We start from the raw sequence: 55886 nt of genomic DNA on the forward strand, positions 1-55886 counted from the left end.
CGCCCGGTCCCATTCCGAACCCGGAAGCTAAGCTTTCCAGCGCCGATGGTACTGCACTCGGTAGGGTGTGGGAGAGTAGGACACCGCCGTAGCTTCTTTCTGGGGCCCCTTTGGTTTGCTGTAGTAGCGCAAGCCAAAGGGGCTTCAGCACGTTCCGGAGTGCCTTGCCGAAATCGCGGCAGGGTATTCCCGGAATGCTTTTCCGCTGTCTTCTCATGCCGTCGGTGCACGCCCGGGCGGGTAGGTGCAACCAGGTTGTTACCATGGTCGACGGCTTACTTTGCTAATGCTTGGCTCCGCACGCGGGGCCTGGAGGTCGAGGTCTAGGTGTCAGAGTACGAACGGCCCGAGGCCGACGGCGACCAGCCGCGCGGCCGCGGCGCCGGCGGCGATCGGCGCGACGATCGTCGTAAGGACGACCGGAAGCCCCGCACGGGCGGCCGGGAGAGCAACCCACGGTCCCGCGACAACCAGGGCAAGCACACCAACCGCGACACCTGGCGCCCCGCCCCCCGCACCAAGCAGCAGCGCGGTCCCCGCGACGGCCAAGAGCGTGACCGTCGCGACGGCCCCCGCAAACCCTTCAGCCGCGACAACGCCGATCGCAAGCCTTACGGCCGCGACCGCGACACCCCCCGCCGCTCCCCCAGCGACGACCGTCGCCCCTACGACCGAAACGCCAGCGGCGGCGACCGCAAGCCCTACACCCGCGACGGCGGTCGCCGAGACTACGGCGGCGACCGCCGCCCCTCGGGCAGCGACCGCAAGCCGTTCAACAGGGACGGTGGCCGCCGAGACTTCGGCGATGATCGTCGTTCGTTCGGCAATGACCGCAAGCCCTTCACTCGCGAGGGTGGCCGTCGCGATTCCGGTGACGATCGTCGTTCCTTCGGTGGCGATCGTAAGCCGTACACCCGTGAGGGTGGCCGTCGCGATTCCGGTGACGACCGCCGCTCGTTCGGTGGCGATCGCAAGCCGTTCGCCCGCGACGGAGGCCGCCGTGACTCCGGTGACGATCGTCGTTCCTTCGGTGGCGACCGTAAGCCGTACACCCGTGAGGGTGGCCGCCGTGACTTCGGCGATGACCGCCGCTCGTTCGGTGGCGATCGTAAGCCGTTCGCCCGTGAGGGTGGCCGTCGCGATTCCGGTGATGACCGTCGTTCCTTCAGCGGTGATCGCAAGCCGTACACCCGCGAGGGTGGCCGTCGTGACTATGGCGATGATCGTCGTTCCTTCGGTGGCGACCGTAAGCCGTTCGCTCGTGAGGGTGGCCGTCGCGACTCCGGCGATGACCGCCGTTCCTTCGGTGGCGATCGCAAGCCGTTCGCCCGCGAGGGTGGCCGTCGTGACTATGGCGATGACCGCCGCTCGTCCGGCGATCGCAAGCCGTTCGCGCGCGATGGTGGGCGTCGCGATTCCGGTGATGACCGTCGTTCCTTCAGCGGTGATCGCAAGCCGTTTGCCCGTGAGGGTGGGCGTCGTGACTTCAACGACGACCGTCGGTCGTCCAGTGGCGACCGCAAGCCCTACAACCGCGACGGTGGGCGTCGTGAGTCCGGTGACGATCGTCGTTCCTTCAGCGGTGACCGCAAGCCGTACACCCGCGAGGGTGGCCGTCGTGACTTCGGCGATGACCGCCGCTCGTCCGGCGACCGTAAGCCCTATTCGCGTGAGGGTGGCCGTCGCGACTCGGGTGATGACCGTCGTTCCTTCAGCGGCGACCGTAAGCCCTACAACCGCGACGGTGCGCGTCGTGAGTCCGGCGATCGCAAGCCCTACGGCCGTGAGCGGGAGGGGTTTGATCGGGATCGGCCTCGCCGGGACTTCCAGGACGATGTGGTTGCCGAGGACCAGCGGCTCGACGCCGAGCCGTCGCCCGCTGAGGGCCAGGAGCTTGAGCCGCAGGCCGCTGCCGTCGACGCCCCCGCGCAGGACGACGCTCCCGAGGCCGAGAAGCCGGTCGACCGGATGGCGCTTCCTGAGGGCGCTGAGTTGTCCGCTCTCGACCCGGAGGCCCGGCAGGAGCTGAAGAGCCTGCCCAAGGCGCAGGCCGAGGATGTCGGCAAGCACCTGGCCGCCGCGGGGATGCTCATCGACGAGGATCCCGAGCTGGCTCTTGAGCATGCGCGGATCGCTCGGGGCAAGGCTTCCCGCGTCGCTGTCGTTCGGGAGGCCGCTGGGCTCGCCGCTTACCACGCCGGTGAGTGGGCCGAGGCACTTTCCGACCTGCGGGCCGTCCGCCGGATGACCGGGTCGAACGCGCACATCGCCGTGATGGCCGACTGTGAGCGGGCGTTGGGCCGCCCCGAGCGGGCCCTGGAGCTCGCCAAGGAGGCCAGGGAGCTGAGCCCCTCCACCGCCGTCGAGCTTCGCATCGTGGCCGCCGGGGCCCGGCGGGACATGGGGCAGGTCGACGCCGCTGTCGTCGCGTTGCAGGGGCCGGATCTGGACCCCAAGCGCAAGGACCCGTGGAGCGCCCGGCTCTTCTACGCCTACGCCGACAACCTCGAGGCCGCCGGCCGCAAGGACGAGGCCATCCGCTGGTTCCTCAACGCGGCCCAGGCCGACGACGAGGAGGAGACCGACGCGGCCGAGCGGGCCGTGGAACTCGGAGCCGCGCTGCAGTGAAACGCCGCCTGCTCGACCTCTACGACGCCCTGCTGATCGACCTGGACGGAACCGTCTACCGCGGCGGCGAACCCGTCCAGGGCGCGCCCGAGGCCGTGAAAGCGGCCAGGGAGAACGGCACCGCGGTCCGGTTCGTCACCAACAACGCCTCACGCAGCTCCGAGGACGTCGCAGAGCACCTGACCGACCTGGGCATCCCGGCCAAACCCGTCGAGGTCAGCACCAGCGCGCAGGCGGCCGGCACCGTCCTGGCCGAACGCCTCAAGCCCGGCGCCGAAGTCCTTGTGGTGGGCACGAAAGCGCTCGCAGACGTGGTCAGAGGCGTTGGGCTGAAGCCGGTCGACGAGTACGGCGACTCGGTTTCCGCTGTGGTGCAGGGTTTATCGCGGGAGACCAACTGGCGTGACCTGGCCGAGGCCACGCTGGCCATCCGGTCCGGCGCGCTGTGGGTCGCCTGCAACATCGACCCGACGCTGCCCACCGAACGCGGTGAGCTGCCCGGCAACGGCGCCATGGTCGGCGCGCTGCGGATCGCCACCGGCCAGGAACCGGTCGTGGCCGGCAAACCCGCGCGGCCGTTGATGGACGAGGCGATCACCTCCGCCGACGCGGAACGCCCGCTCGTGGTCGGCGACCGGCTCGACACCGACATCGCGGGCGCCGTCACCGCCGAGGTGGACGCCCTGCTGGTGCTTTCGGGTGTCACCGAACCGGCTGATCTTCTGGCCGCGCCCGCCTGGTTGCGGCCCCGCTATGTGGCCCCGGACATCAGTTCGGTGCGGGTACCGGCGGCCGACCTGGAGATCGGCCCGCAGCGTGGCTGGGAGGTCGAGCGCAGCGGCGAGCTGGCGTTGTCCGTGCGGGCCGCCGGAAGCGGTTCCAGGGGCGATGAACTGGCGTTGCTGCGTGCGTTGTGCGCCGTGCACCGGCCGATCGACGGCGGCGACGTGGTCGTGCGCCCTGAGGACGACACGACACGGGATGCCCTACGCGCGCTCGGTATCGGCAAAATAACGGTACCGTGATGTACGTGCAGCCAGAACACGAAGACAGCTGGATGACGCGGGAGATCGACGCCGCGCTGGCCGGACTCGACGGCCTGGACCAGCTGGAACCCGCCGAACACGTCGGCCGGTTCGACGCGGTGCACTCGGCCCTGACCGAGGCGCTGTCCGGCATCGACAAGGTCTGAGCCATGCCCCGCAGGTCCCGGCTCGACGCCGAGCTGGTGCGGCGCGGCATGGCCCGGTCGCGGGAGCACGCCTCCCAGCTGATCGCGGACGGCCACGTCACCATCAGGGGCGTCGTAGCCCAGAAACCCGCCACCGCAGTGGAAATCGACGCGCCGCTGGTCGTCAGGCAAGACCCGGACGACGAGGGCTGGGCGTCCCGCGGTGCGCACAAGCTGCTGGGCGCGCTCGCCGCGTTCGAGCCCGCTGGGTTGGCAGTCAAGGGAAAGCGCTGCCTCGACGCGGGCGCGTCCACCGGCGGCTTCACCGACGTGTTGTTGCGCAACGGCGCCGAACAGGTCGTCGCCGCCGATGTTGGACGCGGTTTGCTCGTCTGGCGGTTGATGACCGACCCTCGTGTGGTCGTGCTCGACAAGACCAACGTCCGCTCCCTCACCCCGGAGGCGGCCGGCGGACCGGTCGACCTCGTGGTCGCCGACCTGTCGTTCATCTCGTTGCGTCTGGTCCTGCCCGCGCTGCTGGCCTGCACCCACCCGGACGGTGACCTCGTGCCCATGATCAAGCCGCAGTTCGAGGTCGGCAAACAACGGCTGGGCTCCGGCGGCGTCGTGCGGGATCCTGGACTTCGCGCCGAAGCCGTCATCGAGGTGCTGACCGCCGCCGCCGAGCTCGGGCTGCGCCCCCACGGCGTGGTCGCCAGCCCCCTGCCAGGCCCGTCCGGGAACGTCGAGTACTTCGCGTGGCTGCGCCGGGGCGAGCCGCTCACGCCCGAGCTCCTCACGGAGATGGTTCAGACCGCTGTAGCGAAAGGACCACATTGACGTGCTCCCTGGCAGCACAGCCGGGGAGTCCTCGGGCTCACGCCCGAGGGTTGCCGTTTCCGCTCCGGAGAGGAGGTTGCGCCAGATGCGTTCCCAGCTAGCGCCGGGTCGTTCTCACTCCGGCTCCACAGCTGTCGACGACAGATTCGCTCAGTGTGGAGACGAACCAGCGACCTGCCGGGTCTCTCGACACGGTGACCGTGGACGGCTCCGCTCCGTCTGGCAGCGGCTCCGCGGACTGCCTCCCTCGCTTGCGTGTCTTGAAACGTGGACGGTTCGCGCGTGTCTCCTCGGTGCGGAACGCCAGGTTGTGGACGAGACGGACACAACCGAACGTGCGGAGCAGTTCGCTCTGCAGCGCTCCGGTGGGGTAGAAGCGATACTTGAATGCTCGCTTCACTTAGGCGCTCGACATCTTGGAAACGCTAGCGGGTCCCTTTGTGAGGACCTCGAGGGGACCGATCCCGGCAGGGATCGGCTTGTCCCCGGCCTGATGCCGGGGTGTCCGCCGATGGGAGCTTGAAGATGACCGAGTCTTCGTCCGGGATCCGGGAGATCCTGATGGTGGTGCACACCGGCAGGCACGCCAACCGGCGCACCGCCGAGATCGTGGCCGAGCAGTTCGCCCGCGCGGGGGTGCACATCCGGGCGCTGGACGTGGAGGCCGACGACTTCAGCAAGGGCCTGTCGATCGTCTCCGCGGACGACAACGCGGCCAAGGGCGTGGACCTGGTGTTCGTGCTCGGTGGCGACGGAACGTTGCTGCGGGCCGCTGAGCTGGCGCGTCCGGCGGGGGTGCCGGTGCTGGGGGTGAACCTGGGGCGGGTCGGGTTCCTCGCCGAGGCCGACTCGGACGACCTGGACGTCGCGGTCCGGCGGGTGCTGGACGGCAAGTTCCACGTCGACGAGCGGATGACGCTCGAGGTCGTGGCGACCCACGACGGCGAGGAGATCGCGCGCACGTGGGCGTTGAACGAGGCCAGCGTGGAGAAGAGCAGCCGGGAACGGATCCTGGACGTGCTGATCGAGGTCGACGGACGGCCGGTGTCGGCGTTCGGCTGCGACGGCGTGCTGTGCGCGACGCCCACCGGGTCGACGGCGTACGCGTTCTCCGCCGGTGGACCGGTGATCTGGCCGGACCTGCAGGCCATGCTGGTGGTGCCGAGCAACGCGCACGCGATGTTCGCGCGGCCGCTCGTGGTGTCGCCGTCGTCCAGCGTCGCGCTGGAGGTGGACCCCGGCGGGCACCCCGCCGTGCTGTCCTGTGACGGGCAACGCACCTTCGACCTGCCCGCCGGGTCCCGGGTGGCCGTGTCCGCCGGATCCGAGCCGGTCAGGCTGGTCCGGTTGTGGGACGGGCCGTTCACCGACCGGCTTGTCAAGAAGTTCGGGTTGCCCGTTCAGGGGTGGCGATCTCGATGACCGAAGACCTGCTCGCAGGGTCGAGCATTGGTACTGTCGGTGGGTGTAGGTAGGGTTCGCACTGTGCTGGCCGAGATGCGCATCCAGGGCCTCGGCGTCATCGACGAGGCGACCCTGCACCTGCACCCCGGATTCACCGTTGTCACAGGTGAGACGGGGGCGGGCAAGACCATGGTCGTCACCGGGCTGCATTTGCTGTCCGGTGGCCGCGCCGAGGCGTCCCGAGTCCGCAACGGCGCGAGCCGTGCTGTCGTGGAGGGCCGGTTCAACGTGCCGCCCGACTCACCGGCGGCCAAGGTCGCCGTGGAGGCGGCCGCCGAGCCGGACGAGGACGGCAGCCTGATCGCCTTGCGCACGGTGGGGGCCGATGGGCGCTCCAGAGCGCACCTGGGCGGCCGTTCGGTGCCTGTGGGCGTGCTGTCCGAGCTCGCCGAGGAACTGATCGCGGTGCACGGCCAGAACGACCAGCTGCGCCTGCTGCACCCCGCCGAGCAGCGGGCCGTGCTGGACACGTTTGCCGGTGACGCGGTGGCCAAGGCGCTGGCCGACTACCGGTCGACCCGCGCGGAGTGGATCGAGGTCGCCGAGGAGCTGCGCTCCCGCACCGAGCGCGCCCGCGAACTGGCTACCCAGGCCGAGATGCTCAAGATGGGCCTGCAGGAGATCGAGGCCGTCGACCCCAAACCGGGCGAGGACACCGACCTGATCGACGAGGCGCGTCGGCTGGCCGATGTGGACCAGCTGCGCGAGGCCGCTTCCGGCGCGCACTACGCGTTGAGCGGGAACCCGGACGATCCTTCGGACGGGTCGGGTGCGCTGGGGCTGGTGGACGAGGCGCGTCGCCGGCTGGGGACCTCGGAGGATCCCCGGTTGCGTGACCTGGAGCCTCGGCTGACCGAGGCGTCGGTGTTGCTGAGTGATGTGGCCAACGAGCTGAGCTCGTACCTGGAGGCCTTGGAGGCTGATCCGGGGCGGCTGGAGCAGGTGCTGGCGCGTCAGGCCGAGCTGAAGACGCTGACCCGGAAGTACGCCGCGGACATCGCTGGGGTGTTGACGTGGGCTGAGGAGGCTGCCGGACGGCTTGCCGGGCTGGACACCTCTGAGGAGGCTCTGGCGGCTTTGGCGCAGCGGCGGGATGCGCTCGCGGTCGAGTTGGCCAAGCACGCTGCGGTGGTGACTGAGGAGCGGGAGCGGGCAGCTGCTGAACTGTCGCAGGAGGTCACCGCTGAGCTGGCTGGGCTCGCCATGGGGCAGGCGGGGATCGACGTTGTTGTGCGGCCTCGGCTTGCCGGTGGCGATGATTCCCATGCGTTGCAGGTCGGGCCGGCTTTGTTGAGTGCCGGGCCTGATGGTGTTGATGAGGTTGAGCTGCGGTTGCGGGCGCATGACGGGGCGCAGCCGCTTCCGGTGCACAAGGCGGCTTCCGGTGGGGAGCTGTCTCGGGTGATGCTCGCGATTGAGGTCGTGCTGGCGCATGCGGATCCGGTGCCGACCATGGTTTTCGATGAGGTCGACGCCGGGGTGGGTGGGCGGGCCGCGGTGGAGATCGGGCGGCGGCTTGCCCGGCTGGCGCGGACCCATCAGGTCATCGTTGTGACTCACCTTCCGCAGGTCGCTGCTTTTGCGGATCGGCACGTGGTTGTGGACAAGAGCGTGTCTGGTGGGTTGACGAAGAGTGGGTTGAAGGTTCTGGAGGAGAAGGACCGCGTGGTCGAGTTGGCTCGCATGCTCGCCGGTATGGAGTCGACCGAGACTGGGCGGGCTCACGCCGAAGAACTCCTCGCCGTGGCTGAGGCCGCGAAGAAGGAAGCGATCAACGGGAAGAAGTCTCGGCGTAAGCGCTGACTCGGCTGGGTGAAAGAAGCGCTCGCCGCTGGGCAGGCCACCAAGAGGGGCAAGGGATCAGGATCCTCCGGATCCTTGTGGGTTGGGTTGGGGCGCGTCCTCTCCCTCCCGTATGGCCTGCCCAAGGGGACCACATCAGTCAAGTGGGGGCCGCCGTTGGCTTCCAGCGGGGTGCCGGTCCGTATGGCTTCCAGCGTTGTTGCTTTGGGTTGGCGGACCGGCTTTTTGGGTTGGCGGCCCCCACTTGACAGATGTGGTCGGCTTCGCCCAGGCCATACGGGAGGGAGAGAACGCGAGGCCGGGGTGTGGGGCGCGGTAGGCGCAAAAGCAACGACCTCGGCCGGTCCCGGGGTTTCTGAAGGGTTTTCTTGTTTTGGCTTTTGTGGCTCTTGTGTGGGTGGGGTCGCTCGGGTGGGTGAATGGTTGGGTGTGTCGGGGACATTGTGGACTGTCCTTTTGTCACTATCGGGGGTATGAAGCTTCCGGGTGTGCTCAGTCGTGGCAGTCAGGGCCTTCCTGGGGTGGTGGGGGTCGCGCGGGTCGATCGGCGGACGGGGGATCTGCTGCGCAGGATCGGGCCGGGGGACATCGTGGTGCTGGACCAGCTCGACCTTGATCGTGCGACGGCCGCCGCGTTGGTCAGTGCGGGGGTTGCGGGGGTGGTCAATGCTTCTCCTTCGATCTCAGGGCGGTTTCCGAACCTGGGGCCGGAACTGCTGGTGGACGCCGGAATTCCGCTTATCGACGGGGTGGGTGTCCATGCTTTGCGGGAGATCCGGGAGGGTTCGCGGCTGAGGTTGCACGCCGGGACTGTCTACAATGGAGAGACCGAGGTTGCTCGGGGTACCCAGCAGTCGGCGGAGACCATCGCGGACCAGATGATCGAGGCCAAGGCCGGGATGTCCGCCCAGCTGGAAGCGTTTTCCGCCAACACGATCGAGTTCCTTCGCCGGGAGCGCACGCTGATCCTGGATGGGATCGGTGTGCCGGATCTCAAGGTCCAGCTGCGCAACCGGCAGGTCGTTGTGGTGGCGCCGGGGACCGACCATGTCGAGGACCTCAAGCAGCTCAAGCGGTACATCTCCGAACACCGGCCCGTCCTTGTCGGTGTGGATGGTGGTGCTGAGGCGCTTCGTGAGGCTGGGTACAAAGTGGACATCATCGTGGGGGACCCGGATCGGATCAGCACCGACACGCTCACCCGTGGGTCTGAGGTGGTCATTCCGGCTCATCCGGATGGGCATGCTCCCGGCCTGGAACGGATTCAGGACCTGGGGATCGGGGCGGTGACGTTCCCGGCTTCTGGGAATGCCGAGGATCTCGCTCTGCTGCTCGCGGATGTGCATGGCGCATGCCTTGTCGTCACTGTGGGTTTCCAGGCGACTTTGCGGGAGTTCCTCGACAGTGGGCGGTCCGGTTCGAACCCGTCCACGTTCCTCACCCGGTTGAAGCTCGGCAGCAAACTCATCGACGGGAAGGCCGCGGCGCGCCTGCACCGCAGCCGGGTGTCGGTCACGGCGGTCGTGCTGCTGGTGATCGCGGCGCTGGTCGCGGTCGCCGCCGGCCTGGCTGTGTCCGGGGTTGGGCAGACGTACTTCGACTGGGCGGTCAGTACCGGGGCCGACTTCGCTGCCTGGATCAAGGGGCTGTTCTCGTGATCTCGCTGCGCTACCACATCATCTCGATCGCGGCGGTCTTCCTGGCGCTGGCGGTCGGCGTCGTGCTCGGGTCCAGCACGCTGAGCCGCACGGTTCTGTCCGGTTTGTCCGACGAACGCGGGGATCTCGCCAAGCAGGTGTCCGACCTGCAGGCCGAGCGCAACTCCCTGAACGCCCGCCTGGCCAGTGAGGACGGGTTCGCGGGCGCGATCGGCCCGATGGCGCTGCGCGGCGAGCTCGACCAGCGCACGGTCGTCCTGGTCACCACGCCGGACGCCAAACCCGCCGACCGCGACGCCGTGAGGGCCCTGATCGGCACCGCGGGCGGCAGCGTGACCGGCGAACTCCAGCTCACCGACGCCTTCGCCGACCCGCAGAAGTCCGACCAGCTCCGCGACGTGGTCACCCGGCTGCTCCCAGCCGGTGTCCAGCTGCCGACGGCATCGGACCCGGGCACGCTGGCCGGGGGTCTGATCGGCTCGCTGATCCTGATCAACAAGGACACCAACCAGCCGCAGGCCAAGCCGAACGAGGCCACAGCGGCCTTCACCGGGCTGTCGGACGGCGGCTTCGTGCGGATGCCGGACAAGCTCGCCCCCGCCCAGCTGGCCATTGTGCTCACCGGCGCGGCCCAGTCCGGCAACGGCGCGGGTGACCGCGCGGCCACGATCGCCCGGTTCGCCACCCAGATCGACCGCTCCGGGGCCGGCGCGGTACTCGCCGGGGACACCGGCTCGGCGGACGGGTTCGGGCCGCTGGGCGTCGTGCGCGCGGACACCGCGGCCACCTCCATTCTGTCCACTGTGGACAACGTGCAGACCAACGCCGGGCGGGTGGTCACCATCCTGGCCCTGCGCGACCAGCTGGAGGGCAAGTCCGGGCAGTACGGCAACGCCGGCAACGCCCAGTCGGTCGTACCCTGACCGACACGAACGCCTCCCCGGAACCGACACGCCCATACCTCGTTGTGCACCGCCGGGCAAGAAGGTGTTACCGTGAAACCCCGTGGAAAACAGTAGGCGGCTGCCTCAAGCACGGACGACAAAGCACGTTTTCGTGACGGGAGGCGTCGCCTCCTCCCTGGGGAAGGGTCTCACCGCTTCCAGCCTGGGTCAGTTGCTCACCTCGCGTGGCCTTCGGGTGACCATGCAGAAGCTCGACCCGTACCTGAACGTCGACCCGGGCACGATGAACCCGTTCCAGCACGGTGAGGTGTTCGTCACCGAGGACGGCGCCGAGACCGACCTGGACATCGGCCACTACGAGCGCTTCCTGGACCGGGACCTGTCCGGCAGCGCGAACGTGACCACCGGCCAGGTGTACTCGACGGTGATCGCCAAGGAGCGCCGCGGCGAGTACCTGGGCGACACCGTGCAGGTCATCCCGCACATCACCGACGAGATCAAGTCCCGCATCCAGGCCATGGCCCTGCCGGACGCCACCGGCCGCGTGCCGGACGTGGTGATCACCGAAGTGGGTGGCACGGTCGGTGACATCGAGTCACTGCCGTTCCTGGAGGCCTGCCGCCAGGTGCGCCACGACGTCGGCCGGGACAACTGCTTCTTCCTGCACGTCTCGCTGGTGCCCTACCTGGCGCCGTCGGGCGAGCTGAAGACCAAGCCCACCCAGCACTCGGTGGCCGCGCTGCGCAACATCGGTATCCAGCCGGACGCCATCGTCTGCCGCGCCGACCGGGAGATCCCGGACAGCCTCAAGCGCAAGATCGCGCTGATGTGCGATGTGGACACCGAGGCGGTCGTCGCCGCGCCGGACGCGCCGTCCATCTACGACATCCCGCGCGTGCTGCACGGTGAGGGCCTGGACGCGTATGTGGTGCGGCGCCTGGACTTGCCGTTCCGCGACGTCGACTGGGCGGTCTGGGGCGACCTGCTCGGCCGCGTGCACAACCCCAAGGAGACCGTGCGGATCGCGGTCGTGGGCAAGTACGTCGACCTGCCGGACGCGTACCTGTCGGTCACCGAGGCGCTGCGGGCGGGCGGGTTCGCCAACCGCGCCAAGGTCGAGATCGTCTGGGTCGCCTCGGACTCGTGCGAGACCCCGTCTGGTGCGGCGCACGCGCTGTCCGGTGTGGACGGTGTGCTGATCCCCGGTGGGTTCGGTGTGCGGGGCATCGAGGGCAAGATCGGCGCCATCACCTTCGCGCGGGAACGCAAGATCCCGGTCCTGGGGCTGTGCCTGGGCCTGCAGTGCATGGTGATCGAGGTGGCCCGCAACCTGGCCGGGCTGAAGGGCGCCAACTCCGCGGAGTTCGAGGAGCACACCGACTACCCGGTGATCAGCACCATGGCCGACCAGGAGGACGTGGTCGCCGGTGAGCGCGACATGGGCGGCACGATGCGCCTGGGCGCCTACCCGGCCGCGCTGGCCGTCGGCTCGATCGTGGCCGCTTCCTACGGCGAGGCAAACGTTTCCGAGCGGCACCGGCACCGCTACGAGGTGAACAACGCCTACCGCAAGCAGCTGGCCAAGTCGGGCCTGGTGTTCTCCGGGACCTCGCCGGACGGGCACCTGGTCGAGTTCGTCGAGCTGCCCGCGGACAAGCACCCGTTCTTCGTCGGCACGCAGGCGCACCCGGAGCTGAAGAGCCGCCCGACCCGCCCGCACCCGCTGTTCTCGGGGTTCGTGAAGGCCGCGCTGGCCTACCGGACCGCGGACCGGCTGCCCGTGGAGATGCCGGAGTCCAACCACGTGGCGGTCAAGGCATGACCGGGCGGCACGACTTCCAGGTGGTGTCCACGAAGGACATCCATGTCGGACGGGTGGTCGGGTTGAGGCTCGACGAGGTGTCCATGCCCGGCGGCGGCACGGCCATGCGTGAGGTGGTCGAACACCTCGGCGCGGTCGCGGTGGTGGCGCTGGACGAGGAGGGCCGGGTCGTGCTGATCCACCAGTACCGGCACCCGCTCGGCCACCGGCTCTGGGAGCTGCCGGCCGGCCTGCTGGACGTCGACGGCGAGGCCCCGGTCGCCTCGGCCGCGCGCGAGCTGGCCGAGGAGGTGGACCTGAAGGCCGAGGAGTGGGCCACCCTGGTGGACATCGCCGCCTCGCCCGGGTTCACCGACGAGGTCGTCCGCGTGTTCCTGGCCCGCGGCCTGTCCCCGGCCGGGCGCGAGGAACCCGAGGGCGACGAGGAGGCCGACATCGTGGTGCAGCGGTTCCCGCTGGCCGAGGCGGTGGCCATGGTGTTGCGCGGCGAGATCGTCAACGGCTCCACCTCGGCCGGGATCCTGGCGGCGCAGCTCGTGCAGACCGGCGCGGCCACGCCGAGGCCCACCGACGCGCCGTGGCCGGACCAGCCGAAGTCGTTCGCGAAGCGGATCAAGGACCGGTCATGATCCACAACGAGGCCCTGCTCCGGCACTTCGCGGACCTGCGCGACGGCGATCACCACGGCGCGCGCACCCGCGCGGAGAAGGAACAGGTCTTCGAGCACACGGTGACGCTGCTGGACCCGGTCGCCCGCCGGGTTCTGCGGGAGCTCAACGAGGACCTGCTGCTGGGCACCGGTGAGATCGCCGCGACCGGGTTCACCCGCGGCCCGGACGGTGTGGCCGCGGTGTGGACGCTCACCTGGCCGGAGCAGGTCGAGGCCGGCGTCGGCCCGGTGACCATCCGCGCGCACTACGGCAGCGCGTTCCACCACCCGCACATGTCCGGGGCGACCGTCGGCGAGTGGCCGTTGAACGTGTTCACCGCTGAGCAGGCCGAGGCCGAGGTGCCGACGATGCGCGCCATCGCCGCATCCGACCTGCACAACCTGGTGTTCCAGGCGGACTACCGGATCGTCCCGGCGACGACCAGGGGGTAGAATGGAGGGCACCTCCAGATTAACGGAGGCTATCCTCCGGTTAACAGGGTGAGGTGACCGACATGGCCGTGACGGAACTGCTGGCGCAGCGGCGGCCGCACCGGGCGGACGCGGCGCGCAACTTCGACGCCATCCTGGCGGCCGCCCGCGGCGCGTTCACCGAGCTGGGCACGGACGCCTCGCTGGAGGAGGTGGCCCGCCGCGCCGGGGTGGGCATCGCCACGCTCTACCGGAACTTCCCGACCCGCGAAGAGCTCATCGAGATGGTCTACGTGTCCGAAGTGGACGCTCTGGTCCGGTACGCGGAGGAGCTGAAGGACACGCCGCCGTGGGACGCGCTGGTGGCGTGGCTGCGGCGGTTCATCGAGTACGGCAAGACCAAGCGGGCCCTGATCGACGCGCTCAACCGCACCTCGGCGGCCTTCAAGGCCTGCCGCGAGGACATGTTCGGCGCGGGCGTGCCGCTGCTCGAACGCGCCCAGCAGTCCGGCGACGCCCGCAAGGACGCCGACTTCGACGACGTGCTGCGCCTGGTGATCGGCCTGTCGGCAGCCACTTTCGCCGACGACGGCCAGCGGGAACGGGTGTTCCAGCTGGCCATCGACGGGATCAGGGAGCGCTAGACCGAGTCGAGGTCGCGTTCGATCTCGGCCAGTTCCTCGGGTGTGCCCTGGACCTTGGGGCCGGTGAACCAGCGGCGGGCCGAGACCAGCCACCAGATCCCGGCGAAGCCCAGCACGACGAGCACGGCGACCGGGGTGTAGTTGAACGTCTCCGAGGTGACCGGGGACTTGGTCGGCAGCATGAACAGCACCGAGATGAACAGCACCCAGATCACCGCGACGATGCCGACGGGCCTGCTCCACTTACCCAGGTGCCACGGGCCGCGTTGGAAGTTCTCGCCCTGGAGCAACCGCAGGAACGTCGGCAGGACGTACGCGATGTACAGGCCGATGACGGCGATCGACGTGACAGCGCCATATGCGGTGGTGTTCCACAGCGATGGCAGGCCGAGGATGAACGCGCCGCCCGCGGCGAGCCAGATGGCGTTCGTCGGCGTCCGGGTGCGTTTGTTGATCTTGTGCCAGAACGCCGAACCCGGCAGCGCGCCGTCCCGGGAGAAGGCGTAGATCATCCGCGAGTTCGCGGTCACCGAGGACATGCCGCAGAACAGTTGCGCGCCAATGGCGACGAGCAGCAGCAGCTTGCCGCCGGTGTTGCCGAGCGCGTCGATGAAGATCTGCGCCGGCGGCACGGCCGCGCCCGCTTCCGCGGCGTAGTCCTGGATCGCGAACGTGATGCCGATCAGCAGCACCCAGCCGGCGATCAGCGACACGACGATGGACATCACGATCCCGCGCGGGCCGCTGCGGGCCGCGTCGTGCGTCTCCTCGGTCATGTGCGCGGAGGCGTCGTAGCCGGTGAACGTGTACTGCGCCAGCAGCAGGCCGAGCATGCCGACGTAGAACCCGGACGTCCAGCCGGTGTTGTTGACGAACTCGCCGAACACGTAGCCCGCGGACTGGTGCTGGCCCGGGAAGATCGCCAGCGCGCCGACGATCACGACCACACCGACGATGTGCCACCAGACGCTGATGTCGTTGAGCAGAGCCACAAGCTTGACGCCGAACGTGTTCAGCAGGCCGTGGATGACCAGCACGATGCCGAACAGCAGGAACGTGTTGCCCGGCGTCACCGAGAAGCCGAACTGCAGGTCCAGCAGGGCGTTGATGAACGAGGCCGCGCCGAAGTCGATGCCCGCGGTCACCGCCACCTGGCCGAGGAAGTTGAACCAGCCGGTGAACCAGGACCACGCCGCGCCGTTGCGGGGTGCGAGTTTGGCGGCCCAGTAGTACAGCCCGCCCGCGGTCGGGTAGCTGGAGCACACCTCGGCCATGGCCAGGCCGACCAGCAGGGTCATCAGGCCGACGGCCGGCCACCCCCAGGTGATCAGCGCGGGGCCGCCGGTGTTCATGCCGAACCCGTACAGGGTCAGGCAGCCCGACAGCACGGAGATGATCGTGAACGACACGGCGAAGTTCGAGAAGCCGGACATGGTCCGGGACAGCTCCTGGGCGTAGCCCAGCTCGTGCAGGCGTTTCTCGTCGTCGGACCGGATGGGGGTGGCTTCCTCAGCGCTCACCGGGGCCTCCTCGGCGCGTCCCTATGGGCCAAGACCGGCCCATTGGGCGTTTATTGACCCTCGCTGGCGGCCTCATGTCAAGGCTCCGTTAAAGATGGAGTTGACGGGTACGTTGTCGCTCAGGTAGCAATGACCATCAATGGATCGGATTCGATCCTTTGGATTGGGGTGCCGATGCGACACACCGACGGCATGCTGAGCGTCGAGCAGCTGCGCGAACTGGTCGAGACCGGGCGGATCGACACCGTGCTCGTGGCCATGACCGACATGCAGGGCCGGCTGCAGGGCAAACGGTGCTCGGCGGAGTACTTCGTCAACGAGGTGCTCGCGCACGCCACCGAGGCGTGCAACTACCTGCTCGCGGTGGATGTCGACATGAACACGGTCGGCGGCTACGAGATGTCCTCGTGGGACCGCGGCTATGGCGACTTCGTGCTGCGCCCCGATCTGACCACGCTGCGCCACCTGCCCTGGTACGAGGGCACCGCGCTGGTGCTCGCGGACATCGAGTGGGTGCAGGGCGGACCGGTGGGCCCGTCGCCGCGCCAGGTGCTGCGCCGTCAGCTGGACCGGCTGGCCGGACACGACCTGGAAGCGTTCGTCGGCACCGAGCTGGAGTTCATCGTCTTCGACGACACGTACGAACAGGCTTGGCAGAACGGTTACCGCGAGCTGACACCGTCCAATTTGTACAACGTGGACTACTCGTTGATGGGCACCGGCCGGCTGGAGCCGCTGCTGCGCGACATCCGCAACAACATGACCGGCGCCGGGCTCTACGTCGAGTCGGCCAAGGGCGAGTGCAACCCCGGTCAGCACGAGATCGCGTTCCGCTACGACAGCGCGCTGAAGACGTGCGACAACCACAGCATCTACAAGACGGGTGCCAAGGAGATCGCGGCCAAGCACGGCAAGTCGTTGACGTTCATGGCCAAGTACAACGAGCGTGAGGGCAACTCCTGCCACATCCACATCTCCGTGCGGGACACCGCCGGGAAGGCCGTGATGGCGGGCGACGGCGAGCACGGGTTCTCGCCGCTGATGGAGCACTTCCTCGCCGGGCAGCTGGCCTGCCTGCGCGAGTTCACCTACTTCTTCGCGCCGAACATCAACTCCTACAAGCGGTTCGTGCCCGGCAGCTTCGCGCCGACCGCGGTGGCGTGGGGCGAGGACAACCGGACCTGCGCGCTGCGGGTCGTCGGGCACGGCGAGTCGCTGCGGATGGAGAACCGGGTGCCGGGCGGGGACGTCAACCCGTACCTGGCGGTCGCGGCCCTGGTCGCGGCCGGGCTGCACGGCATCGAGAACAAGCTGCCGCTGGAGCCCGCGTTCACCGGCAACGCCTACAGCTCGGAGAAACCCGTTGTGCCGCATACATTGCGGGACGCGGCCGCGTTGCTGAGCGAAAGCAAGCTGGCCCGCGAGGCGTTCGGCGACGAAGTGGTCGACCACTACCTCAATGCGGCCACTGTGGAGCTGACGGCCTACGAGGCCGCTGTGACCGACTGGGAGAAGTTCCGTGGCTTCGAACGGTTGTGACGTGCCGCTGATCGGCGTCACGAGTTACCTGGAGCAGACCAGGTTCGGGCTCTGGGACGTGCCTGCAGCCGTCCTCGCCCGGACCTATGTGGACGCTGTGGTCGCGGCCGGTGGCATGCCCGTGCTGCTGCCGCCGGCAGGCCGCTGGCTGCCCGAGCATCTGTCGCGTTTGGACGGACTGGTGCTGGCCGGTGGCGCGGACATCGACCCGAGCCGCTACGGCCAGGCCCCGCACGCCAGGACCGGGACGCTGAAGCTGGAACGGGACACCTCCGAGTTCGGCCTGTTCCACCTCGCCCTGGAGGCCGACCTGCCGGTGCTCGCGGTGTGCCGGGGGCTGCAGCTGGTCAACGTGGCCCTGGGCGGGACGCTGCACCAGCACCTGCCGGACGCGGTGGGCTCGGACTCGCACAACCCGACGCCGGGCGTGTTCAGCAGCAACGAGGTGAAGCTGGCGCCCGGAAGTGCGGTGGCCGGGCTGATCGGTGACCATGTCACTGTGCGCTGCCACCACCACCAGGCGATCGATCAACTCGCGACCGGGCTGGTGGCCACCGGCTGGGCGCAGGACGGCGTGATCGAGGCCGCCGAGCTGCCCGAGGCGGGTTTCGTCATCGGGGTGCAGTGGCATCCGGAAGAGGACTCGGCCGATGTCCGCCTGTTCGAAGGACTCGTGCAGGCCGCTCATAGAAAGAACCGCTCGTGACCACGTCGTTCGACGTCATCAACCCGGCCACCGAAGAGGTCGTCCGGACCGTCCCGCTGACGTCCACAGAGGACACCGACGCGGCGATCGCGCGAGCGCACGCGGCCTGGCCGCAGTGGCGTGCGGTGGCGCCCGCCGACCGGGCCCGGCTGCTGCGGCGGTTCGCCGCCGCGGTCGACGCCGACCTGGAGAACCTGGCCCAGCTGGAGGTCACCAACTCGGGGCACACCATCGGCAACGCGCGCTGGGAGGCGGGCAACGTCCGGGACGTGCTGGAGTACTACTCGGCCGCGCCGGAGCGCTTGTTCGGCCGCCAGATCCCGGTTCCCGGCGGGGTTTCGGTGACGTTCGCCGAACCGCTGGGCGTGGTCGGCGTGATCGTGCCGTGGAACTTCCCGATGCCCATCGCGGGCTGGGGTTTCGCGCCCGCATTGGCCGCTGGCAACACGGTTGTCATGAAGCCGGCGGAGCTGACACCGTTGACGGCGATCCGCCTCGGCGAACTCGCGCGGGAGGCGGGCATCCCGGCGGACGTGTTCCAGGTCCTGCCGGGCAAGGGATCGGTTGTCGGGCAACGGTTCGTGGACCACCCGTTGGTGCGCAAGGTGGTCTTCACCGGGTCCACCCCGGTCGGCAAGCAGATCATGGCCGGGTGCGCCCAGCAGGTGAAGCGGCTGACCCTGGAGCTGGGCGGGAAGAACGCCAACATCGTGTTCGCGGACGCGGATCTGGAGAAAGCCGCGGCGACCGCGCCTTACGGTGTGTTCGACAACGCCGGGCAGGACTGCTGCGCGCGGTCGCGGATCCTGGTGGAGCGCAAGGCTTTCGACCGGTTCATGGAGCTGCTGGAGCCCGCGGTCAAGGGGGTCGTCGTCGGCGACCCGGGGCTTGAGGCGACCGAGATGGGGCCGCTGATCTCGGCCGCCCATCGGTCCACTGTGTCCTCTTACGTCCCGTCGGACGCCCCCGTGGCGTTCCGCGGCAACGCGCCGGACGGACCAGGGTTCTGGTTCCCGCCGACGGTTCTCGCGCCGGTCTCGGTCACCGACCCCGCGGTGACCGAGGAGGTGTTCGGGCCGGTGGTCGCCGTGCTGCCGTTCGACGACGAGGCGGATGCGTTGCGGCTGGCCAACGACACCGAGTACGGGCTGTCCGGGTCGATCTGGACCCGCGATGTGGGCCGGGCCCTGCGGGTCTCGCGTGGCGTCGAGGCCGGCAACCTGTCGGTCAACTCGCATTCCTCCGTGCGGTACTGGACCCCGTTCGGCGGGTTCAAGCAGTCCGGGCTGGGCCGCGAGCTGGGGCCGGACGCCGTGGCCGCGTTCACCGAGACCAAGACCGTCTTTTTCGCCAACGACTGAGGAGCTTCAATGCGGTTGCAGGGCAGGGTGGCGGTCGTCACCGGAGGGGGTAGCGGGATCGGGCTGGCGTCCGTCCGCCGGCTCGCAAGTGAGGGCGCGAAGGTCGTCGTGGCGGACATCGACCCGGACACCGGCAAAACGGCCGCCGACGAGGTCGACGGTCTGTTCGTGCGCACCGACGTGACGGACGCCGATCAGGTCAACGCGCTGTTCCAGTCCGCAGTGGACACATACGGTTCGCTGGACATCGCCTTCAACAACGCGGGCATCTCGCCGCCGGACGACGACTCCATCCTGGAGACCGGAATCGACGCCTGGCAGAAGGTGCAGACGGTCAACCTCACCTCGGTCTACCTGTGCTGCAAGGCGGCCATCCCGCACATGCTCGCCGGCGGCCGCGGCTCGATCATCAACACGGCGTCCTTTGTGGCCGTGATGGGCGCGGCGACCTCACAGATCTCCTACACCGCCTCGAAGGGCGGCGTGCTCGCGATGAGCCGCGAGCTGGGCGTGCAGTTCGCCCGGCAGGGCGTCCGGGTGAACGCGCTCTGTCCCGGACCGGTCAACACCCCGTTGCTGCGGGAGCTGTTCGCGAAGGATCCCGAGCGCGCGCAGCGCCGTTTGGTCCACGTGCCGATGGGCCGTTTCGCCGAACCGGACGAGATCGCCGCCGCGGTGGCATTCCTGGCCAGCGATGACTCCTCTTTCATGACAGCGTCGCAGTTCCTGGTCGACGGAGGCATCTCCGGCGCATATGTGACGCCCCTGTAGCGCCTTTGGTGCTAGCCTGCCGCTGGCAGGCCGGTTAGCGCAGTGGTCGACGCACCACAACCGCATTGTGGGGGACGCCGGTTCGAATCCGGCACCGGCTTGCCGCTGGGGCTGTAGCGCAGTGGTCGTCGCGCCTCCTTGCCAGGGAGTGAGGACGCTGGTTCGAATCCAGCCGGCCCCGCGTGATCGACGACGCGGATCTGCGGACGTGCCTGGGCGTGCTGGCCCAGGCACGCCAGTTGCCGACGGATGACCCCGTCCGGCAACGACTTCTGCGCGCGGTCGACGGCTTGGTCAAGGACCACAAGAAACAACGTTCGCGCGAACGTCACCGCGAGACCCAGGCCGCGGACCGGGCGTTGCTCGCCGCGACCAGCCTCGGCGCCACGGACCGCACCGAGGACGTCACTGTCGAGGCCGAGGGCAGCGCGGGAACGCTCAAGCGGCAAAAGCATTGCTACATCTGCAAGCAGCCTTACGTTGAGCTGGACGCGTTCTACCAGTGGCTGTGCCCGGAGTGCGCGCGGGACAACCGGGCTCGGCGGGATGCTCGCGCGGACTTGCCGGGGCGGCGGGCGCTGATCACCGGCGGACGGGTCAAGATCGGCTTCCAGGTCGCCAGGATGCTGCTCCGCGACGGCGCCGAGGTCATTGTCACGACCCGGTTCCCGGTGGACGCGGCCCGGCGGTTCGCGGCGGAGCCGGATGTGCCGCTGGACCGGCTGCGGATCGTGGGCGTGGACCTCCGGGATCCGCGGCAGGTCCTGGGGTTGGCGGAGAAGCTCCAAGGGCCCCTCGACATCCTGATCAACAACGCGGCCCAGACCGTGAAGCGGCCGTCGTGGTCCTACCGGCAGCTGCTCGCGGCCGAGTCGGAGCCGCTGCGCGTGCCGGTGGCAATTGATGCCGCTCCCGGCTTCATTCCGGCTTTGCCCGAGCCGGACTGGACTCGCGCTTTGACTACGGCCACTGAAATGGCTGAGGTGCTGGCGCCGGTCGATGCGAGTGGGTTGGTGCCGGATCCGTCGGCGGTGAACTCGTGGACGGCACGGGTCGGTTCGGTGGACGCGGCCGAGATGCTCGAGGTGCAGCTGATCAACGCGGTGGCGCCGTTCCTGTTGGTCGATGGGCTGTTGCCGAGGCTGCGGCTGTCTTCGTTCCCGCGGCGGTACATCGTGAACGTGTCCGCTGTGGAGGGCTGGTTCACCGCGCGGTTCAAGTCCGGCGGGCACCCGCACACCAACATGGCCAAGGCGGCGCTGAACATGCTCACCCGCACCAGCGCGACCGAGCTCGCCGCCGAAGGGATCTACCTGACCAGTGTGGACACCGGCTGGATCACCGACGAGAACCCGGCGCCCGCCAAGGCCACGATCGCGGACACCGGCTGGCGCCCGCCGCTGGACGTCCGCGACGGCGCGGCCCGGATCTACGACCCGATCGTCCGGGGCGAGGCCGGCGACCCGCCGTCCGGGGTGTTCCTGAAGGACTATCGCGAGGTGCCGTGGTGAGCCTGGAACCGTTGCTGGCCTGGTTGCGCACCGGCCGGCAAGCCCCGTTGCGCCTCGATTTCCCTGTCGGCACAGCGCTTCCCGACGGCCGGCTGGATCTGTGCAAGTCCGATCTCGGGCCACTGGGCGCCAAAGCGGTCGTTGAGGCGTTGCCGCACGGCGGTCCCGTCCGGCATCTGTTGCTGGGGACGGACCAGCTCGGCGACGAGGGCGCGGCGAAGGCCACCGAGGGCGCGATCGAGGCCGGAGCGTCCACGATCTACTTGGGCTGCAACGGGATCGGTGAAGGTGGCGCGTGCACGATCGCGACCCGGATCGCCGCGTCCCCTGGAGTGGTCCACGGCCTGTGGCTCAAGCGCAACCCGTTGGGGCCGAGCGGACTGCAGGCCATCGCGGATCTCGTGGCCACCGGCAACGCCCCGGCCACCATCGATCTCGTGCAGACCGGTGTCACCGCGCCGATCCTCGATGACCTCGTGGAGGCGCTCGCGGCAACGCGGGTCGTGCGGCGGTTGTTCTTGTCCGGCAACCCGTTGGGCGGTGCCGAGGCGCTGACGAAGCTCGTCCGCGACTGCGGCCTCGAAGAGCTGTACCTGTCGGCCTGTCAGCTGGGTGATCGCGGCGCCGCATACGTCCGGGCCGGGCTGAACGAGGGGCTGAAGCGGCTTTCGGTGGCCAGCAACGGGATCAGCGCTCATGCGATGACCGGGTTGTTCGACGCCGCCGTGCTCGCCGGAGTCGAGGTCCTGGACCTGGGCCGGGTCCGAGCGGCCGGAGTTCTGGACGCCCGAGACAACCGCGTCGACGCGGCCGCGCTGGCGGAGACGCTGTCCGCGGGCCCGCATCAGTTGCGGCACTTGGATCTCCGCAGCACTGGCCTGGACGGTCGCGGTTCGGTGAAGCTGCTGGCCGGAGCCGAACGAGCCGTCACGGCAACCCGTTACATCCTCGGCGGCGGCCTGCCGAAACGCATCAAAGGCAAGCTCGGGCACCTCGCCGCGGACGTGCCCGCGTTGGCTCCGCACCCGGATGTCGCCGCGATCAAGAGCGTCCACCGCTGATATTTGACCGATCGTTCTGATATCGTCGGTTCATGTCCTTCGCCGGCAAGGTTGTGCTGATCACTGGTGGCAGCGGCGCGCTCGGCGCTCACATGGCCTCGACGTTCGAGGCTCGCGGGGCGACGGTCGTGCGCGCCGGGAGCAGCATGGCCGATGTGACCAAGCCCGCCGAGGTCGAGGCCCTCATCGACACGGTGGTCCGTGAGCACGGCGGCCTGCACGTCGCCGTGAACGCCGCTGGGATCCTGGGCAAGAACGCCCCCGTCGCCGACCTCGACCCGGACACCTGGGCGAACGTCATCGACGTCAACCTGACCGGCGTGTTCCTGTGCATGAAGTACGAGATCGCGCACATGCGTCAGCACGGCGGCGGGACGATCATCAACATCGCCTCCAACATCGGCACGCACGTCCGCCGTCCCGGCATGAGTGCCTACGCCGCCTCGAAAGCCGGGCTCACCGCCCTCACCCAGACCGCGGCCCGCGAGTACATCGCCGACGGCATCCGCATCGCCGGCGTGAGCCCCGGCGCCAGCGACACCCCGATGTCCTACCGGCCCGGCGAGTCCACTGAGGACCGCGACGCTCGCATCCGGACGGTGACCCCCGCGGGCCGGGTGGCCGACCCGCGGGAAGTCGCCGACGCCGTGGCCTGGCTCGCCTCGGCCGAGGCCAGTTTCGTTGTGGGCCACGACCTTGTGGTGGACGGCGGCACGACCGCCTAGTGTCCCGCGGCGCGGGATACTAGGAGAGCAACATCTTCGCGGCCACCGCGGCTCCATCCGTGCGGATCATGCGAGCCACCTCGGCGGCCCGGGTCTGCTGTGTCAGCGCCGTTTCGAGCGCTGCCTCCAGTGATGAAGTGGCGTCGACGGCCACGCCGATGCCCAGGGCGGCGACCCGCCCGGCCCAGTACGGCTGATCGGCCAGCTGCGGGACGACGACCTGAGGCGCGCCCGCGAACGTCGCTGTGGTCGTGGTTCCCTGGCCGCCGTGGTGGATCACGGCGGCCACCCGGCGGAACAGGGCCTGGTGGTTGACTTCGCCGACGAGGAAACAGTCGTCGAGCTCCAGATCGGCCCAGCCGCGCGAGACGATGGCGCGACGGCCCTGCGCCCGGATCGCGTCGATGGCCGCCGCGGCCAGATCCGGCGCGGCGTGCAGGGGCATGCTGCCGAACCCCGCGTACACCGGCGGTTCGCCCGCGTCGAGGAACGCCCGCAAGTCGTCGGGGAGTGGACGTTCGTCGGGCAGCAGCCACGAGCCGGTCTGGACCACATCGAGGTCCGTCGGGTCCAGGACCGGGTCTGTCGCCAGCCACGGCCGCTCGCCAATGACATAGGAGCGGACATCCGCCACCGGTGGCAGGCCGTGCGCCTCTCGGCCGGTGTTCAGCCCTGGCCCGAACAACTCGGTGATGACCTGGGCATCCAGGTCCCACAGCGCCTGGTTGCCGGCGATCTCCGGTGGGTGCGGCCGTCCCGCGTACTCGAGCGGCCCGCGGTGTGGCGATGGCAGGGTGAGCTGCTGGAACGTCACCGAAACCGAGGGAATGCCCAGTTTCTCGGCCACCGACAGCCCCGCGGCCGCGGCGGGAACCATCCCGGTCGCCACCAGCACATCGCAGCCCTCGGCCGCGGGAAGGACCGTGTCGAAGATGTTCGCGATGATCGCGGCGGCGCGCTCGGGCATGGCGGACGGCGGCGGCGCGGCCTTCGTCAACGCCCGCGCCGACGGGCCGACCCCGACCAGCGGCACGCCCACACCGGCCAGCCGCGCGACGAAGTCGTCGTCGGGCGGCGCACAGACCGTCACCTCCGCGCCGGACTCCCGCAGCCGCACCGCGAGTGCCACCAGCGGCTCGACATCCCCGCGCGACCCGAACGTCGACAACACCACGCGCATTGCGCAATCCCCAACTTCCCAAGTGGACGCTACGACTTCGCGATCCCGTGCCGGAAAGCGTAGGTCACCGCCTGAGCCCGATCCCGCAGACCCGCCTTCGCGAACACCTTGTTGACGTGGGTCTTCACCGTGCCCTCGGTGATGTAGAGCTGCTGGGCGATCTCCGCGTTGGACTTGCCTTCCGCGATCAGGCGCAACACGTCCAGCTCACGCGGAGTCAGCCCGTCCGGCAGACCGGCGGGCCGTTCGCGGGTCGCGAGGGCTACGAGGCGGCGTTGCACGACCGGGTCGAAATGCGTTTCCCCGCGGTGAACCGTGGCCAGTGCGTGCGCGATGTCGTTGGCGCGCGCGTCTTTGGTGAGGTAGCCGCGGGCGCCTGCCTTGAGCGCGGCCAGGATCGACTCGTCGTCAGAGTAGGTCGTGAGCACGACGACGTGCACCTCTGGGAACGCGGCTTGGACTCGGCGGGTGGCCTCGACGCCGTCCATCCGGGGCATCCGCAGGTCCATCAACACGATGTCGGGACTTTCAGCGGCGATGAGCGAGAGTGCGTCCTCGCCGTTCCCCGCGGATCCGACGACCTCGACCTCCGGCAGCAGCCCCAGGATCAGCACCAGGCCTTCGCGTACAACGGTTTGGTCGTCCACGACGATGACCTTCACGCCGGGACCCGCAATCGCACCCGGAACCCGTGCTCGACCGGTCCGGCGTCCAGCTCGCCACCGATCAGCTCGGCCCGTTCCCGCATCCCGACCAGCCCATAGCCAGTGCCGACGACACCGGCCGAGTCCCCGCCGGTGTCAACGACTTCCAGCGAACACCAGCCGTCCTCCCGGTGCAGCGCCATGCGTACCGACGCGCCCGGAGAGTGCTTTCGCACGTTGGTCAACGCTTCCTGAGCCGTGCGCAGAACAGTCAGCCGGGTCTCCGCGATGAGCGCGTCCGGGTCGCCGGATACCTCGATCTCACAGGCGTTTCCGGTGAGCGTGTGGAACTCGGTGGCCAATGAGGACAGCTGGTCGGCCAGCGGGGGCTCGTCGCCGCGCAGGGCCGCGACCGCCCGCTTGGTCTCCTCCAGCCCGGCCCGGGCCATGTCCCCGGCCTTGACCACTCGTTCCAGAATCGCCGCCGGGTCGGCCCCGTTCTCCAGCAGCATCCGCGTCCCCTCCAGGTGCACCACCTGAGCGGACAGCGAATGCGCGAGCACATCGTGGATCTCCCGGGCCAGCCGTTGCCGTTCGGCGAGCACCCTGGCCTCGGCGAGGGTGGCGGCCTGGCGGCGGGACAGCATCAGCTGGCTCCAGATCGCGGCGAGGAAAGCCGCCCAGCCCAAGCCGGCCGCGATCCCGATGTCCGCCCCCGACGGCACCGGCGTGACCACCGTCGCCAGCCAGAACCCGGCGATCGCCCACACGACCAGCAGAACCGTGTGCAGCAGCCGGGTCTTGAACGGCGCCAGCCACACCGCGAGGAACAGGATCCCGGTCCCGGCGAACGGCGCGAGCATCTCGTCGGCCACCCCGGCGAGGATCACGATCGCCATCAGCAGCGGCGAATCCCGCTCACGCCGCACCACGATCACGCACAGGGCCAACGCGAAGACATACAGCGCCAACGAACCAGCCAGCCCGAGCCAGCCATGCTGTTGCGTGGCCACGACAGCCGAGGCGACCAACCCGTAGAGGGCGTACACGCCTGCGATGCCGCCGACCAGGTAGTGCCATCTGGGCCTCACGAGCCCAAGGTAGTCCGCCCGGCTGCGGACCACCTCTAACCACGGTTGTGGATTTCCTCCACCCAAGGGCAGTCGTTCCCGGCGGCGATGTGGAACCCGCGCCTGACAACCAGGCTGAGCGACATGATTTCCGTTGACCACCTGAGCAAGTCGTTCGGCCGGGTGAAAGCCGTCGACGACCTGTCGTTCACCGTCCGGCCGGGCAGCGTCACCGGCTTCCTCGGGCCCAACGGCGCCGGCAAGACCACGACCCTGCGGATGCTGCTCGGCCTGGTGACGCCCGGCTCCGGCACGGCCACCATCGGTGGCACCGCCTATGTGGACCTGCCGTCGCCGATCACCACGGTCGGGGCCGTGCTGGAGGCGACCTCGTTCCATCCCGGCCGGACCGCCCGCGTTCACCTGGAGGCGATGTGCCTGGCTGCCGGCCTGTCGATGGACCGGGTGAACCCCGTGCTCGCCGAGGTCGGCCTGACCGAGGCGGCGGATCGCCGGGTGGGCGGGTTCTCCCTCGGGATGCGCCAACGGCTCGCGCTCGCCTCGGCGTTGCTTGGCGACCCGGCAGTGCTGATCCTCGACGAACCGGCCAACGGCCTCGACCCGCAGGCAATCCATTGGCTGCGCGGGTTTCTGCGGGCGCTGGCGGCGGGTGGCTGCACGGTCCTGGTGTCGAGTCACGTGCTGACCGAGATGGCCGTGACCGCCGAGCGCGTGCTGATCGTCAACCACGGCCGGTTGATCGCCGACCGCGAGGTGGACGCGAACCTCGAAGAGACCTACCTGGAGCTGGTGAGATGATCAGGGCGGAGTTGTTCAAGGCGCGGCACACCAGGTCGGTGTGGGGCCTCACGGCGATCGCCGCCGCGTTCTGCGTGGGCTGGGCGGCGCTGGAAGTCTTCGTGTTCCACCAGATCGACGACGCCTACGCGATGGCCCAGCAGGGCTACATCTTCGCTCTGCTGGTGGGAATCCAGCTCACCGCGGGCGAGTACCGGCACCAGACCATCACCTGGACCTTGCTGGTCCAGCCGAACCGCGGGCGCGTGATCACCACGAAGCTGGTGGCCTGCGGGGTGATCGGCGCCGCGATGGGGGTCGCGGCGGCGGTCGTCACCGCGCCGGCCACCGCCCTGATGCTGGCCGTGTCCGGGAATCCCGTTGTCACGCCCGGGGTTCCGGCGGCACTGCTGGGCTCGGTGCTCAGCACGGCGTTGTGGGCGGTGTTCGGCGCGGCCATCGGTCTGTTGGTGCGCAACCAGGTCGCCGCGACCATCGCGGCCTTCGTCTGGTTCTTCTACGCGGAATGGTTTCTGGTGGCCATGGTTCCGGCGGTCGGGCGCTGGACCCCAACGGGCGTCTCGAAGTCCATAGTGGGCTGGAGCCGCGACGGCCTGCCCGTCGCGGGAGATCTTCTCCCACTCTGGGCAGGCACGGCTGTGTTCCTGGGCTATGCGGTTGTCGCGGCCGTCGTGGCGCGGTTGGTCAGCGTCCGGCGGGAGGTCACCTAGCGGCGATGCTCAGCTCGACCGGCGTGCCCGGCTCGACACTCCGGCTCACGGTGCAGGTGCGCTCGACGGCCCGGTTGACCAGTTTGACCAGCGTCTCCTGGTCGGCCGGGCTGAGCGTGCCCAGGTCCAGCTCGAACCTGGTCCGCACGGCGGTCACCCGGTCGGCGTCGAGGTCCTTGTCCGCCTCCACGACCACGTCGATCGGGGCGTCCTCGCCGATCCGGCGGGAGATCACGTGGTCGGCCGACAGGCCCGCACAGGCGCCCAGGGCCGCCATTAGCAGCTCGACCGGGGAGAAGTCGGCACCGTCCTGGGAGCGGCCGATCCTGATCTCGGCGCCACGGCCGTTGATGGCCGTGAACCTGGCCGGGGCGTCCCGGCGGATCCGGACGGGCGCGGGATTCGTAGTCACAGCAGCATTAACGCACGGATCTCGCCGGAAATGCCCGAAGGTGAGGGAGATCGCGGGTCAGTCCCGTGGCCGCACAACGGCCGTCTCGTAGGCGACGATCACCAGCTGGGCGCGGTCCCGGGCCTGCAGTTTCGCCAGCAAACGACTCACGTGCGTCTTCACCGTCGCCAGGCCGACGTGCAGGTGCTCGGCGATCTCGGCGTTCGACAGGCCGCGGGCGACCAGGGCGAGGACCTCGCGTTCGCGTTCGGTCACCCCGGCCAGCTCGCGGGCCATCGGCGCGGACGGTTCCGGCCGGCTGGTGAACTCGGCGATCAGCCGCCGGGTCACGCTCGGCGCCAGCAGGCTCTCCCCGGCGGCCACCACCCGGATCGCGGCCAGCAGGTCCGCGGGCGGGGTGTCCTTGAGCAGGAACCCGCTCGCACCCGCCCGCAGCGCCGAGTACACGTACTGGTCAAGGTCGAACGTGGTCAGCATGAGCACGCGCGTCTCCGGGATCTCCGCGCAGATCCGCCGGGTGGCCTCGATCCCGTCCATCTCCGGCATCCGGACGTCCATCAGCACCAGGTCCGGTCGTTCGGCCAGGGCGACGGCGATCGCCTCGATCCCGTTGCCCGCCTCACCGACCGTGGCCAGCCCGGGCGCGGTGTCGACCAACACCCGGAAACTGCCCCGCACCAGCGCCTGATCATCGGCGACGACCACCCGGATGGTCATGACACGGGCATCCGGGCCGACACGGCGAACCCGCCCTCGGGCCGCGGCCCGGCCGCGAAACTGCCCCCGTACATCGTCACGCGCTCCCTCATCCCCACCAGGCCATGCCCGGTCCCCGGCGTCCCACCCGGTCCGGTGTCGGTCACGTCCACCCGGACCTCGCCATCCTCGACCACGACCCGGACCGTGCAGGTCACCGGGCCCGCGTGCTTGACCACGTTGGTCAGCGCCTCCTGGACGATCCGGTAGACCGACAGTCCCAAAGCCTCGGGGATCTCCGCCGCGGTGACGTCCAAGGTCACGTCCACGCCCGCCGCCTGGGCGCGTTCGACCAGCTCAGGGAGGTTCCTGAGGCTCGGCGCCGGAGCCAGGTCGGCGGTCTCGGATCGCAGCACGCCGAGCATCCGCCGCATGTCGTTGAGGGTGGCCCGGCTGGTCGCCTCGATGATCCGCAGCGCGTCACGGGCCTCTTCGGGGCGCTGGTCGGCGACGTGGTTGGCGATGCCCGCCTTCACCGCGATCAGGCTCATGCTGTGCGCCATGATGTCGTGCAGTTCGCGGGCGATCCGCAGGCGTTCGTCGTTGACCAGGCGGGACGCGTAGTCGCGACGGGCCTGCACGGCCCGGCCCATGGTCCACCCGGCGAGCATGATCGCGGCCACGAACAGGAAGTACCCGACCGGATCGCGCCACGACTGCGTACTCAGCCCGTTGATCAGGCTCGCCGCTGCTGACGCGGCCAGACCGGCGGCGAGCGCGGGCACCGGGCGGCGGTTCAGCACACACAGCGTATACAAGATGCATACAGCCGGTATCCATGGTTCACGCAGGGCGTTCACGACGTTCGCGGCGAACGAGAAGGTGAGCACCACGACGTAACTCGGCACCGGCCAGAGCCGCCGCACGGCCAGCGGCGCCGCGGACAGGATCGCGACGACCCAGCCGAACCAGAGCGGGCCGCTGTAGGACGGCTGGGCGTCGACGATGTCCAGGAAAGTCAGGTGCGCGACGGTCATCGCGGCCGCGACGGCCGAGTCGAACGCGACCAGCTCCCACAGCTGCGGCCGGCGGGCGAGGAACGGACGGTCACCAGGCACGGCCCGACGGTATCGAAGGTGTTCCGCATGGCGCGTCCAGCTGTGGAACGTCATCCCCGAGGTGGACTCCCGCCTGGTCGGCAGCGTAGTTTGACGGCAACTGAATATGGCGCCGTCACGAGCCGAGGCGGGAGAGTCTCCGCAAGGAGCACCGAAGGAGCAAACCTCCCCGCAATCTCTCAGGTCCAGCTACCGCCCCGGCCAGGCCACTCTGGAAAGCAGGTCCGTCCGGGACCTCACCAACGGTGCAAGCCGCGTCCGCGGCGAAGCTCTCAGGTACCACGACAGAGGGGGAGTTCCGTACCCGAACTGGAGGAGCTCCCATATGTTCGATCAATCTTTGTCCACAGTGGACCCCGAGGTGGCCAAGGCCGTCGCCGCCGAGCTGGACCGCCAGCGCGGCACGCTGGAGATGATCGCCTCGGAGAACTTCGCGCCGGTGTCGGTGATCGAGGCGCAGGGATCGGTGCTCACCAACAAGTACGCCGAGGGCTATCCCGGCCGCCGCTACTACGGCGGCTGTGAGCACGTCGACGTGGTCGAGCAGCTGGCGATCGACCGGGTCAAGGAGCTGTTCGGCGCCGAGCACGCGAACGTCCAGCCGCACTCCGGCGCCCAGGCCAACGCGGCCGCGATGCTCGCCCTGCTCAACCCCGGCGACACCATCCTCGGCCTCGACCTCGCGCACGGCGGGCACCTCACGCACGGCATGCGGATCAACTTCTCCGGCCGGCTGTTCAACGTCGTCGCCTACCACGTGTCGGCCGAGACCGGCCTGGTCGACATGGCCGAGGTGGAGCGGCTGGCGGTCGAGCACAAGCCCCGGTTGATCATCGCGGGCTGGTCGGCGTATCCGCGGCAGCTCGACTTCGCCGAGTTCCGCCGGATCGCGTCCGCGGTCGACGCGTACCTGATGGTCGACATGGCGCACTTCGCCGGCCTGGTGGCGGCCGGGCTGCACCCGAACCCGGTGCCGTTCGCCGACATCGTCACCACGACCACGCACAAGACCCTCGGCGGCCCGCGCGGCGGGGTGATCCTGTCCCGCCAGGAGCTGGCCAAGAAGATCAACTCGTCGGTGTTCCCCGGTCAGCAGGGCGGCCCGCTGGAGCACGTGATCGCGGCCAAGGCGGTGGCGTTCAGGATCGCCGCGAGCCCGGAGTTCGCCGACCGGCAGCGCCGGACGCTGGAAGGCGCGCAGATCCTCGCGGCCCGGCTCAACGGCCTGCCGGGCATCAAGGTGCTCACCGGCGGCACCGATGTCCACCTCGTGCTCGTCGACCTTCGAGAGTCCACACTGGACGGACAGCAGGCCGAGGACCTGCTGCACAGCGTCGGCATCACGGTCAACCGCAACGCCGTGCCGTTCGACCCGCGGCCGCCGATGGTCACCTCGGGCCTGCGGATCGGCACCGCCGCGCTGGCCACGCGCGGCTTCGGCGCGCAGGAGTTCACGGAGGTTTCGGACGTGATCGCCGAGGTACTCACCGGTCAGGACATCGAACCGGCCCGTGCCCGCGTGCAGGCGCTGGCCGGCAAATTCCCGCTCTACCCGGGGCTGTCATGACCATCAGTGTGTTCGACCTGTTTAGCGTGGGGATCGGGCCGTCGAGCTCGCACACCGTCGGCCCGATGCGGGCCGCGCGCACCTTCGCTTCGGGGCTCGCGGCCTCCGGAGTTGTTTCGGAGACCGCTTCGGTGAAGGCCGAGTTGTTCGGTTCGCTGGGCGCCACCGGGTACGGGCACGGCAGCCCGGCGGCGGTCATCCTCGGGCTGGAGGGTGAACGGCCGGAGGACATCGACACCGACACGGTCGCGCCTCGCGTGGCCGCGATCCGGGCCTCCCGGCGGCTCCGGCTGATGGGGGAGCACGAGATCACCTTCGTCGAGGACGACGACCTGGTGATGCACCGGCGGAAGTCGTTGCCCGCGCACCCCAACGGCATGCGGTTCGCGGCTTTGGACGCCTCCGGGGCCGAGCTGGCCTCGCACATGTACTACTCGGTCGGCGGCGGGTTCGTCGTCGACGCCGAGGCCACCGGTGAACTCCGGATCGTGCCGGACACGACGGTCGTGACCTACCCGTTCCGCACCGGCGCCGAGCTGCTGGACCACTGCTTGCTCAACGGCCTGTCGGTCGCGGATGTCATGCTGGCCAACGAGTTGGCGTGGCGTTCGGAGGACGAGGTGCGGTCCGGGCTGCTGCACATCTGGGACGTGATGCAGGAGTGCGTCGCCAAGGGGTGCACCCGCGAAGGCGCCCTGCCCGGCGGCCTGCGGGTGCCCCGGCGGGCGAAGTCGTTGTACGACAAGCTGATGACCGAGGACCCGGCGTCCGACCCGTTGTACATCATGGACTGGATCAGCCTGTACGCGTTGGCCGTCAACGAGGAGAACGCCTCCGGTGGGCGGGTCGTCACCGCGCCGACCAACGGTGCGGCGGGGATCATTCCCGCTGTGCTGCACTACTACCGGCGGTTCGTCCCGGACGCCACCGATGACGGCGTGGTGGAGTTCCTGCTGACCGCGGGCGCGATCGGCGTGATCCTCAAGGAGACCGGGTCGATCTCCGGCGCCGAGGTCGGCTGCCAGGGCGAGGTCGGGTCGGCGTGTGCGATGGCGGCGGCCGCTTTGGCTGCTGTGCTTGGTGGAACACCGTTGCAGGTGGAGAACGCGGCCGAGATCGGCCTGGAGCACCACCTTGGGCTGACGTGTGATCCGGTCGGCGGTCTGGTGCAGATCCCTTGTATCGAACGCAATGCCGTGGGGTCGACGAAGGCCGTGCACGCGGCCCGGATCGCCTTGCGGGGCGATGGGACGCACGTCGTGCCGTTGGACAAGGCGATCAAGACCATGCGCGAGACCGGCGCGGACATGAGCACCAAGTACAAGGAGACCGCGCGCGGCGGGCTGGCGTTGAACGTCATCGAGTGCTGATTGGCCGGAAATTGGCGCCCTTCTGGGTCGGGGCGCCAGGTTGCGGATGTGCCGGTGTCAGACTCGGGGCATGGTCGCAGCGGGAATTGGCACAGTCGGATTCGTTGGGGTAGGCGTCATGGGCGAACCCATGGCGCTCAACCTGCTCAAAGCCGGAACACCGCTGCTGGTGTGGAACCGTTCTGCCTCACCGCGGGTGGACACCCTGACGGCCGCCGGTGCCGTCGTCGCGCCCGATGCAGACACCGTGTTCGCGCAGTGCGACGTCGTGATCCTCATGCTGGCCAACAAGGACGCGATCGACGCGACTCTGGGCCGGGGCACTCCCGCCTTTGCCGCGCGGGTGTCCGGCCGCACGGTCGTCCACATGGGAACGACCGCCCCCGGCTTCTCCGCGGGGCTCGCCGCGGACATCCTGGCGGCCGGTGGGGCCTACGTCGAGGCACCCGTTTCCGGCTCGCGTGTCCCCGCCGAGGCCGGTGAGCTGGTCGCGATGCTGGCCGGCGAGCCCACCTCGGTCGCCCTGGTCCGCCCGGTCGTCGAGCCGATGTGCCGCGAACTGGTCGACTGCGGCCCGGTCCCCAACGCCCTGCTGACGAAGATCGCGGTGAACATCTGCCTGATCACCACCATCACGGGCCTGGCCGAGACCATGCACTTCGCCGCCCAGCACGGCCTCGACCTGGACAAAGTCACGCACGTGCTGGCCACCGGCCAGATGTCCAGCCCGATCATGCGCGTGAAACTCCCCAAGTGGCTGGCCTCGGACTTCACCGCCCAGGCCGCCATCGGGGACGTGTGGATGAACACCCGCCTGATCACCGGCGCCGCCAGGGAGGCGTCGGTGGCCGTGCCGCTTCTCGATGTGTGCGAGGCCCTTTTCGCGGAGACCGACGCCCTCGGCCACACGGGCCTGGACATGGCCGCGGTTATCAAGTCCATCGAAGCCCGCACAGCCACCCTCCAGAGCTGAGCTCACCTGGCGAGGGATATCCAGGTCACGACCAGCACCTCGGTCTGGGCAGGCGCGCCGGATCCTGCTCGGTCAGCAGGGCGACCCGCCGCCACACCGTGACATTGTGCGGTGGCGCTTAGACTCAGGCTTGTGACCGAGGACGGACCGACAACGACGCTGGCCAGTGCGGGTGCGGCGGTGTTCCGGCCGGTGCGGACCGGGAACGCGTTCGAGGAGACGGTGGAGCGGCTGCTGCAGGCCATCCGGCTGGGTGTGGCGGGGCCGGGGGAACGGCTGCCCGCCGAACGCGAGCTGGCGACCAGGCTGAACATCAGCCGGGTGACGCTGCGCGAGGCGATCCGGGCGCTGCAGGAGGCGGGGTACGTCGAGTCGCGACGCGGCCGGTACGGCGGGACGTTCGTGAACGAGACCCTGCCGACCGCGCGCACGACCCGCAAGACCACGCCGGACGAGCTCGAGGACGTGCTGACCATGCGGCGGGTCCTGGAGGTCGGGGCGGCGGAGGCCGCGGCGGCGCGGACGTTGTCGCCGGAGGAACGCCAGTACCTGCGCGCCCGGCTGGCCGAGACCGAGGCCGACGACCTGTCCGAGTATCGCCGCAAGGACTCCCGGCTGCACCTGGCCATCGCGGAGGTGGCCGCCTCACCGACGCTCACCTCCGCGGTCGCCGACATCCGGGTCCGGATCAACGAGCTGCTGGACGCGATCCCGGTGCTGCACAACAACATCGAGCACTCCAACGCGCAGCACGAGCTGGTCGTCCAGCGGATCCTGGACGGCGACCCGGCCAAGGCCCGGGACGCCATGGCCGAGCACCTAGAGGGAACGGCATCGCTGCTGCGTGGGTTCCTGGCGTGACCGGCTGAGGTTCCAGTTGCGCCAGTCCCGGTCCCGCCCGGCCGCGGTGACACACGGACGCATCGAGGGATCCAGCGTGGCCAGCTCGGGCCACGCGTCATAGGACAGCGTCGACAGGTACTCCACGTCGATCTTGCCGGTCTGGCGGTAGCGCTCGACGTTGTGACCAGCGATGATCCGCTCCGGGTCGAGCCAGGCGAACACCAGCAGGCCGGCCAGCCCGGACCCGACCACAGCCCGCGGCAGCCATCCCGCCCCCAGCCGCACCCCGGCGGCGATGATCAGCAGGTACACCAGTCCCAGCCAGAGTTCACAGGCCTCCACGACCACCCGCTCAACGGTGAACCCGTAGGCCTTCTGGTACGCCCACATCCGGGTCAGCGCGGACGCCACCACGACCAGCATCAACGCGCACAACGCCCCGAGCAGGGCCCTGAGCCACACGCGATCCGCCCGCGTCTCCCGCCGGGCCCAGCGAGCCGCGGCCGTCACGACCCCCAGTGTCAACAGCGTGACGGCCAGCAGCTGCCAGAACCCGCTGCGGGCATAGGTGGCGTACGACAGGTTCGCGGTCCGCTGGACGTACTCGGCGCCGCCGAACAAAGCCGCGAACTGCACCAGCGCGAATCCGGTGAACAGCAACGCGAGGATGCCCACCGGCATCGCCCATTCCACGCGGGACAGTTGTTTTCGCTTACGGGTGAACGCATCCACCTCCGGCGGTGAAGCGGCAACCAGACCCGCCGCGGCCGCGCCGAACCCCACGAGCACGAACAACCCGATCCACCGCACCACGCTCCCGGGATCCACCTGGGGGGTCAGTCCACTGAGGATCTCGGCGAACGCGGCATCCGCCCCGGCCAGCAGCGGCACGAAAACCAGCAGCAGTAGCACACTCAGCGCGAGCGCGAGGAGGATCCGCGCGGCCCTGCGGTTCGCCGACTGCCGTCGCAGCGCCGCCAGACCGCGGGTCACCCACGGCAGTGAAAGCACGAACCCGATCGGCACAGCCAAAGCGCCGATCGCCAGACCGGCGACCGACCGGCCGCCGGCCACCGCGATCGACGCCGCCCCGCACGCGCCGACCAGGCAAAGCGTTGCCAGCCAGCTGGAATCGCGGAACGCGGTCACACTGACCAACGCGAGCGCGAGCACCGCCCACAACGCGGACTCCAGCTTGATCCGGCGCATCATCCACCACGTGCTGCCCGCGCACGCCACCGCGACGATGACATAGCCGATACCGGAAGCGTTGGTGGGTAAGGCGATCGCGCCCACCACCCCGGCGACGGCGATGGCGCTGAGATGTCGGGGTGTCGCGGGTTCCTTGGGAACGTCCCAAGTGATCGGCACGCGGGTGGGCACGACTATTACTGAAGGCTCGTTCATTAATTACTCCATGGTGAGAAAACTGTGGGGGGTAAGGCTTTTACTGCGGCAGGGTGACGCGGATGGTGGCCGGTTCGACCACCCGGATGTCGCCGCCGTGCAGGTCGACGACCCAGCGCGCGATGGCCAGGCCGAGCCCGGTCCCGCCGCCGGCCCGCTCGCCGCGCACGAACCGCTGGAACACGCGTTCCCGGTCGGCGGGCGCGATGCCCGGGCCTTCGTCGCGCACGTCGATCACGAGCGCGTCGGCCGAGATCCGGGCGCTGACAAAGACTTCGCCGCCCTGGGGACCGTGCCGGACCGCGTTGTCCAGCAGGTTCCAGACGACCTGGTGCAGGCGTTGCCGGTCGGCGTAGACCTTCCCGGGCGTGACGTCCACGGTGAACCGTGCGCCTCGGCCGGAGACCTCAGCCTCCGCGACGACTTCGGTCAGCATCGACTCGATGTCGAAGTACTCGCGGTCCAGCGGCGTGACCCCCGCGTCCACTCTGGACAGGTCGAGCAGCTCGGTCACCAGGCGCCCCAGGCGTTCCGTCTGCGCGAGGGCGGTCTTGAGCGTGGCCGGGTCGGGTTCGGCCACCCCGTCGACGACGTTCTCCAGCACTGCTTGGAGCGCGGAGATGGGTGTGCGCAGCTCGTGGGAGACGTTCGCGATCAGCTCACGGCGTTGCTGGTCGGCCGCGGCCAGGTCGGCGGCCATCTTGTTGAACGCACGGGCCAGTTCGCCGACCTCGTCGCGGGAAGTCGCCCGCACTTCACGGGTGTAGTCGCCGCGGGCCATTGCGCGAGCCGCCGCGGTCATCTGGCGCAACGGTTTGGTCATGCCGTGCGCGAGCAGCTGGGAGGTGACCAGGCCGAGGCCGATGGCGATCATCGAGGTGTACGTCGGCAGCCAGCCCATCCGCAGCCAGAAGTAGCCCAGCGCGGTGGCCCCGGCGCCGGCCACCAGCAGGCCGATCTTGAGCTTGATCGACCGGATCGGGTCCAGCGGCCGCGGCAGGCTCTTCATCGGGGCACCTCCAGGGCGTAGCCGACGCCGTGCACGGTCCGGATCAGGTCGGCGCCGAGCTTGCGTCGCAACGCCTTGATGTGGCTGTCCACGGTCCGCGTGCTCGCCGACTCGTTCCAGCCCCACACCTCGGTGAGCAGCCGGTCGCGGGGAACGACCGCGCGCGGCCGGCCGGCGAGGTGCACCAGCAGCTCGAACTCGGTCGGCGTGAGGTGGGCGGGTTCGCCGGCCCGGTGCACCCGCCGTTCCACCGGGTCGATCTCCAGGTCGCCGAGGACGATCTTCGCCGCGGCCTGCTGGGTGTTGCGGTCGACCCGGCGCAGCAACGCGTGCACGCGAGCGGCCAGCTCGCGGATGGAGAACGGCTTGGTGATGTAGTCGTCCGCGCCGACCGCCAGGCCGACCAGCAGGTCCGTCTCGTCGTCCCGGGCGGTCAGCATCAGCACTGGTACCGGCCGGTGCGCCTGCACGCGGCGGCACACCTCCAGGCCGTCGAAGCCGGGCAGCATCAGGTCCAGCACGATCAGGTCCGGCGCGGTCTCGACGGCCTGCCGGACCGCCGACGGCCCGTCGGCCGCGATGTCCACCTCGTAACCCTCCGCGCGCAGCCGCGCGGCCACGGACTCGGCGATCGCCGGCTCGTCCTCGACCACCAGGATCCGTCTGTGCCCCTCAGCCATGCCGCCGAGGGTAGGCGTGATCTATGGAGAGGCGACGGGCGAGATGTGAATGTCTTGTGCAGCCTGTCGGTTTCCTGTCGATCCTCTCCGGGTGCGCAGGGGGTGCGAAAGACTGCGGTCAGTGAAGCGGACAAAACGATTGGAGTGAGCATGTCCCGAAGATTCAGTGTGCTGGTCGCGGCCGCGCTCGGGGTGAGCCTCCTCGGCGCCGGCCAGGCGGCCGCCACGGAGTCCGGCCGCGCGTTCCCCACCGAGTTCGCTCTGCCCAACGGGTTCATGCCGGAGGGGATCGCCATCGGCGACGGCCCGACGGCCTACTTCGGCTCGCGCGCGGACGGGTCGCTGTTCCGCGTGAACCTGCGCACCGGCAAGGGAGAGGTGTTCAGCAAGGGCCCGGGCACCCCGTCGACCGGCCTCAAGGTCGACTCGCGGCACCGGCTGTTCGTGTCGGGCGCGTCCGGCGGTGACGCCCGCGTGGTCGACGCCCGGTCGGGAAAGGTGTTGGCCAGCTACAAGTTCGCGGCCACCGACACGTTCGTCAACGACGTGATCGTGACCGACCAGGCGGCCTGGTTCACCGACTCGCGCAAACCGTTGCTGTACAAGGTGGCGCTGGGCCGGCACGGCTCGCTGCCGTCGACGTTCGAGACCCTGACGCTGACCGGTGACATGGTGTTCACGCCAGGTGTCACCAACGCCAACGGGATCGCGACCACCCCCGACGGCCGCGCGCTGCTGATCGTGCAGTCGAACACCGGCAAGCTGTTCAGGGTCGACCCGCGTACCGGCGTCACCAAGGAGGTGAACCTCGGCGGCGAGGTGCTCACCGCGGGCGACGGGCTGCTGCGCGAGGGCAATTCGCTGTTCGTCGTGCAGAACCGGCTGAACACGGTCGCGAAGTTCCGGCTCGACCGCACGGCCACCACCGGGACCCTGGTCGCCAAGGCCACGGATCCGCGCTTCGACGTGCCGACCACGGTGGCGTCCTTCGGCCATCGCCTGTATCTGCCGAATGCGCGGTTCAGCACACCGCCGACCCCGGACACGCCGTACAACGTGATCGCCATACCGCGGCCCTGATCGACAATTCACACGTGAGTGGTCGTACCGTTCTTGACCGGTGCGGCCACTCACTACTTTGTTCGGGGGTGGAAGTACTCAGGTGTCTTGACCGGCATGGTTTCCCGGTTCACCCTGCAGAACAAGTTCGCACTGGGCGGAGTGTGAAAAGCAGCGGAAAAGAAGGACCACGCCATGGACAAAGCCACCGCCCACAAATCCCTCACCGACATCCTGCCCGACCTTGACTCGCGCCTCGTCAGCCACCTGCGCCGAATCAGTCTTCCCCTGCTGCGCGGTGCCATCGGCATTGTGTTCGTCTGGTTCGGCGCCCTCAAAATCGCCAACAACTCCCCGGTCGCCGATTTCGTCGCCAACACCCTGCCCTGGCTCGACCGCGCCTGGCTCGTTCCCGCTTTAGGCATCCTCGAAATGGCCCTCGGCGTCGCCATCATGACCGGGCGCTTCACCACAATCGTCTGCGCCGCCCTCATCGCTCATCTCACCGGCACGTTCCTCGCCCTGATAACCCAGCCCACAACCACCTTCCAGCACGGCAACATCTTCCTGCTGACCACCGAGGGCGAGTTCGTCGTCAAGAATCTCGTCTTCATCGCCGCCGCCCTTGTTCTCGCGGCCCGCTTCCACAAAGCGAGATAACGAGGTTTCCCTTCTTTGGCGCGTGGGGCGGGTCGATTGTGACATCGACCCGCTGCCCATTTGACTCAGGAACAGATGGCGCCCTGGGCGGCCGAGCCGACCAGGCGGGCGTACTTGGCGAGGACGCCGGTGCGCCGCTGGGGTTCGGGTGCGGACCAGGATTGGCGGCGCCGGGTGAGTTCGGCGTCCTCGACGTTGAGAGTCAGGGTGCGGGTCTGCATGTTGAGGGTGATGGGGTCGCCGTCCTGGACGAGGGCGATGGGGCCGCCGTGGGCCGCTTCGGGGGCGACGTGGCCGATGCAAAGGCCGGTGGTGCCGCCGGAGAACCGGCCGTCGGTGACCAGGAGGACGTCCTTGCCCAGGCCCGCGCCTTTGATGGCGCCGGTGACCGCCAGCATTTCGCGCATGCCAGGGCCACCGCGGGGGCCTTCGTAGCGGATCACCACGACGTCACCGGCCTTGAGGGTTGGCAGGGCGTCCATCGCGGCTTGCTCGCCGTCGAAAACCCTTGCGGTGCCGTTGAATTCCGTGGAGTCGAAGCCCGCGCTCTTGACCACCGCGCCGTCCGGGGCGAGGGAGCCGCGCAGGATGGTCAGGCCGCCGGTGGGGTGGATCGGGTTGCTCAGCTTGCGCAACACCTCGCCGTCCAGGGCGGGTGGGTCGAGCTCGGCGAGGTTCTCCGCCAGGGTCCTACCGGTCACGGTCAGGCACGAACCGTTCAGCAAACCGGCGTCCAGCAAGGCTTTCATCACCACGGGCACACCACCGACGCGGTCGACGGCGGTCATCACGTGCCGGCCGAACGGCTTCACGTCCGCCAGGTGTGGCACGCGGTCGCCGATCCGGGTGAAATCGTCCAGGGACAACGGGACCTCGGCCTCGTGCGCGATCGCCAGCAGGTGCAGCACCGCGTTCGTCGACCCGCCCAGCGCCATCACCACCGCGATCGCGTTCTCGAACGCCTCCCGGGTCATCACCTGTCGCGCGGTGATGCCCTTGGCCAGCATGCCGACCACCGCTTCGCCGCTCGACCGGGCGAACCTGTCGCGGCGGCGATCCACCGATGGGGGACTCGCCGACCCGGGCAGTGACATGCCCAGCGCCTCGGCCGCGCACGCCATGGTGTTCGCCGTGTACATCCCGCCGCACGCGCCCTCACCAGGGCAGATCGCGCGCTCGATCTTGTCGACCTCCTCGCGTGAGATCAGCCCCCGCGCGCACGCGCCCACCGCCTCGAACGCGTCGATGATGGTGACCTCGCGCCCGTCGACCGTGCCCGGCAGGATCGACCCCGCGTAGAGGAACACCGCGGCCACATCGAGCCGCGCGGCCGCCATCAGCATCCCCGGCAGGCTCTTGTCGCACCCGGCCAGCAGGATCGCGCCGTCCAGCCGCTCGGCCTGCATCACCGTCTCCACCGAGTCGGCGATCACCTCCCGCGACACCAGCGAGAAGTGCATGCCCTCGTGGCCCATGGAGATCCCGTCGGACACCGAGATCGTGCCGAACTCCATCGGGAACCCGCCGGCCGCGTGCACGCCCTGCTTACCCGCCTGGGCGAGCCGCTGCAGCGAGAGGTTGCAGGGAGTGATCTCGTTCCAGGACGAGGCGACCCCGATCTGGGGCTTGCCGAAGTCCTCGTCACCCATCCCGACCGCACGCAGCATTCCCCGCGCTGCGGCCCGCTCCAGGCCATCCGTGACATCCCGGCTCCGCGGCTTCATGTCCATCCCGCAGACCCTAGTGCGGGGTCTGCGTAACCGCACGAACATCTCCCGCCGGGACGGGTCCACCGCCGATCCCGGTGGTGCGTCCACTTTGGCCGGTGGGGGGTCAGCCGCGCAGCCTGCGCCCGTCGCCGTCGGTGCCACCGGTGACGAGCAGGATGATCGCGTCGATCCAGCACCACAGGACGCCGACGCCGAAGAACGCGGTGATCAGCTGCGCCACCCCGGTCGCCGTGTCGCCCATGTAGAACCGGCCGATCCCGAACGGCAGGAACAGTTGCAGCACGCCCGCGGGGACCTTGTGCCGGCTGGACAACTGCTGGTCGTACGGCACCGGCGGCGGCAGGTTGTACGGCACCGGCGAAGGCGTGCCGTAAGGGATTGGGGGCGGCGGTGCCAGGAAGGACGGGTGGGGCTGGGGCAGGTCCTCGAACAGCGGCTCGACGTCGGCCCTGGTCTCGGCCTGGACGGCCTTGGCCACGCGCTGGTCGTACTCGTCGACCGGCAGCCGCCCGGCGGCGAAGTGCTCACCGAGGGCCTGCAGGGCGTCTTCGCGTTCCTGCGTGCCGATGCGCAGCCGGGAGGGGTCCGTCACACCCGCAACATTACTGCGCGCGGAACTGGCTGGGAGTGCGTCCGGTCGTCTGCTTCACCAGCCGGTACAGCGAAGCGGCATCCGCCAGGCCGACCGAGTGCGCGATGTGCAGGGCCGGCTCCCGAGAGGTGCGAAGCTTCTCCAGCGCCACCTGCAACCGGATGTGCTGGACGAGCTGCATTGGCGACCTCCCGGTGACCGCGGTCGTCCGGCGGCTCAGCGTCCGCGCGCTCACCCCCGCCTCGGATGCAAGGTCCGCCAACGTGATCGGCTCGGTCAGGTTGGCCAGGACGTACGACTCGATGGCCGCGATCTCCGGCGAGGCGGCGTACCCCGACGCGGTCACGAAGTCCGCCTGGGACAGCCGGCGTTCGAAGGCCAGCCGGTTGGCGACCGCACGGGCGAGCGTGCCGTGGTGGTGTTCCACAATGGCCAGCGCCAGGTCGATCTGGGAGAACGAGGCGCCGCCGGTCCAGGTGCGGCCGTCCTGGACCACCATCCGGTCGGCGTCCACGCGGGCCAACGGAAACAGTGTGCCGAGCAGCCCGGCGAGCCACCAAGTCGTTGTGCAGGAACGGTTGTCCAGCGCCCCGGCCCGGCCGAGCACGAACGTCGCCGTGCACGCGCCCACCAAAGTGCTGTGCCTGGCGCCTTTCAACCAGTCCGCGACCACTTCGATGTCCGGCTCGGCGAGGCGCTCGGTCATCAGCTCGGGGGTCGTCGCGCCGATGCCGGGCACGACCACCCACGGCGCCGGTGCCGCTTCGCTGAGGTCCTCCACGGCCAGGCGCAGGCCGCCGCGGAGCCGGATCGGTTCGCCGTCCACGCCGAGGCAGCGGATCTCGAACGCAGTGTCGCCAAAGAGTTTGTTGGCCGCGTCGAAAACGTCGAACACCGCGCCCACCCCGCTCGGCGACCCGTTCGCCATCGCCACGACATCCACCTTCATGCTGGCCATATTCGCACGAATATTGTCTATCTCGCCATCGGTGGCGAACCGCTGCGGCTTCTAGCGTTGACGCATGCCATTGATCACCATCCGCGCCACACCCGGCGCATTCACCGCTGAGAGCAAGGCCCGCCTGGTCGAGGCCATCACCAACGCGGCCTGCGAGGCCGAGTCGCTGCCCGCCGCCAACCGCGTTCGCACCATCGTCATCTGGGAGGACCTCACGGACGTCTACCTCGGCGCCCAGCCCGCGCAGGAGCTGGCCCGGTTGCTGTTGCTGGACTTCGTGGCCAGTGACGGTGTGCTCGACCCGGTCCGCCGCGAGGCGTTCGCGCACGACGTGCACTGGGCCGCGCTGGGCGAACCCGCGGACGACCGTCCGGTGAAGACGTCCGTGCTGTTCCACGACGTTCCCGAGGGCCGGTGGGGCCGGGACGGAACGATCATGCGGCTGCCCGCGATGGCCGCCGCTGCCGGATTCGAACACCTGAAGGGTCTTGCGTAGGCTCGCGAAATGTCCGTCGAGGCCGTCATCGCGGGTTATCTGGACCACCTCGCCGTGGAACGGGGCACCGCGCGCAACACCCTCGACAGCTACGCCCGTGACCTCCGCCGTTATGCGGAACACTTGGGCGACACCAGGTTCGACGCGGTCACCGAGGCGAACGTCGCCGAGTTCCTTGCCGTGCTGCGGGAAGGCGACCCGGACCACCCGCCGCTGGCCGCGTCCTCCGCCGCCCGCGCGTTGATCGCGGTGCGCGGCTTGCACAAGTTCGCCATGCGCGAGGGCATCACCGAGCACGACCCGGCCCGCGAGGTCAAACCGCCGCAGACGCCACGAAGGCTGCCGAAGGCGTTGCCCGTGGACGATGTGCTGCGGCTGCTGGACTCGCCGAGCGGCCTGCGCGACCGGGCGTTGCTGGAGTTGCTGTACTCCACCGGCGCCCGGATCTCCGAGGCGGTGGGCCTGGACATCGACGACGTCGACGTCGAGCAGCGGACGGTTCTGCTGGACGGCAAGGGCGGCAAGCAACGGCTGGTCCCGGTGGGACGGCCCGCGCTCGCCGCCCTTGACGCGTACCTCGTGCGCGAACGCCCGGCGCTGGCCACGCGCGGCCGTGGCACGCCGGCGATCTTCCTCAACCACCGCGGTGGCAGGCTGTCACGCCAAAGCGCGTGGCAGGTGCTGAAGGATTCCGCCGAACGGGCAGACATTCACTCGTCCGTGTCGCCGCACACCTTGCGTCACTCTTTTGCCACACATCTCCTGGAGGGTGGCGCCGACGTTCGGGTGGTTCAGGAACTTCTCGGTCACGCCTCCGTAACCACAACGCAGATCTACACGCTAGTAACGGTGAACACCCTGCGCGAGGTGTACGCGACCGCACATCCTCGTGCCAACGGTTGAAACCGCCTAACCTGTGACAAAACGGAAGGTGTGATGTGGGGTGGAGGATCAGACTGGCAGTCAGCTGGAGCTGACCGCTGTGTTGCACGCCCTCAGCGACCCGACCCGGCTGGCGGTCGTCGCCCAGCTCGAACGCGTCGGCGAGATGTCGTGTGGCTGCCTCGCCGTCACCGTCGCCAAGTCCACCCTGTCGCAACACCTTCGCGTGCTCAGAGAAGCGGGCGTGACGCACACCCGCCCGGACGGCAACCAGCGCTGGCTGTCGGTCCGCCGCGAAGCGCTGGACAGCCAGTTCCCCAACCTGCTCGACGCCGTTCTCGGCGCCTACTCGGGCTCGGTCGCCGTCCCGGCCTGATAAACCAGAAATAAGGGTCCCCTCGGCGAGGCGCGTTGCTGCTGAGGATGGGCCGCCTTAGGCTGCCGCCAGACCGGACGACAAGGAGCTAGGTCGGCATGTCGACATTCGAGTCAGCGGCGCAGCCTTACGGCGTGCCGGGGCACGCCTCGGCATCGCCTGCTCAAAATCCGGCATATCCGACGGCCTCGGCGCCGCAGCCACAGTACGAGCAACCTCAGTACCAGCAACCGGCGCAGCCGCCTTACCGCCCGGTCGAGCAATCTCAGCCGCAGTACGAGCCGCCTCCGGCGCCGGGTCACCAGCAACCAGCGCAGCGGCCGGAGTACGAGCAGCCCGCGCCGCAGTACCAACAGCCGCAGTACCAACCTGCGCCGCAGCCTCCCGAGCGCGAGCAGCAGTACCAGCAATCCGCGCAGCCGTACCGGCCGGTCGAGCAATCCCAGCCGCAGTACCAGCCGCCGCCCGGCTACCAGCAACCCGCGCCGCAGCCCGAGTACCAGCCGCAGCAGCGGCCTGAGTACCAGTCTGACCAGCAGGCGCCCCAGTACCAGCCGCAACCACAGCCGCGGCAACCCCAGTACCAGCAGCCGCCTGACCAACAGGCGCAGCCCGAGTACCAGCAACAGCCGGAATCCCAGGCGGGATACCTGCAGCCTGCGCCGCAGCCCGGGTATCAGAGCCCCCCGGCTGATCCTGTTCCACCGCCGCAACCGCGGGTCACCACTTCGGCCCCGCCCCGACCCAGCGAGGACGAGCTGAGCATCCCGGCCAAGGCCGCACCGGACACCGACGAGGACGACCCGTCGACCGGTCCCGAGGGCGCGATCGGTCCCACCGGTCGCCCCAAGCGGCATGTGCCCGAGCCGGGTGTCCTGCAGCGGCACGGGCCGGCCAAGGTGCTCGCGATCTGCAACCAGAAGGGCGGCGTCGGCAAGACCACGTCGACCATCAACCTCGGCGCGGCGCTGACCGAGTTCGGCCGCAAGGTGCTGCTGGTCGACTTCGACCCGCAGGGCGCGTTGTCGGTCGGCCTGGGCATCCCGGCGCACTCGCTCGAGCAGACCATCTACAACGTGATCATCGAGCGGTCGGTGAGCATCGACGAGGTGGTCATCAACACCACCGTCGAGGACATGGACCTGCTGCCGAGCAACATCGACCTGTCCGCCGCGGAGGTCCAGCTCGTCGCCGAGGTCGGCCGCGAGCACACGCTGCTGCGGACGCTGCGGCCGGTGCTGGACAAGTACGACTACATCCTGGTCGACTGCCAGCCGTCGCTGGGGTTGCTCACAGTGAACGCCCTGGCCGCCGCCGACGGGGTTCTCATCCCCCTGGAGTGTGAGTTCTTCAGCCTGCGTGGTGCCGCGCTGTTGATCGACACCATCCAGAAGGTACGCGAACGGCTGAACCCGAAGCTGGAGATCACGGGCATTCTCGCGACCATGTTCGACCCGCGTACTCTTCACTCCCGCGAGGTAATGGCCCGCGTTGTGGAGGCGTTCGGGGATATCGTGTTCGACACCGTGATCAACAGAACCGTCCGCTTTCCGGAGACCACGGTCGCCGGTGAGCCGATCACCCGCTGGGCGCCGAGGTCGGCCGGAGCGAAGGCCTACCGCGCGCTCGCCCGAGAGGTGATCGCCAGGTGACCCGTCGCGCCCCGTTGCCGGGCGCGGCCGAGCTGTTCCGCCAGACCACACCACCGGTGGTCCCGGACACCCGTCCCAAGGTGTCCCGAGGCGGCTCGCCGCGCCAGAAACACGACACGAAGATCACCGTTTACGTGTCCGACGAGGAGCTGCTCGCGCTGGAGCACGCCCGGTTGTCGCTGCGGGCCAAACACGGCCTGGGCGTGGACCGCGGCCGCGTTGTGCGCGAAGCTATCGCGGTGCTGCTGGCTGACCTGGAGGAGTACGGCGAGGACTCGATGCTGGTTCGCCGGCTTCGCCAGGAATCCGGGCAGTGACCCCGCCGCTGGTCGAGGAAGGCAACGGCAGCCCGAAGTTCACCGTCCGGCTGTCGAACTTCGAGGGCCCCTTCGACCTGCTGCTGCAGCTGATCTCGCAGCACGAGATGGACGTCACCGAGGTCGCCCTGCACCGGGTGACCGACGACTTCATCGCGCACATCCGGTCGATGGGCAGCGACTTCGACCTCGACGAGACCACCGAGTTCCTCGTGGTCGCGGCGACCCTGCTGGACCTCAAGGCGGCCCGGCTGCTGCCCGCGGGCGACGTCGAGGACGAGGAGGACCTGGCGCTGCTGGAGGCCAGGGACCTGCTGTTCGCGCGGTTGCTGCAGTACCGGGCGTACAAGCAGGTCGCGGCCCTGTTCGCCGAGCTCGAGGCGGGTGCGCTGCGGCGCTACCCCCGCTCGGTCGCGCTGGAGGAACGGTTCACCGCCCTGCTGCCCGAGGTGATGATCGGCGTCTCCCCGGAGAAGTTCGCCGAGATCGCCGCCGCCGTGTTCCGCCCCAAACCCCCACCTATCGTGTCGCTGTCGCACGTCCACATGCGGCGCGTGTCGATCCGCGAGACCGCCGCCATCCTCAGGGTGCGCCTGGCCGCCCTCGGCGTGGCCACCTTCGCGGACCTCGTGGCGGACGCGGAGGACGTCACCGAGAAGGTCGCGAGGTTCCTGGGTCTGCTCGAGCTCTACCGTGAGCAGGCCGTGCTGTTCGAACAGGACGAACCACTCGGCCCCATGCGGATCACCTGGACCGGCGGCACCCTCGAGGAAGCCAAGGCCCACCTCGAAGCATTCCGCGCCACCACCGACACCGAGGAAGAGGAGTACGGGTGACCACCCCCGAGGAACAAAAAGCCAGACTGGGGTCACCCGAGGATGCCGAGCTCCATCAGGCCGACACAGCACCCATTGAGGACGCTCCGCAGGCTGACACCGAGCCCGGCATGGAGACCCACGACAGCGCGGCGCCGACCGCCGCTGCGGACCTGGGATCCGTTGTCGACGGCGAGCCTGAGGTGGTGGCCGGGGGTCTGGAGGGCGCAGCTCCGGGTGAGCCCGCCGATGCCGACAGCGCCGAACTGCCGGTCGACGCCGGGACTGAGGGGCCTGCGGCGTCCGCCGATGAGACCGAGGGCGAGCTGGAGCCCGGTGCCGAGACTTCGGCTACCGATGATCCCCAGGTAGCCGGGACCGCGCTTGAGGATGAACTCGCGGAGGCCGGTCGTGGCTCGGAGAGTGCCGCCGAGTCGCTGGACGGCACTCCGGAAGCCGCAGCCGCGGAGCCGGGTGACGGTATGTCGAGTGATCCCTGGGAAGCCGCAGCTGTCGCGCCCGAGCGTGCCGCCGAGGCTGAGCTGGGCGTTGATGATCGGCAGGTAGGCGAGGCTGGTCCCGGGCTCGGGGATGAGCCTGCGGAGGCCGTTGGCGACTCGGAGAGTGCCGCAGAGGCCGAGCTGGGTGATCATGATCGGCGAGTAGGCGAGGCCGGTCCCGGGCTCGGGGATGAGCCTGCGGAGGCCGTTGGCGACTCGGAGAGTGCCGCAGAGGCTGGCGCCGAGTCGCTGGGCGGCGCTCAGGAAGCTGCCACCGAGCCCGGGCATGTCGCCGATGCCGAGTCCGGCGCTGACTTGGCGGGCGCCCGGGAGGCTGCCGCCGACGAGCCCGAGCCAGTCGCCGCAGCCGAGCTGGAGCCTGGTGGTGAGTCTTCGGCTCCTGAAGCCGCTGTGCTGGGCGGTGATGCCGAGTCGGCGCCCGACGAAGGCGGCCACGAAGCTGTGGCCGTCGAGTCCGACCAGGTCGCTGCGGCGGCGCTGGAAGGCGAGCCCGGCGGCGACGATGAGGGGATTACTACCTCTGACCTGCCGGATCTGACCGAGGACTCGGCTCTCACGGCGGCTCTGGAGGCGCTTCTGCTCGTGGTCGACAGTCCCGCCGAGGACGAGACCCTGGCCGATGCGCTCGACCAGCCGGTCCAGCGTGTCCGCGAGGCGCTCGTCGCGCTCTCCGCGCACTACCACGAGAACGACCGCGGTATTGATCTCCGCAATGTGGGTGGGGGGTGGCGGTTTCATACGCGGGACACGTTCGCGCCGTTCGTCGAGAAGATGCTGCTGGGTGGGCAGCGGGCGAAGCTGACGCGGGCGGCGTTGGAGTCGTTGGCGGTCATCGCGTACCGGCAGCCGGTGACCCGGGCGCGGGTGGCGGCGGTTCGTGGGGTTAACGTTGATGGCGTGATCCGGACCCTGGTCACCCGGGGGTTGATCGAGGAGAGCGGCACCGACCGGGAGACCGGTGGCATCCTCTACCGGACGACCGAGTTGTTCCTGGAGCGGTTGGGGCTGTCCTCGCTGGAGGACCTGCCACCGATCGCGCCCCTGTTGCCGGAAGTGGATGCGATCGACGATGTCTGAGAGCCCGGAGGGTGTCCGGCTGCAGAAGGTGCTGTCCAAGGCGGGGGTGGCCAGCCGGCGGGCGGCGGAGGACCTGATCGCGGAGGGCCGCGTCAGTGTGGACGGCGAGGTCGTGCGCGAGTTCGGCCGCCGCGTGGACCCGAGCAACGCGGTGATCCACGTCGACGGCGTGCGGGTGGTGCTCAACGAGGACCTGGTCTACCTGGCGTTCAACAAGCCGCTGGGTGTGCACAGCACGATGACCGACGACCGCGGGCGCCCGTGTGTCGGCGACTACGTGCACAAGTACGAGCGCAACGCCAACGCGGGCATCTTCCACGTCGGGCGCCTGGACGCGGAGACCGAGGGCCTGCTGCTGCTCACCAACGACGGCGACCTCGGCCACCGGCTGATGCACCCCTCCTACGAGGTGCCCAAGACCTACCTCGCCGAGGTGCGCGGACCGGTCGCCCGCGAAGTCGGCCGCCAGCTGCGCGCGGGCGTCGAACTCGAGGACGGCATCGCCAAGGCGGACAACTTCAAGCTGGTCGACTCCACCCCGGGCAAGGCGATCGTGGAGATCGTGCTGCACGAGGGCCGCAAGCACATCGTCCGCCGGCTGCTCGCCGAGGTCGGCCACCCCGTCGACCGGCTGGTGCGCACCGCGGTCGGCGACATCCGGCTGGGCAACCAGCGGCCCGGCACCATGCGCGCGCTGACCAGGGACGAGGTCGGATCCCTGTTCAGGGCGGTCGGCCTGTGAGGCCGTACACGATCCTCAGCTGCGCGATGTCGATCGACGGCTACATCGACGACGCCACCGGGCAGCGGCTGATCCTGTCCGGCGACCGGGACTGGGACCACGTCGACGAACTGCGTGCCACCAGCGACGCGATCCTGGTGGGCGCCAACACGATCCGCGCCGACAACCCCCGCCTGCGGGTCCGGTCCGGGCAGCGGCGGGCCGACCGGGTCGCGAAAGGACGGCCGGAGAACCCGTTGCGGGTCACCATGACCACCCGCGGCCTCGACCCCGAGGCAGCGTTCTTCGCCGACGACAACCATGTCGTGTACACGGATGCTCCCCTGTCCAAAGTGGTCGAAGACCTGTACGGCCGGGGCGTGCGGCGGTTGATGGTGGAGGGCGGGAGCTCCGTCCACACCGAGTTCCTGGCGCAGGGCCTGGCCGACGAGATCCGGCTCGCGGTCGCGCCGATCCTGGTCGGCGACCACCGGGCGCCCCGGTTCCTCAACGACGCCGACTTCGGCAAGGACCGGATGGTGCTGCGCGGGGTCGAGCAGGTCGGCGATGTCGCCGTGCTGCACCTGTTCCCGGACCCGGACCGGTTCTGGCTGCGGGAGTGCATCGAGGAGTCCCGCAAGTGCCCGCCGTCCGACACGGCTTTCCCGGTCGGCGCGGTGATCGTGGACGCCGAGGGACAGGAGATCGCGCGCGGCCACTCCCGCGAGTTCGACATGATCGGGCACGCCGAGGAGAACGCACTGTCCAAAGTGGACTTGAGCGATCCCCGGTTGCGCACGGCGACCATCTACAGCTCGCTGGAACCCTGCAGTACCAGGAAGTCCCGGCCGCGCTCGTGTTCACAGTGGATCATCGAGGCGGCCATCCCCAGGATGGTGTTCGCGTTGCGTGAACCATCCCGCTTCGTGGTCGGCGAGGGCGCGGAACTCCTTGCCGGGGCGGGGATCGCGGTCGTCGAACGGCCGGACCTCGCCGACGAGGCGCGCGCGGTCAGCCCGCTGTACTCCTAGCGATCCACTTGCGCTGCCAAGGGGTCTCGACCGCGCGATGGTGGTAGTTCGCCCTGGTCCACGCCAACGCCTCTGTCGGTGTTAGCCCACCTAGCACTGCTAGCGTCGCTATCACTGTTCCGGTCCGGCCAACCCCGCCGCCACACGCCACTTCCACGGCCTCACCTGCTTGGGCTCGCTTGTAGAGCCCGCGAACCAGCACGATCGCCTGCTCAGAATCCTTGGGTAGCAAGAAATCCGGCCACTCAACCCAGTCATGTGCCCACCCGATCGGGTGTTTGCGCCGCAACCGCCCCGACCCCAGATACAGCCCATACCCGGGAACGGGCCCCTCGGGCATCGGATTGCGCAACCCCCGCCCACGCACCCAAGTCCCATCGGGAAGCTGGATCGCCCCAGTCAGCTCACTCACGAACCCTCCACGCCAGAACGGCGGAGACAGAAGAAAGGCGCACCACATCGCGCCGGATGACCCGAACCTACCACGCCGCCGCACGGAAGGTCCCGCCGTCGCGATGGATCAGGTTGACGTGATGGGGTGCAGGAGGCCGATGAGGGAGTCGCTCGGTTCCCGCCCAGCAGTGCCGGTGTTGACAACGCTGTTGACAGCGGGATTTCCGATGCCGGGAACCGCCCGCCCTGGTGGGTAGCTGACCAAGTGGGGACCCCGGGTGGCCTGGGATTTTCATGGTGATGAACGGATTTTCATTACTCCATTCGGGTAACGGAGTGGTCTAGACCCTTGCTTTCGAGTGGTCCAAACCACATCGTTCCTTGCATCGCTCTCTACCCCTGCCTTGAAGAGGAGACCGATGTTCAAGTCCCGATGGGCACCCATAGGTTTATTCGCCGCGCTCGTGGCGCTCGTCGTCGGAATCGTCGTCGTGCCCGCCGCGAACGGGGCCGGTGGCGTCTCGGCCACCTTCAGCAAGGGATCCGACTGGGGATCCGGCTACGAGGGCAAGTTCACGATCACCAACGGCAGCAGCTCGGCCCGCACGTCGTGGCAGGTCGAGTTCGACCTGCCGGCCAACCACCGCATCTCGTCGCTGTGGGACGGCAGCTACACCGCCAGCGGCCAGCACGTCACCGTCAAGAACACCTGGAACGGCAGCATCGCCGTCGGTGGCTCGGCGAGCTTCGGCTTCAACGTCGCCTACTCCGGCACCTACGCGGCTCCGGCCAACTGCAAGCTGGACGGCGGTTCCTGCGACGCCGGTGGCACCACGCCGCCGACCGACCCGACGACCCCGCCGACCGACCCGACCACGCCGCCCACCACCCCGCCGACCGACCCGCCGCCTCCGCCCGGTGGCCGCGTCACCCTGGGCTACTTCGCCCAGTGGGGTGTCTACGGCCGGCAGTACTTCGTCAAGAACATCGAGACCAGCGGGACGGCCGCGAAGCTGACCCACATCAACTACGCCTTCGGCAACGTGACCAACGGCCAGTGCGTGCTCGGTGACACCTACGCCGACTACGACATGGCCTACACCACTGCCAACAGCGTTGACGGTGTCGCCGACACGTGGGATGCAGGCGCCCTGCGGGGTAGCTTCAACCAGTTGCGCAAGCTGAAGAAGCTGCACCCGGGTCTGAAGGTGATCTTCTCCTTCGGCGGCTGGACCTGGTCCGGCGGCTTCGGCCAGGCAGCGGCCAACGCGACCGCGTTCGCCAACTCCTGCTACAACCTGGTCGAGGACCCGCGCTGGGCCGATGTGTTCGACGGCATCGACATCGACTGGGAGTACCCGAACGCGTGCGGCCTGAGCTGCGACTCCAGCGGCCCGGCGGCGTTCAAGACGCTGATGCAGGCCCTGCGCAACCGGTTCGGCCAGAACTACCTGGTCACCGCGGCGATCACGGCCGACGGCTCGAACGGCGGCAAGATCGACGCGGCCGACCACGGCGGCGCCTCGCAGTACGTCAACTGGTACAACGTGATGACCTACGACTACTTCGGCGCGTTCAACCCGCAGGGCCCGACCGCCCCGCACTCGCCGCTGACGTCGTACACCGGCATCCCGCAGGCCGGCTTCAACTCCGACGCGGCCATCCAGAAGCTCAAGGGCAAGGGCGTGCCGTCGAACAAGCTGTTGCTGGGCATCGGGTTCTACGGCCGTGGCTGGACCGGCGTCACGCAGTCCACGCCGGGTGGCACCGCCACCGGGGCCGCGCCGGGCACGTACGAGGCCGGTATCGAGGACTACAAGGTCCTCAAGAACACCTGCCCGTCGACGGGAACCATCGCCGGTACCGCGTACGCCAAGTGCGGCAACAACTGGTGGAGCTACGACACACCGGCCACCATCGGCGGCAAGATGACCTACGTCAAGAACCAGGGCCTGGGCGGCGCCTTCTTCTGGGAGCTGTCCGGCGACACGACCAACGGTGAGCTGATCACGGCTCTGCGCGGTGGTCTCAACTAGTTAGTCGAACTCATCAGTCCACCTCGTGAGTGTGCCGGCAGCACCCGGCACACTCACGAGGTCTCCAGCACCAGCCGGATCGACTCGGCCCCGGGCACGCCCAGCTCCGTGTAGAGCCGGATCGCCTGCTCCCAGTGCTCCCGGCAGGTTCGCAGGTCACCCAGGTCGTGATAGGCCCAGCCCAGGCCGTCGTGGGCGCGCGCCTGGCAGATCAGCAACCCGGTCTCCTGGCCGATCGCCAGCGCCTCGCGGTGGTGCGCCAACGCCGATGCCGCGTCTCCCGCTCGCCGCGCGGCGACCCCCATGCTGTTGCGGACCTCCGCCTCCTGGTCGCGGTAGCGCGCGGACAACGCGATGTCCAGCGCCGACTCCAGGTGCTCGATGGCCCGCTCGTACTCGCCGAGCCTGGTGAAGATCGCCCCGAGGTTCTCCAAGGCGCTGCCCTGCAGGTACATCGAGTCGATGGCCTCGTAGATCGCCAGTGCCTGCTTGAAATGCGTGATCGCGTCCTCGTGCCGGCCCTGGTCGGCCAGCTCGATGCCGATGTTGTCCAGCGCCATGCCTTCCAGCGCCCCGGTCGCGGTCTCGCGGCCGACCGTGGCGGCGAGTTCGTAGTAGTGCATGGCCTCGTCGGTCTCGGCCCGCCAGGACAACGCCATCCCGAGGCTGTTGAGCGCATGTCCTTCCAGCAGCCGCATCCCGGTCTCCTGGAACACCTCGATGGCCCGCTTGATGTGGTCGATGGCGTCCTCGTAGCGGCCGAGCCGTTCGAACGTCATGCCGAGGCTGTAGATCGCGCGGCCCTCCAGCACGCGGTCCCCGGCGGCTTGCGCGGCCTGCAAGGCGTTGGTGTGCAACGTCATCGCGTCGTCGTGGTGTCCGCGCAGGTAGAGGAACCGCCACAGGGACGACGAAAGCAGGCTCGTGTACTCCCGGTGTTCGGTGACGGCGGCGGCCAGCAGGTTCGGGCGTTCGGTCTCCAGCCACGCCAAGGCCGTGTCGTAGCTGGTGAACTCCGGGACCGGCGTGGACGAGGGGTCCACTTCGACGCGGCGATGGCGTTCGTGCGGCGCGATCGCGTCCATCGCGACGGAGGCCGCGTGCAGGTAGAACTCCAGCAGCCGTTTGTGAGCCGCGTCCTCGTCGGGATCCTCGAGCTGCGAGGCATAGGCGTGCAACAGGTCGTGCAGGCGGTAGCGCCCGGCGGTGGGCTGGAGCAGCAAATGCGCGTCGAGCAGGCTCTCCAGCAGGCGATCCGCCTCGGTCAGGCTGAGGTCGCCCAGCGCTGCCGCCGGGTAGACGTCGAAGTCCGCGCCCGGAACCCGGCCGAGCAGCCGGAACATCCGCTTCTGGCCGGCGTCGAGCTGTTGGTACGACAGGCTGAACGCGGTGGCGACGCTGTGGTCGTCGGACTGCAGCTCGGTCAGTTGCCGCTGGTCACGCAGGCGCCCGGCCAGGTGCGTGACCGTCCATGTTGGACGGTGCTGCAACCTGGCCGCGGCCAGCCGGATCGCCAGCGGCAGGTACCCGCACAGCCGCAGGACGTCGCTGACCGCAACGGGTTCCGCCGAAGTCCGGGTCTCGCCGACGACGCGCGCGAACAACTCCCGCGCCTCACCTGCGGAAAGCACGTCCAGTGAGCGCACGAACGCGCCGTCGAGCCCGGTCAGCCGCTGGCGGCTGGTGATCAGCACCAGACAGTCGGCCGTGCCCGGCAGCAACGGCCTGACCTGCGCGGTCTCGGCAGCGTTGTCCAGCACGATCAACATCCGCTGACCGGCGAGCTTGGCCCGCCACAACGCGGCTCGTTCCTCGGTGTCGTCCGGGATCGCCGCTCCGGCAACGCCAACAGCCCGCAACAGCTTGTCCAGCGCGGCTCCGGGCGTGAGCGGCTTACTCCCTGGGGTGTACGCGTGCAGGTCTAGAAACAGCTGCCCGTCGGGATAACGCGGGGCCAATTGGTGCGCGAGGCGCACGACGAGCGCGGTCTTGCCGATCCCGGCCATGCCGTCGATGGCCGCGACCGAGCCGGACTGTTCGACGCTTCTGAGCAGGTCACGCAGTTCGCTGGTGCGGCCGGTGAACTGGCGGACGTCCCTGGGCAGCTCGAACCGGCCGGCCGGGGTGACGCTGTTGGTCAGGATCTGCTGGCGCAGCTCGGTGAGCTCGGGGCTGGGGTCGATGCCGAGCTGGTCGGCCAGGGCGCGGCGGGTCTCGTCGTACACCGCGAGGGCGCGCGACTGCCGCCCGGACCGGTGCAGGGCCTGCATCAGCTGCCCGGCCAGGCGTTCGTCCAGCGGGAACTGCGCGGCCCGCGCGGACAGCTCGGGCACGCGGCCGATGCCTTGGGACAGCTCGAGGTCGTTGCGGTCCAGCTCGGCGGCCAGCCGCTGCTGCTCCAGGTCCTCGCGTTGCGCGACCAGCCACGGCGAGGTCAGCCCGGCGAACGGCTCGCCGCGCCAGAGCCCGAGCGCCGCCTCGAACAGCCCGATATCCGATTTCTCGCGCGCCTGGGCGATCAGCCGGGAGAACCGGTGCAGATCGACCGCGTCCGGATTGACACTCAACACATATCCGCCGGACCGGCGCACGATTGTCACACCGGTGAGCGCCTGGCGCAGCCGGGAAAGATAGCTGTACAGCGATTCCCGCGCGCTGTTCGGCGCGCGTTCACCCCACACCCGGTCCACCAATTGATCGACCGGCACGGGATTGTTCAGCTCGACCAGTAACACCGCGAGCACAGAGCGTTGCCGCGCATGCCCGAGGTCGGCCGGGATGCCGTCGATCCGGGCTTCGACCTCACCCAGAACCCGGAACTCGACGGGGATGCTGTTGTCTGCGGACACTTCGGTCCCGTCG

Annotated in this window: 54 protein-coding genes, 2 tRNA genes, 1 rRNA gene, 1 pseudogene and 1 riboswitch; of the genes and pseudogenes, 40 read left to right on the top strand and 18 right to left on the bottom strand. The window is 69.3% G+C overall.

Going from position 1 to position 55886, the window contains the following annotated elements; all coding sequences use genetic code 11:
* Positions 1-92 (top strand): 5S ribosomal RNA (gene rrf / locus AB0J95_RS45910); the annotation flags it as partial.
* Positions 93-330: 238 nt separating this feature from the next.
* On the opposite strand, the gene AB0J95_RS45915 is transcribed toward rrf, so the two are convergent.
* A complete protein-coding gene (locus AB0J95_RS45915; RefSeq protein ID WP_364772421.1) occupies positions 331-2070 on the bottom strand; it encodes a hypothetical protein in 1740 nt (579 codons plus the stop codon).
* Here AB0J95_RS45915 and AB0J95_RS45920 point away from each other — a divergent pair.
* From AB0J95_RS45920 to AB0J95_RS45935, 4 genes are read left to right on the top strand one after another with little or no spacing between them, the layout of a single operon-like run.
* The gene (locus tag AB0J95_RS45920) at positions 1993-2628 is read left to right on the top strand and encodes a hypothetical protein (RefSeq protein ID WP_364772424.1); all 636 of its coding nucleotides are present in this window, start codon (positions 1993-1995) and stop codon (positions 2626-2628) included. The genes AB0J95_RS45915 and AB0J95_RS45920 overlap by 78 nt on opposite strands.
* Positions 2625-3653, top strand: coding sequence for an HAD-IIA family hydrolase (locus AB0J95_RS45925; protein WP_364772426.1), 1029 nt, complete (start codon positions 2625-2627; stop codon positions 3651-3653). Before AB0J95_RS45920 ends, AB0J95_RS45925 begins: the two co-directional genes overlap by 4 nt.
* Positions 3653-3820 (top strand): hypothetical protein, encoded by a 168-nt coding sequence (locus tag AB0J95_RS45930; protein ID WP_364772429.1) that lies wholly within the window; start codon positions 3653-3655, stop codon positions 3818-3820. The genes AB0J95_RS45925 and AB0J95_RS45930 overlap by 1 nt, the downstream gene beginning before the upstream one ends.
* A 3-nt stretch (positions 3821-3823) precedes the next feature.
* Complete coding sequence (locus AB0J95_RS45935; RefSeq protein ID WP_364772431.1) at positions 3824-4639, top strand: TlyA family RNA methyltransferase; 816 nt, start codon at positions 3824-3826, stop codon at positions 4637-4639.
* 97 nt (positions 4640-4736) lie between these two features.
* On the opposite strand, the gene AB0J95_RS45940 is transcribed toward AB0J95_RS45935, so the two are convergent.
* The gene (locus tag AB0J95_RS45940) at positions 4737-5039 is read right to left on the bottom strand and encodes a helix-turn-helix domain-containing protein (RefSeq protein WP_364772434.1); all 303 of its coding nucleotides are present in this window, start codon (positions 5037-5039) and stop codon (positions 4737-4739) included.
* Positions 5040-5164: 125 nt separating this feature from the next.
* On the opposite strand from AB0J95_RS45940, the gene AB0J95_RS45945 reads away from it, so the two are divergent.
* The 8 genes from AB0J95_RS45945 (at position 5165) to AB0J95_RS45980 (ending at position 14016) form a co-directional block, all read left to right on the top strand.
* Positions 5165-6061 (top strand): NAD kinase, encoded by an 897-nt coding sequence (locus AB0J95_RS45945; RefSeq protein WP_364772436.1) that lies wholly within the window; start codon positions 5165-5167, stop codon positions 6059-6061.
* Positions 6062-6136: 75 nt separating this feature from the next.
* Positions 6137-7906 carry a DNA repair protein RecN gene (gene recN, locus AB0J95_RS45950; protein WP_364772769.1) on the top strand — a complete coding sequence of 590 codons (1770 nt, stop codon included), beginning with the start codon at positions 6137-6139 and terminating at the stop codon, positions 7904-7906.
* A gap of 473 nt (positions 7907-8379) precedes the next feature.
* A complete protein-coding gene (gene steA, locus AB0J95_RS45955) occupies positions 8380-9564 on the top strand; it encodes a putative cytokinetic ring protein SteA (protein WP_364772439.1) in 1185 nt (394 codons plus the stop codon).
* Positions 9561-10487, top strand: coding sequence for a copper transporter (locus AB0J95_RS45960; protein ID WP_364772442.1), 927 nt, complete (start codon positions 9561-9563; stop codon positions 10485-10487). The genes steA and AB0J95_RS45960 overlap by 4 nt, the downstream gene beginning before the upstream one ends.
* 100 nt (positions 10488-10587) lie before the next feature.
* Positions 10588-12291, top strand: coding sequence for a CTP synthase (locus AB0J95_RS45965; RefSeq protein WP_364772771.1), 1704 nt, complete (start codon positions 10588-10590; stop codon positions 12289-12291).
* On the top strand, positions 12288-12920 hold the full coding sequence (locus tag AB0J95_RS45970) for an NUDIX hydrolase (protein ID WP_364772444.1): 633 nt from the start codon (positions 12288-12290) through the stop codon (positions 12918-12920). The genes AB0J95_RS45965 and AB0J95_RS45970 overlap by 4 nt, the downstream gene beginning before the upstream one ends.
* Positions 12917-13393 carry a hypothetical protein gene (locus tag AB0J95_RS45975; protein WP_364772446.1) on the top strand — a complete coding sequence of 159 codons (477 nt, stop codon included), beginning with the start codon at positions 12917-12919 and terminating at the stop codon, positions 13391-13393. Before AB0J95_RS45970 ends, AB0J95_RS45975 begins: the two co-directional genes overlap by 4 nt.
* A 62-nt stretch (positions 13394-13455) precedes the next feature.
* Positions 13456-14016: a helix-turn-helix domain-containing protein gene (locus AB0J95_RS45980; protein ID WP_364772449.1), complete on the top strand. Its 561-nt coding sequence runs from the start codon at positions 13456-13458 to the stop codon at positions 14014-14016.
* Here AB0J95_RS45980 and AB0J95_RS45985 read toward each other — a convergent pair.
* The gene (locus AB0J95_RS45985; RefSeq protein ID WP_364772773.1) at positions 14013-15449 is read right to left on the bottom strand and encodes an amino acid permease; all 1437 of its coding nucleotides are present in this window, start codon (positions 15447-15449) and stop codon (positions 14013-14015) included. The genes AB0J95_RS45980 and AB0J95_RS45985 overlap by 4 nt on opposite strands.
* 261 nt (positions 15450-15710) lie before the next feature.
* Between AB0J95_RS45985 and AB0J95_RS45990 the strand changes: the two genes are divergently transcribed.
* The 9 genes from AB0J95_RS45990 to AB0J95_RS46030 all read left to right on the top strand — a co-directional run bounded on the left by AB0J95_RS45990 (position 15711) and on the right by AB0J95_RS46030 (position 23210).
* Entirely contained in the window at positions 15711-17075 is a 1365-nt protein-coding gene (locus AB0J95_RS45990) for a glutamine synthetase family protein (RefSeq protein ID WP_364772452.1), read from the top strand.
* Positions 17056-17781, top strand: a complete 726-nt coding sequence (locus tag AB0J95_RS45995; protein WP_364772454.1) for a gamma-glutamyl-gamma-aminobutyrate hydrolase family protein — start codon at positions 17056-17058, stop codon at positions 17779-17781. Before AB0J95_RS45990 ends, AB0J95_RS45995 begins: the two co-directional genes overlap by 20 nt.
* The gene (locus AB0J95_RS46000) at positions 17778-19142 is read left to right on the top strand and encodes an aldehyde dehydrogenase family protein (RefSeq protein ID WP_364772457.1); all 1365 of its coding nucleotides are present in this window, start codon (positions 17778-17780) and stop codon (positions 19140-19142) included. Before AB0J95_RS45995 ends, AB0J95_RS46000 begins: the two co-directional genes overlap by 4 nt.
* A gap of 9 nt (positions 19143-19151) precedes the next feature.
* Complete coding sequence (locus AB0J95_RS46005; protein WP_364772459.1) at positions 19152-19913, top strand: 3-oxoacyl-ACP reductase; 762 nt, start codon at positions 19152-19154, stop codon at positions 19911-19913.
* A gap of 28 nt (positions 19914-19941) precedes the next feature.
* Positions 19942-20014 (top strand) — tRNA-Ala (locus tag AB0J95_RS46010).
* Positions 20015-20020: 6 nt separating this feature from the next.
* Positions 20021-20094 (top strand) — tRNA-Gly (locus tag AB0J95_RS46015).
* A 1-nt stretch (position 20095) separates the two neighbouring features.
* Entirely contained in the window at positions 20096-21424 is a 1329-nt protein-coding gene (locus AB0J95_RS46020) for an SDR family NAD(P)-dependent oxidoreductase (RefSeq protein WP_364772462.1), read from the top strand.
* The gene (locus AB0J95_RS46025) at positions 21421-22485 is read left to right on the top strand and encodes a ribonuclease inhibitor (RefSeq protein ID WP_364772464.1); all 1065 of its coding nucleotides are present in this window, start codon (positions 21421-21423) and stop codon (positions 22483-22485) included. The genes AB0J95_RS46020 and AB0J95_RS46025 overlap by 4 nt, the downstream gene beginning before the upstream one ends.
* Before the next feature lie 32 nt (positions 22486-22517).
* The gene (locus AB0J95_RS46030) at positions 22518-23210 is read left to right on the top strand and encodes an SDR family NAD(P)-dependent oxidoreductase (RefSeq protein WP_364772467.1); all 693 of its coding nucleotides are present in this window, start codon (positions 22518-22520) and stop codon (positions 23208-23210) included.
* 19 nt (positions 23211-23229) lie between these two features.
* Here AB0J95_RS46030 and AB0J95_RS46035 read toward each other — a convergent pair whose 3' ends face one another.
* The 3 genes from AB0J95_RS46035 to AB0J95_RS46045 are packed head-to-tail and all read right to left on the bottom strand — an operon-like array spanning position 23230 to position 26125.
* Positions 23230-24390 (bottom strand): glycosyltransferase, encoded by a 1161-nt coding sequence (locus AB0J95_RS46035; RefSeq protein ID WP_364772469.1) that lies wholly within the window; start codon positions 24388-24390, stop codon positions 23230-23232.
* Between the two features lie 29 nt (positions 24391-24419).
* Positions 24420-25052, bottom strand: coding sequence for a response regulator transcription factor (locus tag AB0J95_RS46040; protein ID WP_364772471.1), 633 nt, complete (start codon positions 25050-25052; stop codon positions 24420-24422).
* Entirely contained in the window at positions 25049-26125 is a 1077-nt protein-coding gene (locus AB0J95_RS46045; protein WP_364772473.1) for a sensor histidine kinase, read from the bottom strand. Before AB0J95_RS46045 ends, AB0J95_RS46040 begins: the two co-directional genes overlap by 4 nt.
* Positions 26126-26248: 123 nt before the next feature.
* On the opposite strand from AB0J95_RS46045, the pseudogene AB0J95_RS46050 reads away from it, so the two are divergent.
* Together AB0J95_RS46050 and AB0J95_RS46055 are read left to right on the top strand one after the other, a co-directional pair.
* A pseudogene (locus AB0J95_RS46050) lies at positions 26249-26857 on the top strand (ATP-binding cassette domain-containing protein); the annotation flags it as partial.
* Positions 26858-26919: 62 nt separating this feature from the next.
* Positions 26920-27633 carry a hypothetical protein gene (locus tag AB0J95_RS46055; RefSeq protein ID WP_364772475.1) on the top strand — a complete coding sequence of 238 codons (714 nt, stop codon included), beginning with the start codon at positions 26920-26922 and terminating at the stop codon, positions 27631-27633.
* Here AB0J95_RS46055 and AB0J95_RS46060 read toward each other — a convergent pair.
* Genes AB0J95_RS46060 through AB0J95_RS46070 form a run of 3 tightly spaced genes read right to left on the bottom strand, consistent with a single transcriptional unit; the run spans position 27626 to position 29859 of the window.
* Entirely contained in the window at positions 27626-28045 is a 420-nt protein-coding gene (locus AB0J95_RS46060) for an OsmC family protein (protein WP_364772478.1), read from the bottom strand. The two genes, AB0J95_RS46055 and AB0J95_RS46060, sit on opposite strands and share 8 nt — an antisense overlap.
* Before the next feature lie 57 nt (positions 28046-28102).
* Entirely contained in the window at positions 28103-28762 is a 660-nt protein-coding gene (locus tag AB0J95_RS46065) for a response regulator transcription factor (protein ID WP_364772480.1), read from the bottom strand.
* Entirely contained in the window at positions 28759-29859 is a 1101-nt protein-coding gene (locus AB0J95_RS46070; protein ID WP_364772483.1) for a histidine kinase, read from the bottom strand. The genes AB0J95_RS46065 and AB0J95_RS46070 overlap by 4 nt, the downstream gene beginning before the upstream one ends.
* 118 nt (positions 29860-29977) lie before the next feature.
* Positions 29978-30064, top strand: a riboswitch (glycine riboswitch).
* A 120-nt stretch (positions 30065-30184) separates the two neighbouring features.
* Here AB0J95_RS46070 and glyA point away from each other — a divergent pair.
* From glyA to AB0J95_RS46090, 4 genes are all read left to right on the top strand, one after another.
* Entirely contained in the window at positions 30185-31426 is a 1242-nt protein-coding gene (gene glyA, locus AB0J95_RS46075; RefSeq protein ID WP_364772486.1) for a serine hydroxymethyltransferase, read from the top strand.
* Entirely contained in the window at positions 31423-32796 is a 1374-nt protein-coding gene (locus AB0J95_RS46080) for an L-serine ammonia-lyase (protein ID WP_364772489.1), read from the top strand. The genes glyA and AB0J95_RS46080 overlap by 4 nt, the downstream gene beginning before the upstream one ends.
* Before the next feature lie 70 nt (positions 32797-32866).
* Positions 32867-33769, top strand: coding sequence for an NAD(P)-dependent oxidoreductase (locus AB0J95_RS46085; RefSeq protein WP_364772492.1), 903 nt, complete (start codon positions 32867-32869; stop codon positions 33767-33769).
* 132 nt (positions 33770-33901) lie between these two features.
* A complete protein-coding gene (locus AB0J95_RS46090; protein WP_364772495.1) occupies positions 33902-34630 on the top strand; it encodes an FCD domain-containing protein in 729 nt (242 codons plus the stop codon).
* On the opposite strand, the gene AB0J95_RS46095 is transcribed toward AB0J95_RS46090, so the two are convergent.
* From AB0J95_RS46095 to AB0J95_RS46105, 3 genes are read right to left on the bottom strand one after another with little or no spacing between them, the layout of a single operon-like run.
* Complete coding sequence (locus AB0J95_RS46095) at positions 34589-36019, bottom strand: DUF4173 domain-containing protein (RefSeq protein WP_364772497.1); 1431 nt, start codon at positions 36017-36019, stop codon at positions 34589-34591. The two genes, AB0J95_RS46090 and AB0J95_RS46095, sit on opposite strands and share 42 nt — an antisense overlap.
* Positions 36020-36059: 40 nt before the next feature.
* A complete protein-coding gene (locus AB0J95_RS46100) occupies positions 36060-37028 on the bottom strand; it encodes a HAMP domain-containing sensor histidine kinase (RefSeq protein ID WP_364772500.1) in 969 nt (322 codons plus the stop codon).
* Positions 37025-37708 carry a response regulator transcription factor gene (locus tag AB0J95_RS46105; RefSeq protein ID WP_364772502.1) on the bottom strand — a complete coding sequence of 228 codons (684 nt, stop codon included), beginning with the start codon at positions 37706-37708 and terminating at the stop codon, positions 37025-37027. Before AB0J95_RS46105 ends, AB0J95_RS46100 begins: the two co-directional genes overlap by 4 nt.
* Before the next feature lie 150 nt (positions 37709-37858).
* Here AB0J95_RS46105 and AB0J95_RS46110 point away from each other — a divergent pair, with 150 nt between their 5' ends.
* Complete coding sequence (locus AB0J95_RS46110) at positions 37859-38788, top strand: superoxide dismutase (protein WP_364772504.1); 930 nt, start codon at positions 37859-37861, stop codon at positions 38786-38788.
* Between the two features lie 174 nt (positions 38789-38962).
* The gene (locus tag AB0J95_RS46115) at positions 38963-39427 is read left to right on the top strand and encodes a DoxX family membrane protein (RefSeq protein ID WP_364772507.1); all 465 of its coding nucleotides are present in this window, start codon (positions 38963-38965) and stop codon (positions 39425-39427) included.
* A gap of 65 nt (positions 39428-39492) precedes the next feature.
* Here the strand turns inward: AB0J95_RS46115 and ilvD are convergent, their stop codons facing one another.
* The 3 genes from ilvD to AB0J95_RS46130 form a co-directional block, all read right to left on the bottom strand.
* Positions 39493-41157, bottom strand: coding sequence for a dihydroxy-acid dehydratase (gene ilvD, locus AB0J95_RS46120; protein ID WP_364772509.1), 1665 nt, complete (start codon positions 41155-41157; stop codon positions 39493-39495).
* A 103-nt stretch (positions 41158-41260) separates the two neighbouring features.
* On the bottom strand, positions 41261-41749 hold the full coding sequence (locus AB0J95_RS46125) for a DUF1707 domain-containing protein (RefSeq protein ID WP_364772512.1): 489 nt from the start codon (positions 41747-41749) through the stop codon (positions 41261-41263).
* A gap of 10 nt (positions 41750-41759) precedes the next feature.
* Complete coding sequence (locus tag AB0J95_RS46130; protein ID WP_364772515.1) at positions 41760-42698, bottom strand: helix-turn-helix domain-containing protein; 939 nt, start codon at positions 42696-42698, stop codon at positions 41760-41762.
* Between the two features lie 73 nt (positions 42699-42771).
* On the opposite strand from AB0J95_RS46130, the gene AB0J95_RS46135 reads away from it, so the two are divergent.
* The 6 genes from AB0J95_RS46135 (at position 42772) to AB0J95_RS46160 (ending at position 47266) form a co-directional block, all read left to right on the top strand.
* Positions 42772-43203 (top strand): tautomerase family protein, encoded by a 432-nt coding sequence (locus AB0J95_RS46135; protein ID WP_364772518.1) that lies wholly within the window; start codon positions 42772-42774, stop codon positions 43201-43203.
* Positions 43204-43212: 9 nt separating this feature from the next.
* Entirely contained in the window at positions 43213-44106 is an 894-nt protein-coding gene (gene xerD, locus AB0J95_RS46140; protein WP_364772520.1) for a site-specific tyrosine recombinase XerD, read from the top strand.
* 40 nt (positions 44107-44146) lie between these two features.
* Positions 44147-44461: a metalloregulator ArsR/SmtB family transcription factor gene (locus tag AB0J95_RS46145; protein ID WP_364772522.1), complete on the top strand. Its 315-nt coding sequence runs from the start codon at positions 44147-44149 to the stop codon at positions 44459-44461.
* A gap of 764 nt (positions 44462-45225) precedes the next feature.
* On the top strand, positions 45226-46113 hold the full coding sequence (locus AB0J95_RS46150) for a ParA family protein (RefSeq protein WP_364772775.1): 888 nt from the start codon (positions 45226-45228) through the stop codon (positions 46111-46113).
* A complete protein-coding gene (locus tag AB0J95_RS46155) occupies positions 46110-46430 on the top strand; it encodes a hypothetical protein (protein WP_364772524.1) in 321 nt (106 codons plus the stop codon). The genes AB0J95_RS46150 and AB0J95_RS46155 overlap by 4 nt, the downstream gene beginning before the upstream one ends.
* Complete coding sequence (locus AB0J95_RS46160) at positions 46427-47266, top strand: segregation/condensation protein A (protein ID WP_364772527.1); 840 nt, start codon at positions 46427-46429, stop codon at positions 47264-47266. Before AB0J95_RS46155 ends, AB0J95_RS46160 begins: the two co-directional genes overlap by 4 nt.
* Before the next feature lie 32 nt (positions 47267-47298).
* Here AB0J95_RS46160 and AB0J95_RS46165 read toward each other — a convergent pair whose 3' ends face one another.
* Positions 47299-48201, bottom strand: a complete 903-nt coding sequence (locus tag AB0J95_RS46165) for a hypothetical protein (RefSeq protein ID WP_364772529.1) — start codon at positions 48199-48201, stop codon at positions 47299-47301.
* On the opposite strand from AB0J95_RS46165, the gene scpB reads away from it, so the two are divergent.
* Genes scpB through AB0J95_RS46180 form a run of 3 tightly spaced genes read left to right on the top strand, consistent with a single transcriptional unit; the run spans position 48157 to position 50595 of the window.
* On the top strand, positions 48157-48843 hold the full coding sequence (gene scpB / locus AB0J95_RS46170) for an SMC-Scp complex subunit ScpB (RefSeq protein ID WP_364772531.1): 687 nt from the start codon (positions 48157-48159) through the stop codon (positions 48841-48843). The two genes, AB0J95_RS46165 and scpB, sit on opposite strands and share 45 nt — an antisense overlap.
* A complete protein-coding gene (locus AB0J95_RS46175) occupies positions 48836-49585 on the top strand; it encodes a pseudouridine synthase (RefSeq protein WP_364772534.1) in 750 nt (249 codons plus the stop codon). Before scpB ends, AB0J95_RS46175 begins: the two co-directional genes overlap by 8 nt.
* Positions 49582-50595 (top strand): dihydrofolate reductase family protein, encoded by a 1014-nt coding sequence (locus tag AB0J95_RS46180; protein ID WP_364772537.1) that lies wholly within the window; start codon positions 49582-49584, stop codon positions 50593-50595. Before AB0J95_RS46175 ends, AB0J95_RS46180 begins: the two co-directional genes overlap by 4 nt.
* Here the strand turns inward: AB0J95_RS46180 and AB0J95_RS46185 are convergent.
* Positions 50576-51055, bottom strand: coding sequence for a protein-tyrosine phosphatase family protein (locus AB0J95_RS46185; protein WP_364772777.1), 480 nt, complete (start codon positions 51053-51055; stop codon positions 50576-50578). The genes AB0J95_RS46180 and AB0J95_RS46185 overlap by 20 nt on opposite strands.
* 352 nt (positions 51056-51407) lie before the next feature.
* Here AB0J95_RS46185 and AB0J95_RS46190 point away from each other — a divergent pair, with 352 nt between their 5' ends.
* Positions 51408-53024 carry a glycosyl hydrolase family 18 protein gene (locus AB0J95_RS46190; protein ID WP_364772540.1) on the top strand — a complete coding sequence of 539 codons (1617 nt, stop codon included), beginning with the start codon at positions 51408-51410 and terminating at the stop codon, positions 53022-53024.
* Positions 53025-53077: 53 nt separating this feature from the next.
* On the opposite strand, the gene AB0J95_RS46195 is transcribed toward AB0J95_RS46190, so the two are convergent.
* Positions 53078-55873: a tetratricopeptide repeat protein gene (locus AB0J95_RS46195; RefSeq protein ID WP_364772542.1), complete on the bottom strand. Its 2796-nt coding sequence runs from the start codon at positions 55871-55873 to the stop codon at positions 53078-53080.
* Positions 55874-55886 lie beyond the last annotated feature (13 nt).

This window comes from Actinocrispum sp. NPDC049592, from assembly GCF_040675465.1.
Lineage (GTDB): Bacteria > Actinomycetota > Actinomycetes > Mycobacteriales > Pseudonocardiaceae > Kibdelosporangium.

Coding starts and splice junctions, on each gene's coding strand:
- steA (WP_364772439.1), top strand. CDS start 8,380: ATGAAGCTTCCGGGTGTGCTCAGTCGTGGCAGTCAGGGCCTTCCTGGG.
- AB0J95_RS46105 (WP_364772502.1), bottom strand. CDS start 37,708: ATGGCTGAGGGGCACAGACGGATCCTGGTGGTCGAGGACGAGCCGGCG.
- AB0J95_RS46110 (WP_364772504.1), top strand. CDS start 37,859: ATGTCCCGAAGATTCAGTGTGCTGGTCGCGGCCGCGCTCGGGGTGAGC.
- AB0J95_RS46065 (WP_364772480.1), bottom strand. CDS start 28,762: ATGACCATCCGGGTGGTCGTCGCCGATGATCAGGCGCTGGTGCGGGGC.
- AB0J95_RS46055 (WP_364772475.1), top strand. CDS start 26,920: ATGATCAGGGCGGAGTTGTTCAAGGCGCGGCACACCAGGTCGGTGTGG.
- AB0J95_RS45990 (WP_364772452.1), top strand. CDS start 15,711: ATGCGACACACCGACGGCATGCTGAGCGTCGAGCAGCTGCGCGAACTG.
- AB0J95_RS46005 (WP_364772459.1), top strand. CDS start 19,152: ATGCGGTTGCAGGGCAGGGTGGCGGTCGTCACCGGAGGGGGTAGCGGG.
- xerD (WP_364772520.1), top strand. CDS start 43,213: ATGTCCGTCGAGGCCGTCATCGCGGGTTATCTGGACCACCTCGCCGTG.
- AB0J95_RS46085 (WP_364772492.1), top strand. CDS start 32,867: ATGGTCGCAGCGGGAATTGGCACAGTCGGATTCGTTGGGGTAGGCGTC.
- AB0J95_RS45945 (WP_364772436.1), top strand. CDS start 5,165: ATGACCGAGTCTTCGTCCGGGATCCGGGAGATCCTGATGGTGGTGCAC.
- AB0J95_RS46095 (WP_364772497.1), bottom strand. CDS start 36,019: ATGAACGAGCCTTCAGTAATAGTCGTGCCCACCCGCGTGCCGATCACT.
- AB0J95_RS46035 (WP_364772469.1), bottom strand. CDS start 24,390: ATGCGCGTGGTGTTGTCGACGTTCGGGTCGCGCGGGGATGTCGAGCCG.
- AB0J95_RS46190 (WP_364772540.1), top strand. CDS start 51,408: ATGTTCAAGTCCCGATGGGCACCCATAGGTTTATTCGCCGCGCTCGTG.
- recN (WP_364772769.1), top strand. CDS start 6,137: ATGCGCATCCAGGGCCTCGGCGTCATCGACGAGGCGACCCTGCACCTG.
- AB0J95_RS45975 (WP_364772446.1), top strand. CDS start 12,917: ATGATCCACAACGAGGCCCTGCTCCGGCACTTCGCGGACCTGCGCGAC.
- AB0J95_RS45985 (WP_364772773.1), bottom strand. CDS start 15,449: ATGTCCGGCTTCTCGAACTTCGCCGTGTCGTTCACGATCATCTCCGTG.
- ilvD (WP_364772509.1), bottom strand. CDS start 41,157: ATGGACATGAAGCCGCGGAGCCGGGATGTCACGGATGGCCTGGAGCGG.
- AB0J95_RS46080 (WP_364772489.1), top strand. CDS start 31,423: ATGACCATCAGTGTGTTCGACCTGTTTAGCGTGGGGATCGGGCCGTCG.
- glyA (WP_364772486.1), top strand. CDS start 30,185: ATGTTCGATCAATCTTTGTCCACAGTGGACCCCGAGGTGGCCAAGGCC.
- AB0J95_RS45970 (WP_364772444.1), top strand. CDS start 12,288: ATGACCGGGCGGCACGACTTCCAGGTGGTGTCCACGAAGGACATCCAT.
- AB0J95_RS46130 (WP_364772515.1), bottom strand. CDS start 42,698: ATGAAGGTGGATGTCGTGGCGATGGCGAACGGGTCGCCGAGCGGGGTG.
- AB0J95_RS45980 (WP_364772449.1), top strand. CDS start 13,456: ATGGCCGTGACGGAACTGCTGGCGCAGCGGCGGCCGCACCGGGCGGAC.
- AB0J95_RS45930 (WP_364772429.1), top strand. CDS start 3,653: ATGTACGTGCAGCCAGAACACGAAGACAGCTGGATGACGCGGGAGATC.
- AB0J95_RS45935 (WP_364772431.1), top strand. CDS start 3,824: ATGCCCCGCAGGTCCCGGCTCGACGCCGAGCTGGTGCGGCGCGGCATG.
- AB0J95_RS46185 (WP_364772777.1), bottom strand. CDS start 51,055: ATGTGGTGCGCCTTTCTTCTGTCTCCGCCGTTCTGGCGTGGAGGGTTC.
- AB0J95_RS46175 (WP_364772534.1), top strand. CDS start 48,836: ATGTCTGAGAGCCCGGAGGGTGTCCGGCTGCAGAAGGTGCTGTCCAAG.
- AB0J95_RS46030 (WP_364772467.1), top strand. CDS start 22,518: ATGTCCTTCGCCGGCAAGGTTGTGCTGATCACTGGTGGCAGCGGCGCG.
- AB0J95_RS46100 (WP_364772500.1), bottom strand. CDS start 37,028: ATGAAGAGCCTGCCGCGGCCGCTGGACCCGATCCGGTCGATCAAGCTC.
- AB0J95_RS46135 (WP_364772518.1), top strand. CDS start 42,772: ATGCCATTGATCACCATCCGCGCCACACCCGGCGCATTCACCGCTGAG.
- AB0J95_RS46115 (WP_364772507.1), top strand. CDS start 38,963: ATGGACAAAGCCACCGCCCACAAATCCCTCACCGACATCCTGCCCGAC.